Source organism: Streptomyces sp. NA02950 (assembly GCF_013364155.1).
Classification (GTDB): domain Bacteria; phylum Actinomycetota; class Actinomycetes; order Streptomycetales; family Streptomycetaceae; genus Streptomyces.
The window spans coordinates 106,940-151,949 of the sequence record NZ_CP054917.1 but is presented as its reverse complement, the minus strand read 5'-3'; the positions used below and the strand labels follow the sequence as shown (position 1 = coordinate 151,949).

61 protein-coding genes (1 of these 61 only partly in view) are annotated in these 45,010 nt (G+C 71.2%); 47 read left to right on the top strand and 14 right to left on the bottom strand.

The features are described 5' to 3' along the window. Together HUT19_RS42225 and HUT19_RS42220 are read left to right on the top strand one after the other, a co-directional pair. Positions 1–527 (top strand): N-6 DNA methylase (locus HUT19_RS42225; protein ID WP_217712405.1); only part of this gene is annotated, 527 nt, incomplete at its 5' end. Positions 528–548: 21 nt separating this feature from the next. Next, positions 549–1,154, top strand: a complete 606-nt coding sequence (locus HUT19_RS42220) for a bifunctional DNA primase/polymerase (protein WP_176188322.1) — start codon at positions 549–551, stop codon at positions 1,152–1,154. A gap of 553 nt (positions 1,155–1,707) precedes the next feature. Here HUT19_RS42220 and HUT19_RS42215 read toward each other — a convergent pair. Continuing rightward, entirely contained in the window at positions 1,708–2,667 is a 960-nt protein-coding gene (locus HUT19_RS42215) for an ATP-dependent DNA ligase (RefSeq protein ID WP_176188320.1), read from the bottom strand. Between the two features lie 189 nt (positions 2,668–2,856). Between HUT19_RS42215 and HUT19_RS42210 the strand changes: the two genes are divergently transcribed. The 11 genes from HUT19_RS42210 to HUT19_RS42160 all read left to right on the top strand — a co-directional run bounded on the left by HUT19_RS42210 (position 2,857) and on the right by HUT19_RS42160 (position 7,868). Beyond that, positions 2,857–3,036 (top strand): hypothetical protein, encoded by a 180-nt coding sequence (locus HUT19_RS42210; RefSeq protein ID WP_176188318.1) that lies wholly within the window; start codon positions 2,857–2,859, stop codon positions 3,034–3,036. 41 nt (positions 3,037–3,077) lie between these two features. Further along, positions 3,078–3,443 (top strand): hypothetical protein, encoded by a 366-nt coding sequence (locus HUT19_RS42205; protein ID WP_176188316.1) that lies wholly within the window; start codon positions 3,078–3,080, stop codon positions 3,441–3,443. A 107-nt stretch (positions 3,444–3,550) separates the two neighbouring features. Continuing rightward, positions 3,551–4,021, top strand: a complete 471-nt coding sequence (locus HUT19_RS42200; protein ID WP_176188314.1) for a hypothetical protein — start codon at positions 3,551–3,553, stop codon at positions 4,019–4,021. A gap of 14 nt (positions 4,022–4,035) precedes the next feature. Continuing rightward, entirely contained in the window at positions 4,036–4,332 is a 297-nt protein-coding gene (locus HUT19_RS42195; protein ID WP_176188312.1) for a hypothetical protein, read from the top strand. 58 nt (positions 4,333–4,390) lie between these two features. Then, positions 4,391–4,975 (top strand): hypothetical protein, encoded by a 585-nt coding sequence (locus HUT19_RS42190; RefSeq protein WP_176188310.1) that lies wholly within the window; start codon positions 4,391–4,393, stop codon positions 4,973–4,975. 2 nt (positions 4,976–4,977) lie between these two features. Further along, entirely contained in the window at positions 4,978–5,340 is a 363-nt protein-coding gene (locus tag HUT19_RS42185) for a hypothetical protein (RefSeq protein WP_176188308.1), read from the top strand. A gap of 1 nt (position 5,341) precedes the next feature. Then, positions 5,342–5,611 carry a hypothetical protein gene (locus tag HUT19_RS42180; protein WP_176188306.1) on the top strand — a complete coding sequence of 90 codons (270 nt, stop codon included), beginning with the start codon at positions 5,342–5,344 and terminating at the stop codon, positions 5,609–5,611. A 3-nt stretch (positions 5,612–5,614) separates the two neighbouring features. Next, entirely contained in the window at positions 5,615–6,106 is a 492-nt protein-coding gene (locus tag HUT19_RS42175; RefSeq protein WP_176188304.1) for a hypothetical protein, read from the top strand. Further along, positions 6,103–6,681: a hypothetical protein gene (locus HUT19_RS42170; protein WP_176188302.1), complete on the top strand. Its 579-nt coding sequence runs from the start codon at positions 6,103–6,105 to the stop codon at positions 6,679–6,681. The genes HUT19_RS42175 and HUT19_RS42170 overlap by 4 nt, the downstream gene beginning before the upstream one ends. A 142-nt stretch (positions 6,682–6,823) precedes the next feature. Next, entirely contained in the window at positions 6,824–7,360 is a 537-nt protein-coding gene (locus HUT19_RS42165) for a hypothetical protein (RefSeq protein WP_176188300.1), read from the top strand. A 127-nt stretch (positions 7,361–7,487) separates the two neighbouring features. Beyond that, the gene (locus HUT19_RS42160) at positions 7,488–7,868 is read left to right on the top strand and encodes a hypothetical protein (RefSeq protein WP_176188298.1); all 381 of its coding nucleotides are present in this window, start codon (positions 7,488–7,490) and stop codon (positions 7,866–7,868) included. 66 nt (positions 7,869–7,934) lie between these two features. On the opposite strand, the gene HUT19_RS42155 is transcribed toward HUT19_RS42160, so the two are convergent. After that, positions 7,935–8,594, bottom strand: a complete 660-nt coding sequence (locus tag HUT19_RS42155) for a hypothetical protein (RefSeq protein ID WP_176188296.1) — start codon at positions 8,592–8,594, stop codon at positions 7,935–7,937. Between the two features lie 267 nt (positions 8,595–8,861). Here HUT19_RS42155 and HUT19_RS42150 point away from each other — a divergent pair, with 267 nt between their 5' ends. After that, entirely contained in the window at positions 8,862–9,398 is a 537-nt protein-coding gene (locus tag HUT19_RS42150; RefSeq protein WP_176188294.1) for a hypothetical protein, read from the top strand. A gap of 91 nt (positions 9,399–9,489) precedes the next feature. Then, entirely contained in the window at positions 9,490–10,299 is an 810-nt protein-coding gene (locus tag HUT19_RS42145; protein WP_176188292.1) for an endonuclease domain-containing protein, read from the top strand. A gap of 34 nt (positions 10,300–10,333) precedes the next feature. Here the strand turns inward: HUT19_RS42145 and HUT19_RS42140 are convergent, their stop codons facing one another. Together HUT19_RS42140 and HUT19_RS42135 are read right to left on the bottom strand one after the other, a co-directional pair. Continuing rightward, positions 10,334–10,585: a hypothetical protein gene (locus HUT19_RS42140; protein WP_176188290.1), complete on the bottom strand. Its 252-nt coding sequence runs from the start codon at positions 10,583–10,585 to the stop codon at positions 10,334–10,336. Next, positions 10,582–10,887, bottom strand: coding sequence for a hypothetical protein (locus tag HUT19_RS42135; RefSeq protein WP_176188288.1), 306 nt, complete (start codon positions 10,885–10,887; stop codon positions 10,582–10,584). The genes HUT19_RS42140 and HUT19_RS42135 overlap by 4 nt, the downstream gene beginning before the upstream one ends. Before the next feature lie 203 nt (positions 10,888–11,090). Between HUT19_RS42135 and HUT19_RS42130 the strand changes: the two genes are divergently transcribed. The 5 genes from HUT19_RS42130 to HUT19_RS42110 all read left to right on the top strand — a co-directional run bounded on the left by HUT19_RS42130 (position 11,091) and on the right by HUT19_RS42110 (position 13,420). Continuing rightward, complete coding sequence (locus HUT19_RS42130) at positions 11,091–11,522, top strand: hypothetical protein (RefSeq protein WP_176188286.1); 432 nt, start codon at positions 11,091–11,093, stop codon at positions 11,520–11,522. A 143-nt stretch (positions 11,523–11,665) separates the two neighbouring features. After that, positions 11,666–12,202, top strand: coding sequence for a hypothetical protein (locus HUT19_RS42125; RefSeq protein WP_176188284.1), 537 nt, complete (start codon positions 11,666–11,668; stop codon positions 12,200–12,202). After that, positions 12,199–12,408 (top strand): hypothetical protein, encoded by a 210-nt coding sequence (locus HUT19_RS42120; RefSeq protein WP_176188282.1) that lies wholly within the window; start codon positions 12,199–12,201, stop codon positions 12,406–12,408. Before HUT19_RS42125 ends, HUT19_RS42120 begins: the two co-directional genes overlap by 4 nt. Positions 12,409–12,443: 35 nt before the next feature. Beyond that, complete coding sequence (locus HUT19_RS42115) at positions 12,444–13,151, top strand: hypothetical protein (RefSeq protein ID WP_176188280.1); 708 nt, start codon at positions 12,444–12,446, stop codon at positions 13,149–13,151. Next, positions 13,151–13,420: a hypothetical protein gene (locus tag HUT19_RS42110; RefSeq protein WP_176188278.1), complete on the top strand. Its 270-nt coding sequence runs from the start codon at positions 13,151–13,153 to the stop codon at positions 13,418–13,420. Before HUT19_RS42115 ends, HUT19_RS42110 begins: the two co-directional genes overlap by 1 nt. A 102-nt stretch (positions 13,421–13,522) precedes the next feature. Here HUT19_RS42110 and HUT19_RS42105 read toward each other — a convergent pair whose 3' ends face one another. The 4 genes from HUT19_RS42105 to HUT19_RS42090 all read right to left on the bottom strand — a co-directional run bounded on the left by HUT19_RS42105 (position 13,523) and on the right by HUT19_RS42090 (position 19,090). Next, a complete protein-coding gene (locus tag HUT19_RS42105) occupies positions 13,523–14,695 on the bottom strand; it encodes a transcriptional regulator (RefSeq protein ID WP_176188276.1) in 1,173 nt (390 codons plus the stop codon). A gap of 5 nt (positions 14,696–14,700) precedes the next feature. Further along, positions 14,701–16,167: an XRE family transcriptional regulator gene (locus tag HUT19_RS42100; RefSeq protein WP_176188274.1), complete on the bottom strand. Its 1,467-nt coding sequence runs from the start codon at positions 16,165–16,167 to the stop codon at positions 14,701–14,703. Positions 16,168–16,495: 328 nt separating this feature from the next. Next, complete coding sequence (locus HUT19_RS42095; RefSeq protein ID WP_176188272.1) at positions 16,496–17,731, bottom strand: XRE family transcriptional regulator; 1,236 nt, start codon at positions 17,729–17,731, stop codon at positions 16,496–16,498. Between the two features lie 240 nt (positions 17,732–17,971). After that, positions 17,972–19,090 (bottom strand): winged helix-turn-helix domain-containing protein, encoded by a 1,119-nt coding sequence (locus HUT19_RS42090; RefSeq protein WP_176188270.1) that lies wholly within the window; start codon positions 19,088–19,090, stop codon positions 17,972–17,974. A gap of 325 nt (positions 19,091–19,415) precedes the next feature. Here HUT19_RS42090 and HUT19_RS42085 point away from each other — a divergent pair, with 325 nt between their 5' ends. From HUT19_RS42085 to HUT19_RS41995, 19 genes are all read left to right on the top strand, one after another. Then, positions 19,416–19,661 (top strand): MarR family transcriptional regulator, encoded by a 246-nt coding sequence (locus HUT19_RS42085; protein ID WP_176188268.1) that lies wholly within the window; start codon positions 19,416–19,418, stop codon positions 19,659–19,661. A gap of 221 nt (positions 19,662–19,882) precedes the next feature. Further along, entirely contained in the window at positions 19,883–20,350 is a 468-nt protein-coding gene (locus HUT19_RS42080) for a hypothetical protein (protein WP_176188266.1), read from the top strand. Next, complete coding sequence (locus HUT19_RS42075; protein WP_176188264.1) at positions 20,347–20,748, top strand: hypothetical protein; 402 nt, start codon at positions 20,347–20,349, stop codon at positions 20,746–20,748. Before HUT19_RS42080 ends, HUT19_RS42075 begins: the two co-directional genes overlap by 4 nt. Next, positions 20,745–21,173, top strand: coding sequence for a hypothetical protein (locus tag HUT19_RS42070; RefSeq protein ID WP_176188262.1), 429 nt, complete (start codon positions 20,745–20,747; stop codon positions 21,171–21,173). The genes HUT19_RS42075 and HUT19_RS42070 overlap by 4 nt, the downstream gene beginning before the upstream one ends. Further along, complete coding sequence (locus HUT19_RS42065) at positions 21,173–21,493, top strand: hypothetical protein (RefSeq protein WP_176188260.1); 321 nt, start codon at positions 21,173–21,175, stop codon at positions 21,491–21,493. The genes HUT19_RS42070 and HUT19_RS42065 overlap by 1 nt, the downstream gene beginning before the upstream one ends. Before the next feature lie 155 nt (positions 21,494–21,648). Beyond that, positions 21,649–22,059: a hypothetical protein gene (locus tag HUT19_RS42060; protein ID WP_176188258.1), complete on the top strand. Its 411-nt coding sequence runs from the start codon at positions 21,649–21,651 to the stop codon at positions 22,057–22,059. A gap of 46 nt (positions 22,060–22,105) precedes the next feature. Continuing rightward, on the top strand, positions 22,106–22,816 hold the full coding sequence (locus HUT19_RS42055; RefSeq protein WP_176188256.1) for a Pycsar system effector family protein: 711 nt from the start codon (positions 22,106–22,108) through the stop codon (positions 22,814–22,816). 58 nt (positions 22,817–22,874) lie between these two features. Then, positions 22,875–25,406, top strand: a complete 2,532-nt coding sequence (locus tag HUT19_RS42050; RefSeq protein ID WP_176188254.1) for a hypothetical protein — start codon at positions 22,875–22,877, stop codon at positions 25,404–25,406. Positions 25,407–25,538: 132 nt separating this feature from the next. Further along, complete coding sequence (locus tag HUT19_RS42045) at positions 25,539–25,835, top strand: hypothetical protein (RefSeq protein ID WP_176188252.1); 297 nt, start codon at positions 25,539–25,541, stop codon at positions 25,833–25,835. Positions 25,836–25,872: 37 nt separating this feature from the next. Then, positions 25,873–26,094 carry a hypothetical protein gene (locus HUT19_RS42040; protein ID WP_176188250.1) on the top strand — a complete coding sequence of 74 codons (222 nt, stop codon included), beginning with the start codon at positions 25,873–25,875 and terminating at the stop codon, positions 26,092–26,094. A gap of 28 nt (positions 26,095–26,122) precedes the next feature. Then, positions 26,123–26,590 carry a hypothetical protein gene (locus HUT19_RS42035; protein WP_176188248.1) on the top strand — a complete coding sequence of 156 codons (468 nt, stop codon included), beginning with the start codon at positions 26,123–26,125 and terminating at the stop codon, positions 26,588–26,590. Between the two features lie 211 nt (positions 26,591–26,801). Continuing rightward, the gene (locus HUT19_RS42030; RefSeq protein WP_176188246.1) at positions 26,802–29,228 is read left to right on the top strand and encodes a hypothetical protein; all 2,427 of its coding nucleotides are present in this window, start codon (positions 26,802–26,804) and stop codon (positions 29,226–29,228) included. 75 nt (positions 29,229–29,303) lie between these two features. Then, positions 29,304–31,835: a DNA translocase FtsK gene (locus tag HUT19_RS42025; protein ID WP_254886314.1), complete on the top strand. Its 2,532-nt coding sequence runs from the start codon at positions 29,304–29,306 to the stop codon at positions 31,833–31,835. Between the two features lie 3 nt (positions 31,836–31,838). Beyond that, complete coding sequence (locus tag HUT19_RS42020; RefSeq protein WP_176188244.1) at positions 31,839–32,033, top strand: hypothetical protein; 195 nt, start codon at positions 31,839–31,841, stop codon at positions 32,031–32,033. Positions 32,034–32,053: 20 nt separating this feature from the next. Then, the gene (locus tag HUT19_RS42015; protein ID WP_176188242.1) at positions 32,054–32,368 is read left to right on the top strand and encodes a hypothetical protein; all 315 of its coding nucleotides are present in this window, start codon (positions 32,054–32,056) and stop codon (positions 32,366–32,368) included. Positions 32,369–32,376: 8 nt separating this feature from the next. Next, entirely contained in the window at positions 32,377–32,547 is a 171-nt protein-coding gene (locus HUT19_RS42010) for a hypothetical protein (protein ID WP_176188240.1), read from the top strand. Positions 32,548–32,551: 4 nt separating this feature from the next. Continuing rightward, a complete protein-coding gene (locus HUT19_RS42005; protein ID WP_176188238.1) occupies positions 32,552–33,145 on the top strand; it encodes a hypothetical protein in 594 nt (197 codons plus the stop codon). A 65-nt stretch (positions 33,146–33,210) separates the two neighbouring features. Continuing rightward, the gene (locus HUT19_RS42000; protein WP_176188236.1) at positions 33,211–33,924 is read left to right on the top strand and encodes a restriction endonuclease; all 714 of its coding nucleotides are present in this window, start codon (positions 33,211–33,213) and stop codon (positions 33,922–33,924) included. 308 nt (positions 33,925–34,232) lie between these two features. Further along, positions 34,233–35,420, top strand: coding sequence for a cytochrome P450 (locus tag HUT19_RS41995; RefSeq protein WP_176188234.1), 1,188 nt, complete (start codon positions 34,233–34,235; stop codon positions 35,418–35,420). Positions 35,421–35,490: 70 nt separating this feature from the next. Here HUT19_RS41995 and HUT19_RS41990 read toward each other — a convergent pair whose 3' ends face one another. Both HUT19_RS41990 and HUT19_RS41985 read right to left on the bottom strand, forming a co-directional pair. Next, positions 35,491–36,219, bottom strand: a complete 729-nt coding sequence (locus HUT19_RS41990) for a hypothetical protein (protein ID WP_254886313.1) — start codon at positions 36,217–36,219, stop codon at positions 35,491–35,493. Positions 36,220–36,258: 39 nt separating this feature from the next. Next, entirely contained in the window at positions 36,259–36,720 is a 462-nt protein-coding gene (locus HUT19_RS41985; RefSeq protein ID WP_176188230.1) for a helix-turn-helix domain-containing protein, read from the bottom strand. Positions 36,721–37,034: 314 nt separating this feature from the next. Between HUT19_RS41985 and HUT19_RS41980 the strand changes: the two genes are divergently transcribed. Next, entirely contained in the window at positions 37,035–37,343 is a 309-nt protein-coding gene (locus HUT19_RS41980) for a hypothetical protein (RefSeq protein WP_176188228.1), read from the top strand. Between the two features lie 145 nt (positions 37,344–37,488). Here the strand turns inward: HUT19_RS41980 and HUT19_RS41975 are convergent, their stop codons facing one another. From HUT19_RS41975 to HUT19_RS41965, 3 genes are all read right to left on the bottom strand, one after another. Beyond that, positions 37,489–38,013 (bottom strand): hypothetical protein, encoded by a 525-nt coding sequence (locus tag HUT19_RS41975; RefSeq protein ID WP_176188226.1) that lies wholly within the window; start codon positions 38,011–38,013, stop codon positions 37,489–37,491. 197 nt (positions 38,014–38,210) lie between these two features. Next, positions 38,211–38,681: a hypothetical protein gene (locus tag HUT19_RS41970; protein ID WP_176188224.1), complete on the bottom strand. Its 471-nt coding sequence runs from the start codon at positions 38,679–38,681 to the stop codon at positions 38,211–38,213. A 38-nt stretch (positions 38,682–38,719) separates the two neighbouring features. Continuing rightward, positions 38,720–39,100, bottom strand: coding sequence for a DUF6011 domain-containing protein (locus tag HUT19_RS41965; protein WP_254886312.1), 381 nt, complete (start codon positions 39,098–39,100; stop codon positions 38,720–38,722). Between the two features lie 157 nt (positions 39,101–39,257). Here HUT19_RS41965 and HUT19_RS41960 point away from each other — a divergent pair, with 157 nt between their 5' ends. Genes HUT19_RS41960 through HUT19_RS41940 form a run of 5 tightly spaced genes read left to right on the top strand, consistent with a single transcriptional unit; the run spans position 39,258 to position 42,832 of the window. Continuing rightward, positions 39,258–40,535, top strand: coding sequence for a DNA methyltransferase (locus HUT19_RS41960; protein WP_176188222.1), 1,278 nt, complete (start codon positions 39,258–39,260; stop codon positions 40,533–40,535). A gap of 14 nt (positions 40,536–40,549) precedes the next feature. Then, positions 40,550–41,014, top strand: coding sequence for a hypothetical protein (locus HUT19_RS41955; protein WP_176188220.1), 465 nt, complete (start codon positions 40,550–40,552; stop codon positions 41,012–41,014). Next, the gene (locus HUT19_RS41950) at positions 41,014–41,220 is read left to right on the top strand and encodes a hypothetical protein (protein WP_176188218.1); all 207 of its coding nucleotides are present in this window, start codon (positions 41,014–41,016) and stop codon (positions 41,218–41,220) included. The genes HUT19_RS41955 and HUT19_RS41950 overlap by 1 nt, the downstream gene beginning before the upstream one ends. Then, entirely contained in the window at positions 41,217–41,756 is a 540-nt protein-coding gene (locus tag HUT19_RS41945; RefSeq protein WP_176188216.1) for a ParB N-terminal domain-containing protein, read from the top strand. Before HUT19_RS41950 ends, HUT19_RS41945 begins: the two co-directional genes overlap by 4 nt. Continuing rightward, complete coding sequence (locus HUT19_RS41940; protein ID WP_176188214.1) at positions 41,753–42,832, top strand: DNA cytosine methyltransferase; 1,080 nt, start codon at positions 41,753–41,755, stop codon at positions 42,830–42,832. Before HUT19_RS41945 ends, HUT19_RS41940 begins: the two co-directional genes overlap by 4 nt. A 62-nt stretch (positions 42,833–42,894) precedes the next feature. On the opposite strand, the gene HUT19_RS41935 is transcribed toward HUT19_RS41940, so the two are convergent. Then, positions 42,895–43,164 carry a hypothetical protein gene (locus HUT19_RS41935; RefSeq protein ID WP_176188212.1) on the bottom strand — a complete coding sequence of 90 codons (270 nt, stop codon included), beginning with the start codon at positions 43,162–43,164 and terminating at the stop codon, positions 42,895–42,897. A 162-nt stretch (positions 43,165–43,326) separates the two neighbouring features. Between HUT19_RS41935 and HUT19_RS41930 the strand changes: the two genes are divergently transcribed. Both HUT19_RS41930 and HUT19_RS41925 read left to right on the top strand, forming a co-directional pair. Continuing rightward, entirely contained in the window at positions 43,327–43,728 is a 402-nt protein-coding gene (locus tag HUT19_RS41930; protein ID WP_176188210.1) for a hypothetical protein, read from the top strand. A 40-nt stretch (positions 43,729–43,768) separates the two neighbouring features. Next, positions 43,769–45,010, top strand: the 5' portion of a protein-coding gene (locus HUT19_RS41925; protein WP_254886311.1) for a terminase family protein. The gene runs 318 nt beyond the window's last position; only the first 1,242 of its 1,560 coding nucleotides appear in the window; its start codon is at positions 43,769–43,771; its stop codon lies off the right edge, out of view.

Genomic DNA, 45,010 nt, shown 5'->3' with positions numbered 1-45,010 from the left:
ACGGCACCGTCACGGTGAACAAGAAGGGCCTCGGCGTCCGCGCCACCCTCGGCTCCTGGTACACCCCGCCCGAGGTGGCCGAGGCGATGTGCCGCCTGTCCATCGGACCGCAGCTGGACCGCCTCGCGCAGCACCCGGACCCCGGGAACCTCCTGCAGGTCCTCTCCATCGACCCGGCGTGCGGTGCCGGGGTGTTCCTCATCGAGGCGGCCCGCCTCATCGCCGGCCGCCTCGCCGAGCGGGTCTCCGGTATTTCCCCGGCCCCGGCGGTGCACATGAAGTACGCCCTGCCGGTGGTGATGCGCGAGTGCATCTTCGGCGTCGACATCGACCCGGTCGCCGTCGACCTCGCCCGTACGGCGCTGTGGCTGGAGATCGACGGCCGTGAGCCCTTCGACTTCATGGACCGCAACGTCATCGTCGGCAACGCCCTCGATGACGAGATGCCGCCCGCCTTCACCGAACGCCGCGGCGACCTGCCCACCGCAGCCGAACGCCGCGGCGCCTGGGACGAAGCCCACCACTGACCAGCGACGGACACCGGGATCATGGACGAACTCGCCTCCCGGCGGCACGACCGCCGCCAGCAGAAGGACTTGAAGGCGGTCGCGCTCGCCGCGGCTGCCCGGGGCTGGCACGTCTTCCCGCTGCGCCCGGGCACCACCGAGCCGGCCGTACGGGACTGGGCCGAGCGGGCCACCACCAACACCTGGCGGATCGTGCGCTGCTGGGACTCCGGCCCGTTCAACGTCGGCATCGTGCCGTGCGCCTCCGGGCTGCTCGTGCTGGACCTGGTCCCGGCCGGCGCGGGGGAACAGCCCCCGGAGCCGTACCGGCTGCCCGGCGTCCATGGCGGTACGGACGTCCTGGCGGTGCTCCTCGAGGAGTGGAGAGCGCGGCTGCCGTGCGAGACGTACAGCGTGGACGGTCCCGGCGGGCGGATGCAGTACTACTTCGCCCACCCGGACGACGCCTGCCCGCCGGCCGCGCCCGGCCCGCTCGCCTGGCACGTGGAGGTCCGCTGCACCGGCTCGTACGTCCCGGCCGCCGGGTGCGTCACCCCGGACGGCGCGTACACAGTGGGGCACGACGCGGCCTTGGCCGAGGCGCCGGGCTGGCTGACCGTGCCTGCCGGATTCGATCCGGACCGGTAAAACCCCCTGGACTCCATACAATGAACCGTTGTATTGTCTTGGTGTCGCCCCGGGTACCGCGGGGCGGGGGAGCGGACTCATCGAGAGCCGGACCCCCTCGTACCTCCGGATGGAGGGGGACGGGGCTGGGGGCCGGGTAAGAGTCCCGGACCGCTCCATGAAGGGCCCGCCGCTCGCGAGGCGGGCCCTTCCGCACGTCCGCTGCCGGGGCGGACTTCGCGGTCCGCCTCCGAAAATACTGACATCAATACAATGAGACGTTGTATGGTTGTGTTCGTAGGGAACCGCACCAGCGGCCCCTTGCACGGGAGTTCGGAAACACCGTGCCGCTCACGCGGCAACGAGGGAGGTTCGATTCCTTCCGCTCCCACGCGGCCAGAACGCGCGCTGGCTAGCTGGAACCGCCGCCGACGGGCGACGGGTGGCCTCATAAAGAGCCGCTCCGCGAAGGTCCCGGGTGGGAGCGAGCGGAGCGGGGGCCGGGTAGACAAGAGTCCCGGAGCCGCACCATTGGGGGGTCCACTGCTCGAGCGGTGGGCCCCTCCTTGTTGCCCTACGGGGCCTCGTCGAGCAGACCGGGCGTCAGGTCCCCCCTGACGCGCCGTACGCGCGGGCGGTGCCGGTAGCGGCCGAACTCCAGCCGCTCCTGGTCGACCTCGATCTCCACCACCACCTCCGGCGCCACCGGCCGGTAGCGCACCGGGTCCGCGCCGGGCAACCCGCCCACCGTGCCCGGCAGTTCACGCATCCCGCCGGCCGGGTGCAGCCGCGGCGCCACGGCCAGGCGCAGCGGCTGGGGCAGGGGAAGGCTCACCCCGACGGCCCGCATCCGCCCGCCGCTCGGCCGGCCCAGCACCAGGGCCTGCGCGGCCGGCGCCGTGGCGGTCACCCCGATCACGACGGCCTCCGTGGTGTGCCTGCGGCGCCACTTCAGCCAGCCCGAGCGCAGCCCCTCGGCGTACCGGCCGCTCGGCTTCGCCACCAGGCCCTCCACGCCGGACAGCGCGCCGACCCAGGCCAGCGCTTCGCGCATGTCCCCGGTGGACGGCACGGGCCGCAGGGTGTCCGGACCGCCCTCGAGGAGCCGCAGCAGTTCGGCGCGCCGCCGCGCGTACGGCAGCGGCCGGGTGTCGACGTCGCCGACCGCCAGGACGTCGAAGAGGGCGACGTGCACGGTGAAGTCCGCCCCGCGCCGGGGACCGCGGCCGGCGGACCGGCTCTGCAGCCGGTCGAAGGCGACCCCGCTGCCGTCGTCGAGCACCGCGACCAGCTCGCCGTCCAGGACCGCGTCCGGCAGCGCCCGCGCGGCGGCTGCGACGTCGGAGAACGCACGCGAGAGGTCCGTGCCGTGCCGGCTCCACACCCGAGCGCCGCCGGTCCACACCTGGCATCTCCAGCCGTCCCACTTCGGTTCCAGAGCAAGGTGCGGCCCTTCCGGGACGGCGTCGACCGCGCGGGCCAGGGCCAGCGGGACGGGCAGATCGAAGGGCGGCACACGAACCTCCAGCAGCACCTTCAGCGTAGATCGGCGACCTGGCCCGGGCGCGCCGGCCGACCGGGCGCGGTGATTGCCCGGCAATCACCCGGACGCCCCGGAACGCCTCCGCCGCACCCCACCACCCTGACCGCTAAGCCCGTTGCTTACGTATTGGGTTTAGAGCTAGTGTCGGACCCGTACCCACCCGAACAGGAAGAGGCCCGAATGTCCCGTCGCAAGCCCCGCAGCCTCGGCGTCAGCCTCGGCAACGGCGCCGCCGGACCCCACCGCTACCGCGACGAGACCCGCGTCGACGGCGGCAAGCGCTACCTGCACCGCCGCGTCCGGGCCCTCGGCAAGGCCGCGCTGCGCCGCCTCATCCGCGACGAGACCGCCACCGACTGACGCCCCCTCTCATCCCGCCCCGACAGAAGGCACCCCGCCCCATGAGCACCGTCGTCTCCGTCTCCTTCACCCGGCCCGTCCACGCCCGCGAGCTGCGCCCCGGCGACATCTTCGCCTTCCCCGAGGCCCCGACCACCGCGCTGACCGTGGTCGAGACCGAGGAGACACCACTCTCCGCCGAACTGACCCTGGCCACCCTCACGCTGATGGGCTGCCAGGAGCCGCTGAACCTGCCCAGCGCCACCCAGGTCCGGGTCATGCGCATGGTGCGCACGGTGACCCTCGACTGCCTGCTGTGCGGCAAGGCCGAGGAGATCGAGCTGAACCTCCCCAAGGACGGCGAGCCCCTGTCCCTGGTCTGCGCCGACCACAGCCCCGAAGGCGACGCGGCCCCGGCCGCCGCCTGACCCACAGCCCCGACAACCCCGGTGTCCTGGCGTGCGCCCCGCGCCGGGCGGACGCCAGGACACCGCACACCCGCCGACCCGAACCCACGGAGAACACCTTGACCCTCATGAGCAATGACCGCCTCGCCCAGCAGCTCGCCGCCACCGCGCACCCCAACACGAGGGAGGAGGCCGCCGTCTGGCTGCTCGCCGAGAGCGGCCACTGGCTGGAGGAACTCGACCGGATGGGCCTCATCAGCCGCGACACGGACTCCGGCCAGGCCCGCGTCGACTGGCCCGGCACGTCCTCCCAGCGGTACCAGCTCATCGGCACCGACGCCGAGTTCCAGATCCTGACGATCGCCCGGGCCCTGGCCGCCCCGGAACTCGGGGCCGACTTCCCCCACCTGTCCAAGCTCGACGCGGACAACCGGCTGCTGGTGCTCCACGCCATCGCGTGGGCCTCCGCCGGACGGGAGTGGGCCAAGTCGCTGCGGCTGCTGCCCGGGATGCGCTGCGGGGTCTGCGACCGGCGCCTCAAGGGCCTCGAGGGAGCGGACTTCGTCGACCACATGCGCCTGCACGGCCGCGACGTCTGAGCCGGGGAACCGACATGGACCCTGTGCTCGCCAGCGGTTTCGCCTTCGCCATGTGCGGCCTGGCCGGGTTCTTCTCCGGCCGCCTCGCCACCCACCGCGCGGCGGGTCTCGAGGCTCTCGGCACCCTCTGCGCCGCCGTCGGAGCGCTCCGCCTCGGCAACCTCCCCCTGACCGGCATGTCCACCGCCCTGACCCTGCTGCTGGCCTGGACGTGGTGGAAGGGCGGCGGAGGCGACGACACCCGCCGCAGCAGGCGCCGCCTGCGCCGGATGTTCACCCCAAGCCGACGCACCGCGCCCGCCCCGTCCTGAGCCCGCCACGGGCGCCGACCAGTGCCACGGTCGGCGCCCCTCGCAAGGAGCGACCGAAGTGACCGAAGTTCCCAACTCCCCGGCCAAGACCGTCCCGGTGCTGGTGCTCCCGCCGCAGGCCGGCAACACCCAGCACTACCGCATGCGGCTGGCCGACCACGCCTTCGACGGCGCGCCCGGGCACCCGCTGTACGGCACCGGCAGCGACCCGAAGAACATCGTTCTTCTCCCGTACCACACCGGCCGCTGCGACCAGTCGGAGCGGCGCGTCCGTGAGCACGCCGAGCTGGCTGCCGACTGGACCCGCCGCCTGAAGGCGGTCGGCTTCACGGTGCGCCCCGCCCGCCGCTGCGGACTCATCGCCACCTGCGACCTGCCGCCCACCGAGGCCGTCGTCGAACGCCACGGACCGGTCGAGGAGTTCACCCGCAAGGTGACCTTCCCCGCACATGGACTCGGGGGCCTGCTGCGCCTGGTCCCCACCCACGCCAGCGCCAACTACGACGTGCTCACCCTCGACGGCGAGGTCCTGCGGTCCGTGACGGAACTGGCGCACGGCGTCGAGGCGCTCGCCGTCCACTTCGGCCTGCCCGACGACGTTATGAACACCACCTTCCTCCCCACCCACCCCGCCTGGAGCTGACCGTGTCCGCCTTCACCGCCGAGCAGATCTTTGCCGCGCTCTACCAGGCGCTCCGCCCCGACGCCGTCAACGGCCGCTGGGAGCGCGGCTACGAGTGGGCGATGGAGTGCGTCCGCAAGATCCTCGTCCAGTACCGCCTCGACGGCAGTCCCGAGCACAACCTGAAGGTCGTCGAGCCCGCCATCCGCGAGTGGCTGGACGCCGGACCCGACTACGACAGCCAGGCGTACAACGACGGCTGCGCGGTCGGCCAGCAGACGATCCGCAGCATCCTCGACGGCGACCGGGACGAGATCCTCTCCCAGCTCCAGGACGCCGCCACCACGGCCACCAGGCTCTACGCCCAAGCCCAGCAGGTGACCTGACATGGCCGACGACGACCTCCCGGACAACGTGATCCCCTTCCGGCGCCGCCGCACCGGCCCGCCGCCCGCGATGCGGCGGCAGTGCGTCTGCGGCGCCTTCTGGAGGCCCGGCTTCTCCAGCGACCCGGCCTGGCTGCTGACCGCCGACCCCCTCTGGGACTCCTTCGTCGGCGTCACCCACTGCCAGGGCTGCGGCCGTCACAAGCTCTCCGTCATCACCGGCCGCGACATGCGGCGCGACAGCAACCGCCCCTCGGGAAGGAGCACCTGACAAGTGGCACGCGACATCGGCATGGCACCGGACGCCAAGGTCTACCGCGCAGTCATCATCAAGTCCTACGCGGACGGAAGCGTGTTCACCGCGTACGAAGGCCCCTACGACAAGATCGGCTCGGCCCGCGCCCGGGTCACCTTCTGGGAGAACCACTTCGCCAAGAGGGACAACGGCGACAAGGCCACCGGGCACGTCGAGCAGTGCCAGCCCGCCTGGGAGAAGGCACCCGCCCGCGCTCGCCGCCGTACCGCGAGGACCTCCGCTGCGTCCGGCGACGAGGCGCCCAAGGACCCCGTCGCGCTGATCCGCGCGGCGATGGCGCAGCGCCGCGGCATGCACGGCAGCCACGCCGCCGACCTCCTCGCCGAGCACGGCTTCACCGAGGAAGCCGACCGGATCCGGGCCGAAGTCTGCGCCCAGATGGGCCACTTGTCGGCCAAGCAGGCCCTCCAGCTGCTCACCGCCGCCCCGGCGGACGGGACCGACCGATGACCGACTCCGTGCCCGCCGGGGGACAGGCCCCGGCGGGCGAAGGAGGGCAGGCGCTGCTCCTGCCGGCCGAGGAGGGCGTCCGGCCGAAGATGTACCTGCAGCGCCTCGCCCGCCTCGCCCTCGAGGACGCCCCCGGCCGGCCGCTGTACGCGCCGAACGAGACGCCGCACACCATCGGCGCCATCCACCACCACGCCGGCCGGTGCGACCAGTCCCGCAAGCGGATCGATGAACACGCCGCCAACAAGGCCGAGTGGACCCGCCGCCTCGAGGCCGTCGGCTTCACGGTGCGGCCCGGGCGCTGCGGCGTCGTCGCCACCCTCGAACTGCCGCCCACCGAGGCCCTCGTCGAACCGTACGGCGAGGTGCAGGACTTCACCGACCGGGTGACCTTCCCCGCGCACGGCGTCGGCGGCCTGGTCCAGCGGTGCTGGGCGCACACCGGCTACATCGGCTGCAAGATCACCTCGTCCACGGGGCAGTCGGTGAAGCCGACCAGGACCGTCGACCAGGCGGTGGTCGCGCTGGCCCTGCACTGGGGTCTGCCGCACCACGTGCACATCACCCGGCGATGACCTCGGAGCGGCCCGCGCCGGCCGTTACGGCGGGCGCGCCACTGAGGAAGATGGGCGAACCCCTTCACACCATACAATGATGCGTTGTATGGTTGAGGGGTGGTCATCCCTCCGGGGTCGTCGACGAGAGCGGGAGACGGAGATGGCGCAGCGCTGGTGGACCCTCGCCAAGCAGGACATGAACACCCAGGTCGCCGACCGCGGCCACACCCTCACCTGGAAGCAGGTCCCCCGCCCGACCCTCGACCACGCGCTGGCCTTCGAGGGCACCTGCCGCGACTGCGGTGCCACCGTCACCATCGGCTCTGGCTGGTCCTCCTGCGGTACGGTCCGCGACGCCCGCAGCAGCGACTGCTCCGGGCCCGGCACCGCCGTCCTGACCCAGCTCGAACAGGACCGTTCCGCCGAACTGACCGGCGAGGCCGTCGGGGAGTACCTCCAGGCCCTCGCGGACGCCGGCATCACCCCGGCGCGCCCCCAGGAGCCCTTCCGCAACCCGCTCGCCCCCGAGGGCCAGTGCGGGCTCATGAGTACCGACGGCTACACCTGCATACGCCGCCTCAACAGGCGCGGCACCCACCGCGGCAACGAGTGGGGTGGCCCTCACGGGCATGTCGGCACCCACCCCGACGACGACTTCACCCGCCCGTTCGACAACGACAAGCTCCTCATGGCCTGAGCCGCCAACTCCGGTGTCACGGAGGGGTGTTGGCGCGAGGAAGATCGGCGAACCGACTTCACACCTTACAACTCTGCGTTGTAAGGTGTGGGGGTAGCGAGAACCACCGACCACAAGGGGAACGACCATGCTGACCAGCGTCACCTTCGCCGACGGCACCACCGCCCGGATCAGCTACTTCAAGGACCTGGGCCACGCCCTGTACACCTTCGACGACGACACCATCCACGTGATGCCCGGCTACTTCGGCCAGCCCGACCGGCTGGCGGTCACCATCAGCCTCGGCAGGCCGGGCGACACCAGCGGCTACCGGCTCACCGGCCTGCACGTCGGCGACTACCTCCTGACCGGCACGGTGATGTGCACCGGTGACGGCCTGACCCCGCACCCGCACCCGCACAGCCCGGACAAGTTCCCGCTGAAGGACATCACCGACGCGGACGCCCGGCAGGACGCCGCCGACTACCTCTCGGACATTGCCAGCCACTTCTACAACACCTTCGCGTGAGCCGCGAAGGCCCGGGGCCCCGCAGCGCCTCCCGCGGCGCGGCGGGGCCCCGGTGCGTGTGGACCGCTACTTCACCGGCTGCCACGACCCGCAGCTGCGCGTCGTGAACTGCCCGTCCCCGGACCGCACCGTCACCCGCACCTCCTGCGCCGACGTCGCGAACGCGTTGTCGAGCACCTTCCCCGACCGCGATGTGCGCTCCCAGTAGCACTCGCGCAGCGCCCCGGTCGTGCGGTACGCGCCCGCCGGCATCTGCCCGGCCCCCGAGCCCACCTCGTACGTGCCGTCGGCGAACCACCGCTCGTACGTGCCCTCCACGGCCGCCTTCAGCGTCTTGGCCTGCGCCGGGCAGAACTCGGTGACTCCCTCCTCGAGGACCGTCTCCCCGTCCTGCTTGGTCAGCTCCCTCTCCGCCAGCCACTGCGCCGGCGGGACGCCGTCGAGCTCCTTCTCGCCGAGGAGGTCGCAGTACCGCTTCATCGCGTCCGCGGACGACCCGGTGCCCTGCCCCTCGAAGTAGTAGCTGGTGCCTTGCACCAGTTCGTTGAACTTCTCCTCCGGCGTCGCCGCGGCCGGCGGGCTGCTGGACGCCGCGGCCGTGCCCGCCGCGGACGCCGTCCCCGCCTTCCCGGCCTCGCTCGTGCCGCCGTCGGAACAGCCGGACATCACCACCATCGCCGCCACCGCGCCGGCTGCGACGATCCCCACCCCAGGTAAACGTCTCATCCGCGCAGAATCGCACTCGAAGATCGCCGGGGGAGGGGAAACCGGGAGATTCGCCTCTGCCGCACGAGGCGCGGGCCCAGGGTCCCGCCGTCCGGCGGGAACCCTGGGCCTACTTCCAACCGCTCCGCGGAGCGGCGGCTACGGGCACGACGCTACGGCGGCAAAACCCCTGATGGCAACGGCAATTGACCCCCCAACCCGCTCGGACTTTACGGCGCTACGTTGTATAGTTGGGAGGTAGGGAACACTGCGAAAGAGGGGGATCGAATGGGCGCCGAGTACTTCACCGCCTACCACGACGGAACCGACGTCAAGCAAGCCTTCCGCGACGCCGTCGAGCACGCCGAGTACGAAAGCGGCCACGGCGGATACACCGGCACCATCGCCGAGAAGGACGAATACAAGGTCGTCACCGAGACGCCGATGACGCTGAACGAGGCCGAGAAGCTGGCAGCCAAGCTCAGCGAGTCGGACGACGAACTCGCCGACAAGTGGGGCCCCGCAGGCGCCATCCCCGTCCACACCGACCGCCGCACCGTCCGCGTCACCATCCCCGAACGAGCCAACCACGGCCGCGGATTCAAGACCACGAAGGAGGCCGCGACCGCGGCCCTGGAGCAGGCCGGGGTCCTCCGTGAGGGGGAGAGCCAGGTGCCCAGCACCCAAGGCGTCTACATCCAGGGCGTCTACAAGAGGCACCCCCGCACCGACTACGTGATCGGTGGGGAGCTCGAGATACCCGTCGAGGGCGGCGGACCGCTCGAGCACCGCGGCTGGCTGTTCTTCGGATTCGCCTCGTACTGAGCAGCCCCAGCGAGGCCGGGCCGGGCGGCGCCCCCGCCCGGCCCCGGGCGGTCTCGGACCGGGTGTCAGTGCCGTACGGCACGATCCCCCCATGCCCAACCTGGACGACCTGTCCCCCTACCGGCGCGCGAAGCTGCTGTGGCGCTGGTCCTTCCGCGGGCTGCCGTTCGTCGAGCAGCTCGTCATCGACTCCGCGGACCGCCCCTGCCGCCTGCCGGCGCCTCCGCCCGGGCCGCCCGGCCGGGCGCTCGCCGTCCCCGGCGACGACGGCCGTCACCACCTCGTCCGCGCCGGCCGCGTGCTCTGCTGCGACGCCGACGCCGATGCCGTCGACGTCTGGAGCCACCGGCAGCGCTGCACGTGGGTCGAGACGGGAGACGGCCCGCGGAAGTGGACCGGGGGACGCGACGACGGCGAGATCATCTGGGGCTCCGCCGACACCGCCTGGACCGTACGCCCGACCGGCCCGGGCACCGACCCCGGCACCATCGTCCGCCGCGACCGCTGCGTCGCCGGCCACTACATGACGCTGCACCTGTGGCCGCCGCCGCCCGCGCGTACGGCCTCCATCCGCAGGCTGCGCGCCGCGCTCGTCGACACGATCGGCTCCGACTGCCATCTGTGCGGCCACTACCCGGGCGCCGCGGTCGACCACGACCACGAAACGGGCCTGGTCAGGGGCCTTCTATGCGCCATGTGCAACCGGGCGCTCGAGGAATGCCCGCACGCGGGCGGCTGCCCCAAGGCCGACTACCAGCTCGCGCCCCCGGCGGCCGGCCTGGGCCTGATCTACCCCGCCAGCGAAGAGTGGCGGCCCAAGGAGTCCACCCGCCAGCGCAAGATCGAGGAGCTGGGGTTCGACCCGTTCGAGGGACTGGCCACCCGGCGGGCGCCGGGCTGAGACAGGAACTGCTCCCGAGGCGCCCGTCGGCTGCTCAGCCAGTCCAGACGACGGCGAGCAGCGTGATCCGCTTGGTGATCGGATTGCACAGGATCACCATCGTCCCCCAGTCGCTGAAGGAGGCGGCCCGGGTCAGGCCGTCATCCTCGCCGTAGGGCGCGGTGATGGCGTACGGGTCGGTCTCCAGCGCGTCGATCAGCTCGAGAGCGGGAAGCCGGGCTTCAACGGGAAGGCCGGCGATCTGGTCGATGGTGTGGGGCGTACGGAGGAAACGCCACTCGCTCACGCGGCGCCGCGCTCCGGCGTCGCGGCCAGCGTGCGCTCACGCAGCTCGTCGAACGCGGCCACCGACTCCTCGGTCTCCTCGAACTCCGCCGGCAGCTGGCCCGTCTCCTGGAACTGTCCACGAAGTGCTTCGATGCGGGGCCGGGCGGCCTCGAGCGCCGTCACGTGACGTACCCAGCGGTCAAGGACTGCGGGCAGCTCGGTGAGGGGGGTCATGTTTATGTCGCGCAGGAACTTCATGCGCTGTTCGGGCACGCTGAGGGCGTGGGCGATCCCGTCGATGGTCCACTCGCCGCCGCTCATCGCATCCTCCTCGTACGGCCTTCTACTTCGAGGGTAGCGGAGGGCGCAGGCTCCCCACAGGCTGTCGCCGGGAGCGAGGTCGTACCGAAGTCGCCCGTCGAACGCCTCGGCGATTTACGGCACCGTGCGGTGGTCTTTCCGGCGCGAACAGGTCGATGAAGATCCGAAAACCCTCCCAACTTTACAACGTATCGTTGTAATGTGTGGTGGACGGAAACCGCCACGCCGAGGAGGACATGACCATGCCCCGCCGCACCGACGCGCTGAAGCTGCGCGGCCCGCTGCCCACCATCCCGACCGTCGCCGCCCTCGGCATCCGCGTCACCTACCCGACCAACGCACCCGACGGCTGGACCGTGGCCCTGCTGCGCCTTCCCAACGACTACTACGTCGTCGTCGGCAACTCGCCCCACGAGCGGTGGGCCGTGGTGTACCGGCACTACGTCGTCCCTGGCACCGGCGTCCACGACCCCCGGGAAGTGCGCGTCGACCCGATCACGCACACCCCCATGCCGCGGGGCATCAAGTGGAACTGGACCGACGGCAGGGGGATCTCCTCCGTGCTGCGCGCCCTGGCACCGCTCCACCGCGCCCCGGACGAATGGATCCAGTGCCCCCGCCCCCTGGCGCCTTGATGGCCGGATCCGGCGGGCGGGGGATCGTGCCGTTGTGCGGCTGCCCCGCCCGCTCTAATCTATTGCTTACGTATAGGGTTTAAATGGGGTTGGTTCCCGGCCCCACCAACACGGTCCGAAGACCTCACGCCGCAAGGAGCGCCGTGACCACCACCTACCTGAAGACCCAACTCAACGAGCACGACGAACCCGTCCCCGCCGACAACGAGGCCCTCCCGCAGCACACCGAGGACTGCTTCAGCTGCGGCGGCGACGGCTACCTCGTCGCCGGCGCCCGCGAAAACGGCGAATACCTCCTGCTCCCGTGCGACGTCCACGCCTTCCAACCCGACCGGGACGCGATGGACGCCGAACACCACGGCGTCCTGGTCGCCTGGAGCCAGGACGTCCACGGCAGCGACCACCTCATCGCGCTGACCGGCGACACCAACGCCGCCCGGGCCGCGCTCGAGGAGTACTGCCGCGACATCCTCCCCGGCCACGCCCTGGCCTACCCGCTCACCACCGAGTGGGTCGTCTTCACCCGGCACGGCGCGGCGACCGCCGACCTCCAGGCATACAAGTGGCAGTACGCCCCCGCCACCGCCGGCACGACCGACGCCGTTGAAATCACCCGCGCCCTCACCACCCTGAGTGATCCGGCGGTCGACCGCCTCCGAACCGGCCAGGGGGCGACGTGAGGGAACCGTGTGAGGTGTGCGAGTGGCACGCCGAACTCCACAGCGGCAACTGGCTGGGCTTCGGCGCCGCCAACGAAGAGTGCGAGACGTGCGAGGAACACGCCGAAATGCACGCCGCCGAAGACGGCTGCGTCGGCTGGCTGTTCGTCATCGGGACCTGCACCACCGTCCTGGTCGGCGCCAGCCGACTCTTCCGCCGCCGCTGACCACCACCCGTCAGCCAGCCTGAGAGGATCCACACATGCCCGAACTCCGCCTTCCTGCCGACGACTTCAAGGTCGGCGACCACGTCCACCTTGAGGGCGGTGGCACCGTCGAGGTCCGCAAGATCGAGCGTGGCGAGAAGGGCGCCCTGACCGTCAACCCCGGCGACGCCGACCAACTCGACGGCCACGTCTGGGAACACGCCACTGTGACCCGCCCAGACAACGAACCCATGGTGTACGTCGCCCTGCTCGGTGGCACCACCATCTCCACGGCCCGGGCCGTGCCCTTCGAGCACCGAGAGCACGCCGAGCATGTCGTAGCCCAGTGGGCGCAGGACCGCGGCCGGCCCGCCACCGTGGAGGACTGGCCTCGGCAGCGCTGGCAGCAGCACGGCCCCGGCGGACTCTCGACCGTACGGCGCACAGAGGCGCAACGGCAGCAGGTGTTCTCCATGGGCCCGAGGTCCTGGACGCCGGACGGCCGGGAACTGCGCACATTCCTCAGCGACTTCGAAGGCTGGATGTGGGCCTGGGACTTCGAGCCCGACACCTACACCGACCAGCCCGCGCACCACCGCGTCGAGCACCGGCCCGGCACCAGCGCGCTCACCGAAGCCACCGCCCGCGGCACCGACGAAGCCGCCGTCCGCTCCGCATTCGAGCAGGCATGCGCCGAGGCACAACGCACCTGCGGCGAGAGCCCCTACCGGGACCTGTGGGAGACGAACAGGAGTAATGCCTGATGGCTACACGCCCGGTCGCCTGCTTCATCGCCGTCTGTGATCTGTGCGGCACCAGCGAGACCAGCGAGGGCTACACCCCTCACGGACCCACCGAGCAGGCCGTCATCGACATCGTCACCGAAAAGTGGGGCGACCCCTCATGCGGCTGGACCCACACCTCCGACGGCCGCCTCGTCTGCGACACCGTCGACGACACGGCGCACAAGACAGCCCACGAAGAAGCCGGCAAGACCATCACCAGCTGCGCCATGACCGTCACGTTCACCTGACCCGCCGCATGACGGAGGCCCGCCCCCTGCTCAGCCGCAGGGCCGCGGGCCTCCGTCATACCTGGTGCATGCGGCGCAATCACTCCACGCGGCAGACGGACCTCACTCTGGAGAGGCGAGCAGTGCGGACCGGTGCTCCCAGGCCAGGCGAAGAAGCGCGGCTCCGGCCGGCTGCATCTGCTCCTGGGTGGTCAGCCTCTCCACGTGATCGGCGCGGAAGGGGATGCCGACGGAACGGCCGGTGCTGTCCTCGACGGTGACCAGGTGACCTTCGTCGTTGGTCGCAGTGAGTCGGGGGAAGGCGGTGTCGAAGAGGTCCGCGTCGAACACCGCGACGGTGAGCATGTCGCAGACGTAGGTGAGGGGGTCGATGCCGAGCCCCAGCCAGCAAACGTGCAGCCTACCGGCGTCGCGGGCTTCCTGCAGAGCAGCGTTGAACGGCCAGGCCGCATAGTCGATCGGCGCCTTGTCGCTGCCGTACTCCTCGCTACTGCCGAGGAGTTCCTCGCTCAGCTCCCTCACGATCGATTGCCACAGCCCGAAGTCGTTCGTCTCATTCCATGGCGCATCGTGGGACGGCTGGAACATCCCCACCGGCATCACCTGGTGAAGGTTCCCCCCGGTCGCCACCTTCGCCGGGTCGCGCCAGTGCAGGATGAACTCGGCCTCGCCGGTCTTGCGGTCGTGTCGAATGGCGAGCGTGCTGATCGCGGCCATCACGGGGCGCCGGGCGAGGTCCGTGGGATCGCCGACAGCCGCACGGAACGGCATCTGAGACGCCGGAGGCGAACTGTCACCCGGGGCGGCGAGCGCAGCCGCAGCGTACTCGTGGGCCGACGCCTCACAGATGTTGATCACGTCGAAGTACTGACCGCGGCCGAACCCCAAGACAGGGGCCTCGCCGGCGGCATCGGCGGCAAGCAGCCGGTAGCACGACCTGTTCTCGAACAACCTGGGCCGGGCGAGCGCCTCGACGGCCGCGGCGTACGAGTGCACCGGCGCCCCGCCGTCCTGCCGGGGCAGGATGTGGCCGAGCTCCGGCTCGCCACCGGTGATCGGTGCCAGCGCGCCGTCGCCCCGCCAGTCCAGCCGCACATCCGCCAGCGGGACCGGAGCCGCCGGAAGCCAGGCCGGCCGCGCCAGCAGGGGAGTACCGGCCACCCGCAAGTCGTCCGGGAAGGCGCGCACGGCACGCTGCGTCAAGGCGAACCGGTTCTCGTTGAGGTACTCGCGGACGCTGCGCCACTGCTGCTGGCTCTCGGAAGGTGACACCACGCTGGTCAGGGTCGGCTCCTCGGACGACGGGACGGATCGGTCCTACGGGACAGCAAAAGGTCCCGGTGCTCCCACGCTAGGGCCAAACACGCCGCTCCGGGAGGGGCCATCGGTTCGTTGTTGATGAATTGTGTGACATTTTGATGAGTGAAGGGGATGCCGCCCCGCACGTCCTGGCCATTCCAGTGAGTCACCGTGACGCCCTCGGCGTTCTCCGCAGCGATGTCCCCGAAGAGCTGGTCGAACAGCTCATCGTCGATGACCAGGGCGCTCGGGATGGCGACCGCCAGTGTCAGCGGATCCACCCCCACCCCGAAGGCGAAGGCCCGAACACGCCCCTCAACGCGAGCCCGCTCGAGCGTCCGCCACAACGGCCACCGCTCGTACTGCAGGGGGCCGCCGGATCCATCGAACTCGGGCGCCCCCAACAACTCCTCGTTCAGCTCCCGCACGATGTTCCGCCACAGGTCGAAATCCTGAGGAGACTGCGCGGACATCACACTGCCCGGCTGGAACTCTCCCGCCGGCACCGCGTCGTACAACCCACCTGCGGTCACTACCTTCGCCGGATCCCGCCAGTGCAACAAGAACGTCGCCGACCCATCACGCCGCCGCCGGATCAACAGAGTCGTGATCGCCGGCGTCACAGCACGCAACCCTGGGTCGAACGGGTCATCCACCAGACGGCGCAACGGCAGCCCACCCCACGCAAGGCGGTCACCACCGCCCTGCTCCTGGTGCTCCATGTAGGCCGCAGCGAACTCGTGCCCGACCGCCTCGCACAAGTCGACCTTGTCGAAGTACGAGGCCAACCCGAACGTCAACCGGCCCGCCCCCGGCGTCCAGTTCACGTCCGTCAGCCGGTAGCTGGGCCGGTTCTCGAACAGCGTCGGTGCCGAGATGTACCGGATCGCCAGCGTGTACCGATCGAACCGCACCCCCGGAGCCCGCAACGGATGCGTCGCCACGGCCTCCGGCTCGCTGCCGGTCACCAGGACCTCCGGCACGTCGTCCGTCCACACCAACTCCACCTGATCCAGCGGAACAGGCTCGGCCGCCTTCCAGGCCGGCGCCATCAACATCGGCGTCCCACTGATACGCAGAGCAGGGTCGTACAACTCGGCCGCCGCCCGTGACAGCGTCTCGCGATTCCCATTCAGGTACTGCCGCACCTCACGCCACCGCTGCTGACTCTCCACAACCTCCACTGCAGGCTCCAGCCGAGCCATCCCCGCCGGCAGGGCACCCGCGGCGGAACCAGGCGCGGCCCCCGGCGCCGCCTCGAGCGCGGCGAAGAACGCCTCCCGCTCGTGCGGCTCACACTGAGCCAGAGCTGTGTCCAGGATCTGCTGCGTCTCCGGTACCGGGACCAGGCTCGTACCGCGGTTCTTCCACTCCATCACCATGCTGGGGCTGACTCCAAGGCGGTCGGCGTAACGGCGAATGGACAACCGCAGCACGTCGCGCAGCACAGTCGCCTCGTGGCCGGTCCACCGACGCACGGTCGTCCCCATCGCGAACTCAACTCCCAAATCAGCCCGGTAATTGCAGCTTACGCGGCCCACCGGTACGCCGCCGGTACACCACCGGTACAGCACCCGCTCTCCCCGAACTCCCCGATTACAGAAGCTGAATTAAGCACTCCATAAACCCTGCTCCACCTGCACGGGGACCAGCATGAATTCAGCTTCGAAGGGGCCACGCGATTTTGACGTGGCGTCAGTAGGCCCGACTAGCCGTACGCCGGCACATGAAACGGGCCGCCCTGCGGGCGGCCCGTACGCGGGGACGGTTGAGGACTCAGGCGCTGCGGAGCACCTGCAGATGGTCGAGGAACTCGCGGGCCTCGGGCTGCTCCCGATGGTCGCGGGCGAGGACTCCACCGAGGTCGTCCGCGACCATGGCCAGGGAAGGCAAGGACTTCCGCTCGCCACCGAGGGCCTTCATCCCGTACGAGACGGCCTCGTCGACGGCGCCCTGGCGGGCGGCGACGACGCCGAGGGTGACCCGGGCTTCGGCATTGCGCATGGGGGAGCGGTCGGTGCCGTCGTAGTCGACCCCGACGCGCAGGACCTCGCGGGCCAGGTTCTCGGCGAGGGCGTCCTCGCCGAGCTTGCGGTAGCAGTCCATCGCGTAGAAGTCCCACTTGGCCGGGTCGACCGTGAAGTGGTTCTCCGGGTTGGTCGGGTACGCCATGCCCTCGAGCAGGCGCCGGCCGGAGTCGAGGGCCACCTCGACCTGACGACGGTCACCGAGACGAGCCCACGCCTTGGCCTTCTGGGCCCAGAGCTGGACGGCGACGCTATCACTCGGCGCTGCGGCGATGCCCTCGTCCGAAGCGGCGATGACACCCTTCATGTCGCCCCGCGTCAGGGCGAACCACGCCTGCATCTCGTGGCCCCAGCCAACGATCGGCGCGTGCCCGGCCTCGCGGCCCAGGGCGAGCGCGGCCTGCCGCGTCCCCTCGGCAGCCAGGCGACCCTGGCGCCCGCCCGAGTCGTACTCCACACAACCGACGAGCAGGGTCAGCATGCCGGCCAGGACCAGGACCTCCCGGTGCTGGGTGAGCGTCAGGCGCTGCGAACGCATGCCGACGACCCGCGTCAGCCACGCCCGACCTTCGGCAAGCAGCTGGTCACCGGGCATGTAGGCGTACTCCGAGCACAACCGGTCCACGGTGATGGCCAGCGCGTCCATGGTGGCCTGGTCCAGGTCGCTGGACCGCAGCCTCGAGACGATGTCCACGGTGTCCATCCCGGACACGGCCAGGACCTCGGCACGGCCGTCCCGCTTCGACGGCACAGGGAAGAACGCGTGCGTCGTCGTCCCGAACACCTTCGCGATCAGTTCCTTGCGGTCACGGGGCTCGACTTCGCCCGCCTCCCACCGGCGCCACTGGCGAGCCACGGTCTTGTCGTCGGGCATCGGATCGGCCGAATGCGCGATCATCGCGCGGGCCGCGTCCAGCGGCGACCAGCCGCGGGCCTTCCGCTCGGCCTCCATCCGCTGTGCCCAGGCCGGCCGATCCTCGTACATCCCGTGCCCTCCTTCGCCGCGGCCGACGCCGCGTCCCCTTCCTGCCGAGTCTGGCACGCCGGTCCCGGCCGCGCCGGGGGGACATGGGGTGGTCACTTCCGCTGCCCGCCCCTGTCCACCTTCCCGCGTGTCACGACGCAGGCACACGGTGTTGATCACCACTCTCGGAAGGGAGGCTCCCGCTTCATGTTCCAGTCATCAGGCCCGAGTTGGCGGCGAAGCGCCCTGATCCGCCAGCTGTCACACACTCGCGTATTCGCGGCATTCGCGGCACAGGCCGTCTTCGCTGGGCCACATCTTCACGCCGCAGCCGGAGCCACGGCAGTGCACGTACGGGCTGGGCTCGGCGTCTCTCGGCGCCTGGAAGGGGACGCTGTATCCGCCGCCAACTACGGGGATCTCCTGGGCAGCCCGCTCGGCGGCCTTGTCCTCCCGGACCTCGGCGCACCGTGGGCACTCGGTGCCGGTGTCGATGTCGATGCCGTCCTCGCACCGCGCGTTGTTGCCCCAGCAGGCCGAGGCGCCGAGCAGCGCCAACAGGACACCAAGGGGCCGGTCGAGCCCGCGACCGGACTCGGCGACGGCGTCGTTCTCGTACGACCAGAGCAGCCAGCGCCGCTCTACTCGCTCGACGACCTGGTCGACGGTCCGTTGCTCGTCGACGACCGCCTTGGCTACGGCCTCATTCACCGAGGACGGCAGACCTCGAGGGAACTCGCTCTGCAGCTGAGCGGTCAGTGGAGCGGGGATTCCCTCTACCACCTGGCGGAGGTCGGCCACTGCAAGCTTCCTCGTCGGTGCCTCGCTTCTCGACGCGGCCTCGCCGCGCCCGGCAGGCCCTCTACTACCGGTGGGTGGCCTACGGCCGTCACCGACGACGCTTTCCCCAGGTTCAGTACTTCCAGGTTCGTCGGCAACTGTTTCCACCCGTGGCTGCGCCGATTTTCCACCCGTGCCCCGCTCGCGGGTGGAACCTCGGGTGGAACCTCTTGCCACCCGTCCCTTCTGGTCAGCCTCCGCAGGTCTCCCGCCCGGGTGGAATTCATTGCCAGTCGCCGGGGGCTCTTTGGGCAGGTCAGCAGGGAAATCCCACACCGGGGGACGGCGATCCGGGCGAATGTGCTCGACGGCTTCGGGATCACCTGGCACGATCACGCCACGCTTGGCGAGATTCCGCATGTGCGTGCCCACGGAGCGCGCCGACATGAACGTCTCCTCAGCGAGCGTCGCCTGGCTCGCATGCGAGTTCTTCAGGTCCTTGTTCATGTGATCGGCGATGGCCATCAGCACGGCCAACTCACCAGTGGATTCGCACCACTTCTTGTGACGCATCGCCCACACCAAAGCCGCGCCGCTCACTGGGCTCCCTCGGGAACCGCAGGGCGTGCCGGCGTCGTGGACACGTCCTCGAGCGCCGGGGAGTGCGCGGATCGGGGGGCCAGCATCGGCCTCCTCACTTTCGTCGGTGCAGTCGCTGACAGCGCCGAGACGGTCAGTCCTTGTCAGACACCAACCACCTCGGAGGGGCTAGACAGCCACATGAAACGCCCTAATATTGTCCCCGTCAAGGGTACATTTTCTCTGGTCGCACTGAGGGGAGGTGCTGGTTGTGGCGATGCCTGCTGCGGTGCTCGAGTCGACGCGTTCGATACCTTTGACCCCACCAAGGGGACAAGGAGTGGACGTGTCGGATGGGAATCCGTTGCTCGACACCGAAGCGGTGGCCGCCAAGATCGGCGTGACGAGCGAGACGGTACGGATGTATCTGAAGCGCACCCGCAAGCGGATCGCGGATGGGCTCACCGTGCGACCGCAGGATCTCCCGCTTCCCGACGAGCAGTTCAACCGTTCGCCGGCATGGTTGCAGTCGACGATCGACGCCTGGATCGCGAATCGGCCCGGGCGTGGCCGTCGGCCCTCCTCTTCGTAACGCCAGCTTCCGGAACCGTATTGACCGGGCCCCGAGTGGAGCGTAAGTTTGTACCCGTGACGGGGTCAAACTTCCCGGCCACACTCCAGGCGTCCTACCGCCTGACATGCAAGAACCCCGGTTGGGTGTCCTACCACCCGACCGGGGCCCGCCTCGGAAGGTGTCCTACCACCGGCCGAGAAAGGAACCGCCCACCTGCACTCTCAGGGAGGCCGATCCCCATGAAGGATCGCACAAGCACGACCGCGGACACCAAGGCGGTGCGCGGAATCGAGTCCACCTCCGAGCAGCCCGTTCCGACCCATCCCGCCCTTCCGGTTCGCCGCCGGCCCGGCCGCCTGGTCGTCGAGTACCTCGGTGACCTCGGCCCGGACACGCGGCACCTGGACATGGTCCCGACGGGCACCCTGGTGTCCGCGTCTGGCACCGTCACGGCGGTGCAGGTCCTGGGCGACGGCGAGGACCGGCGCGCGATCGTGACCGTGACCGGCACGACCGGCGAATCGGCCCAGTGCGTCGTCGACACCGAGCACTACCTCGACCTGTGGTCCGTCTGCACCGAGGGCGTGCAGGTCGAGCTGAGCGGCAAGGTCCGGCGCCCCGACGCCAACGGCATGGCGCTGATCGACATCCTGGTCTTCACCTCGCCCGACGTCCGGATCGAGCAGGCCGAGGTGGTGTCGGCATGATGGTCGCGACCATGGTGCAGTCCGCCGACGCGGACGAGCGTGTGCAGAAGGAGATCGGCCCCCGGACCGAGGGCGTCACGTACTACAACCCGACCGGCACGTTCGAGGTGCTGAAGGTCCTGCGGGGCGCCGAGGCGACCGCGGCCCTGGGCCGCAACGCCGCGTGGGCGGTGCAGGTTCGCCGCCGGAGCACCGGCGAGGTGACCGTGCACGCCATGACGTGGACCAACTCCGACCACGTCATCGAGCCGAAGCCGGTGCAGGTCCGCAGCGTCGACGAGATCCGGGAGACCCTCAACGGGGGCCCCGGGGAGCTGTCCGACGTGGACTGCGACGTCCTGACGAACCTCGCCGAGGTCGCCGCGTACGGCAAGACCGGGGCGGTGACCACGCGATGACCTCCTCCTCCCTTTCCTCCCGCACCGCTGCCGAGCGGGCCGCGCTGGCCTACCAGGCGGACGTGCACCCTGCGGTTCGGCCGCTGCTCGACGCGATCGCTCAGCTCCACGCCTACCAGCCCCGGGACCTGGCGGACCTCGCGCAGGTCCTGAAGTCCCTGGGCGGTGACGGCACCGGCAGCACGAACGCGGTCGCGGAGATTGGCGACCTGGTCAAGGACTTCTCGCACCACTCGGTGACGGCCGAGCTGCCCGGCTCGGAGCGGGTCGCGCTGGCCCGGAACGCCGTCGAGTACAGCGAGGTCGTGCTGCAGGGCGACGGCGAGGACACGATGAACCAGGTCCTCCACGTCCTCGAGGGCAACTCGGCCCCGACGTCCGGGGTGTTGGGCTTCGCGGCCCGCGCGCTGGGGGGTGGCCGCTGATGACCACCACCGGCTTCGACACCTCGGCCGCGCCGACCATGCCGGCCGTTCCGATGGAGAAGCGTCACGACGACGTGGACGAGGCGCCGCCGCTGAGCAAGGGCGCGGGGATCTTCGTGATCCTCGTGGCGCTGACCGGCGCGGTCCTCACCACGATCGACGTGTTCGTCAACGGCTTCTGGCTTGCCCTGGCCCACCTGGGCTGGTTCACCGGGGTCTTCCTCGTGATCAGCCTCGTCATGGGCACCGTCCTCGGCTTCGTCCTCGGCGGCCGACAGGCCAGCCGCGGTGAAGCCCCGGCGGTCGGCACCCCCTACTAGCCGCCCTCCCCGGCGGGGCCCGGCTGGAGCCGACAACGGTCGGGCCCCGCACCCACCACCCCCTCGTGTACAGCGCCACCGCCCGGGCCGAGTGCGCCCGGACGCGAACACCGCCCGTCACCTCAGCCTCACCGAACGGAAGGACACCACCGACCATGACCGACGCGAGCCGGGTCCGGATCCGCCTCCGCGGCCGTCGCCGCGACGCCGAGACGCCGTCCGGCACCGAGACCGCGCAGCACCTGGCCGGCCACCCGGCCCCGGCCGCCGTGGCCGTGCCGGGCCGTCGGCCCGCCGAGCCCGAGCGGCCCGCCGACCTGGTCCTGCGGTTCCGCACCCGGGGCGGCTCGTACGTCGACATCACCGGCCAGCGGCACGGCAAGACGAACTGGCGCTGCCACGGCTGCCTCTTCGACCTGGACCTCACCCGGGAGCTCACCCACACCCGGGAGGAGGCCAACGACCACGCCGCGAACTGCTGGGCCATCGACCTCAGCACCCCGCGCACCGTCGTGGTCGCCACCAGGCCGAAGTCCCGGGTCCGGTTCTCCGGCCGCCGCTCCTGACTCCACGACCCCAGACCGCTCCGATCCGCGAGAGGGAAACCGCTCCATGACCACGATGAAGGAACAGCCCCGGGTGACGCCGGCCGACCAGGCCGACCGCTACCGGGAGCGCGCCCACCAGGCGCTGGACGGGAAGAGCCCGGAGCACGGCTGGCCGATCCAGAACGGCGACGAGGTCGCGCTGCCCTACAGCGTGCTCGCTGTGTCGCAGGAACTGGCCGGTGTGAACGAGACGCTCACGCTGGTCGACGGCAACGTCGAGCGGATCGCCGGCGTGCTGGAGGAGCAGGAGCGGACCGCGCGCCTGCCGGAGCCGGACTACACCGAGTCCGAACTCCTCGTGGTGCGCGGCGAGATCAGCCGGACCGACACGAAGAGCTCGATCCTGCTGGCCAGCGTCGCGATCGTCGCGGGCCCCCTCGCGGAGAAGGCCGACAGCCTGCTGCGCCAGCCGTGGTGGGTTGCCGCCCTGGGCTTGGTCGCCTCGGTCCTCGCCGGGGTGTCGACCTGGCTGCTCCTGGACGTCGTCCTGCCCCGGCTGACCGGCACCACCAACGCCAACTTCATCTACTACTCCCGCTGCACCGCAACCGAGCTGGACGAGGCGCTGGGAGCGGGAGCGGACCGGCGCGCCGAACTCGCCGTGCTCTCCGCGATCGCGAAGGCCAAGTTCCAGTGCCTGGCCCGGGCCGGAGTCCTGCTGAAGCTCTCCGGGCTGCTGTTCGCCGTCACGGCCGGCCTCGCCATCGCCTTCTGACCATCCCGCCCTCTACCCAGACACCTCCGCCAGCTGATCCGAAAGGACCCCGCCAGACATGGCCGCCAACCGCAACAGCCAAACCCCGAGGCGTGGCAGGAAGACCGCCGCGACGAAGGCGGCTGCGACCACGTCGCCGGAATCGGCGCTGCTGGCCGAGGCTCGCGCCAAGGCCGACGGCATCGTTGCCGAGGCCGAGAAGCTGGCCACCGCCAAGGTCGCCGCAGCCGCCACGGACGCGGAGACCACCGTCCAGGGCCTGCTCGATGAGGCCCAGCAAAAGGCGGACATCCTCCGCTCCGACGCGGAGAAGACCGCCAACTCCCTGCACAACAAGGCCCAGCAGGACGCCGAGCAGCTGCGGACCCGCGCACAGGAGGCCGCGCAGAAGCTGCTCGACGACGCCCGTACCGAGGCCGAGACGCTGCGCACCGACGCGGCCGGCACGGCCGAGGAGACCCGGGCGACCGCCGACGCCGAGGCGTCCGAGCGACTCGCCCACGCCACCGAGGAAGCCGACCGTCTGCGGTCCGAGGCCGCCGAGGCCACCGACCGCCTGCTGGCCGAGGCGAAAAGCCAGGCCGAGGACCTGACCGCCCGGGCTCGTGCCGAGGCGGACACCGTCCTGGACAAGGCCCGTGCCGAAGCGGCGCGGCTGCGTACGGAGGCGGAGCAGGCCCTGGCCCGTGGCCGGGAGGACGCCCAGCGGATCCGCAGCGACGCCGCCGCCGAAGCCGAGCGCCTGCGTTCGGCGGGCGCCGCCGAGCGGGAGCGCGCCCAGGACGAGGCCGGGGCCATCCGGGCCGAGGCCGAGCGGGTGCGCCAGCACGCGCAGGAGACCGCCGAGGCCCTGCGCACCCAGGCCGAGCAGACCGCCAACCGGGTCCGGGACGCGGCCACCGCCGAGGCGGCGCAGCTGCGCACCGACGCCACGGACGACGCCGACCGGACCCGCCGGACCGCCGAGGACGAGGCCAACCGGCTGCGCGCCGGGGCCCGTTCGACGGTCACGGAGGCGGAGAAGCTCTCCGAGCAGCTCGTCAGCCGGGCCCACGAGGAGGCCGCCGGCATCGTCGACCGGGCTGAGAACCAGGCACGTGAACTGACCGCGCAGGCCGACACCGCCCTGCAGGAGGCCAGGACCAAGCGCGCCGAGGCGACCGCCGAGGCCGACAACCTGCGAAAGGAGGCTCAGGAAGACCGGGAGAAGGCCGCCGCAGAACTCGAGCGCGCCCTGAGCCCGACGTTCCAGAAGCTGGAGAAGCGGAGGCTGAAGGACGAGGCGGCCGACCGGCAGCGGACCAAGAAGCGGAAGGAGAAGGAGCAGCTCGACGAGCAGACCCGGCAGCGCCGTCAGTCCCGCAAGGAGGGCAAGCCGACCCCGCTCGACAAGGTGCGCAAGATCCTGCTGGCCGCCGCCGTCCGAGCCCTGATCATCGTGCCCATCATCGCGCCGATGGTGGTCGCCTGGACCGGACAGTCCGGCTTCGCCATCAAGGTCCTGGGCTGGAACTTCGCCGCGTCCCTGGTCTACGCCGCCGCGTACGAGATGACGACCGCGTACTGCGCCTGGCTGTACGACCAGGCCCGCCGCGACGGCGACAAGGGCTGGGAGTACCGCATCGCCACCTGGCTGTTCGGGATCGGCGCCGCGGTACAGCAGTGGTGGCACTACTCCCACGACTGGTCGGCCACCCCCCGCGCGGTCACCTTCAGCGCCATGTCGATGGTCGGCGTCGTCCTGTGGGAGCTGTTCGCCCGCCTGGTCCACCGCCGCAAGCTGCGCGAGGACAAGAACCTCCCGCCGGCACTGCCGAGCCTCGGCATGGGCCGCTGGACCCGCTACCCGGTCCGCTCCTGGACCGCCCGCTCCCTGATGATCGACAACCCGCTTCGGTGGGCGAACGCCGAAGCCGCCTGGACCGCCGCCGGCCACATCCTCGCGGACCGCAAGGCCCGCCGCGCCGGAGCGGCCTACGCGGACCGCTACGTCGTCACCGTCCACCGCACCGGTCCCGACGCCGGTCCCACGACGATCCCGGTGATCGAGTTCCTCGAGCGGGTCTCGCCCGAGACCTCGGTCTCGGACACCGAGGCGATCGAGACCGAGACCCGCCGTGCGCTGCCCCCCGGTGAGACCGGGGTCTCGAACGGGTCTCACGAGACCACCGAGACCGGGTCTCACACCCGCACGGACACCGAGACCGAGACCGCTGAGACCCGCGAGACCGGGTCTCGCGAGACCGGCCAGGGCGGGTCTCGCAGGTCTCGTGAGACCACCCAGGCCCGGTCTCGCGAGACCACGGCCCCCAGGTCTCGCCCCCGCGAGACCGGTACCGCGAAGGTCTCGCGGCTGCGGGACAAGGCCGCCGAAGTCCAGGCCCTGCTGGACGTCATGTGGGAGCGCGGCGGCGCGAACACGGTGCAGCTCGGCCCGAAGAACGCCAAGGGGGAGGCCGAGGAGATCACCGGCTGCCCCCGCTCCACCGCAGCTAAGCGGCTTGCCGACGCCCGGGCCCTGTACGAGGCCGGACACCGCACCTACCGAGACCTCGAGACCGAGACCGACGCCACTGGCACCGACGGCTGAGACCCCGAGACCGGGTCTCGCGAGACCCGGTCACACACCCCTGCGAGACCCGCACCGGCCGGGGCCGACACCGAGACCGCCCCAGCACCGAGACCCACCCCGCGAGACCAAGACCGAAGGAGAGCAAGGGACATGACCCTCGTCGACCCCCCGAAGTACGAGTGGGAGGCCGCCACCGCCCAGGAGGCCCAGACCTCCCTCGAGGCCGTCACGAACCTCATCGACGCCCACCTCAAGACCCTCGTCCCCGGCGACCCCTTCATCAAGAACGACACCCGCCGGAACACCCCGATCAAGCTCCGCATCTCCCTCGACCTCGGCCCGGTCATCCAGGCCATCACCGAGTCCCGGCAGCTCAACGAACAGTTCCAGGCCGGCGACGACGAGAACCCGGGCGCGGACTACGACCGCACCTGGCAAGCCCCCTGACCTGCAAAAACACGAGAACGAGAGAGAGCCGTCACCGATGACCAACGACACCACCGGGACCGTCCTGCGGGCCACGACCGTCCGCGAGGCCCGGGACATCCTCACCGGCGCCGCCCGCCGCCTGGAGTCCGAGATCACCACCCGGCTGCCCGGCGACAAGGACGGCCAGAACTGGGCCCGCGACCAGGAGCTCGACCTGGAGATCCGCGTCGACTGGAGTCAGCTCGAAGCCCTCGACGCCTACAACGGCACCGCCTGACCTGCACAAATACCCGAGAGGAGGAAGCATGGACCCCCAGCTCGAGCGCGTACCGCCGCCCAAGCTCAACGGCCGTCAGATGGCCTGCGTCGACGCCAAGTTCGCGTTGACCGAGACTCCCGCGATCGCGCACTTCGCCGCCGTCCACCACCACCTGGACCAGATCCTGCGCACCGTCGCGGTGAACGACAGGGACGACTGGATCCAGCGGAACATCGACCGCGCCCGCCGGGACCTCAACACGCTCGAGATGGCCCTGCAGGCGGGCGAGCTTCCCGACCTCACGGAGCGTGACAGTCCGACGCGTTGGAAGACGTCCTTCGAGGGCATCCCGGCGGGCCTGCGCCAGCCGCTGGACGCCTCACGCGGGACGCGGGACTTCTCCGCCGCCTACCGCCCGGTCGCCCGCCAGCGCATCTCGTCGAGGTTCGCCAACCACCTGCTGGCGGTCATCGGCGCGGTCCTCATCCTCTCCTACTTCGCTAACCGAACGTGACGTGAAGCTGGGTGCGTCAACGTCAACGTCTATCTCCCGGACGTGACGTGAGGGCTCCAAACCCCGCCCCAGGCCCCGGAAACGGCCCCTTGATCAGCACGAATTGACGTTGACGAGGCTCCTTGACGTTGACGTTGACGCTCCGGCTTGACGCCATGCCCGACACGCACAGTTACCGCACCTCGCCGCCCCTGATGTGGAGGAAGACCCCGTGAGCACCCCCGACTTCGACATGGCGCCGCCGGCGGCCACGGCGACCGCGCCGCCGCCTGTTGCTGCCGTACCGCCCCAGGCGTCGGGCGCGGCAGCGACCACGGACCCGGGCGGTCAGCGCACGCAGCGCCGTCGCTCTACGTCACAGAAGGACAGCAGCCTTGCCGGGGTCCTGATCCCCGGCGGCGTGATCACCGGACTGATCTCGGTGTGCTGGCTGGCCCACGTCTTCGGCCTGCCGATCGTCATCTTCGCGATCCTGGCCGCCGCGGCCACCGCGACCACGGCTGCGGTCATCAGGGCCGGCCGCCGGGCCGCCCAGGTCGCCAGCCGCCGCAACCGGGCCGGGAACGGCACCGGAGGAGGCGGCCCGGGCCGCGGCACGGGCGCCGGACGCCGGGGAGGCACGGGCACCGGCGCTGGCCGCTCGGGTGGCGGTCTGTCGGGGAACCGTTCCGGCGGGAGCGGCCCGCGGCGCTCCGGCGCCGGGTCCAGGGGCACGACCGGCCCCGGTGGTGGCCCGTCCCGCAAGCCTGTCGGCCTGGGACCGAACCGCCCGTCCTCCAACCGCTCCGGCGGCCTGAACACCTCGCCGCGCTCCAACAAGGGCGGCCTGGGCGGCAACCGGTCGACCGCCGGTCCGAAGCCCATGAAGGGCAGCCTGTTCGGCGGCGGGGGGCCTGGCTCCAAGGGACTCGGCTCCAAGGGCCCGGGCGGCAAGGGGCCCGGCACGCCCGGGAGCGGCAACCTGAACCGCAAGGGCGCCGGAGGCGGCAAGGGTTCTGCCGTGCCGGGGAAGAGCGGCAAGGGGATGCTCGAGGGTCTCAGCGACGGTTCGCGCGCGCTGGGCAAGGACGCGAAGGCCCTGGCCGGGAAGATCAAGGACCTGGGCGGCAAGAAGGCGCCCAAGGGCACCACGGGCGCGGGCAAGGGCGCTCCGGGCAAGGGCGCGCCCACCGGCAAGGGCACGGGCGCTGGCGGCAAGAAGGCCCCGGGCAAGGGCCCCGGCAAGGGCGCTCCGGGCAAGCCCGGCAAGGTCTCGCCCGCCGGCAAGGGAAAGGGCAAGGGCGCCGCGAAGGGCCCGAAGGGCTCCGGCAAGAAGAAGCACAAGGTCGGTAAGGCGAAGGCGCCTCGGCACGCGGGCTACACCTGGAAGCGGAACCCGATCCGGAAGACCAAGAGCGCCGCCGGGAAGGTGTACCGGAAGGTCAGCAGCCCGAGGTTTCGCCACCGCATGAACAAGGTGGCGACGCCGTTCCGCGCGGTGTTCCGCGGCACCCGCCGGCACGGCGGGAAGCTCCTGGCCAACGCGATGCGCTGGGGCGGCCGGGCGGTCCTCTCCCTCAACTCGTTCTTGGGCACGGTCCGTTTCTCGACCATGGGGCCGAACTGGCTGCGTCCGCTCTCCCGGGTCCTGTACTGGGCGACCAGCCCGCTGGCCAAGCTCGTCAACGTCTCGCGGACCTGGTCGTGGCTGAACGCGTGGGTCTACAAGACCGCCACCGCCAGCCCGCTGCCTGCGCCGGCCGCCGCGAAGAAGGCCGGACCGGTCCCGACCGCAGGAGGCGGCACCGCCGCTCCCGTACCGACTTCCGGCGGGCACGCCCCCGTGCCGTCGCCGGCCACCGCAGCAGGAACCGCAGGAGGAACACCCGTGGACAACGCCCCGGTTCACCACGCCTATCCACTCATCTACGCGGCGGACGCGATCCGGATGGCCGCAGCCGCCTTCGCGGCGGCGCCGGCCGACAGCATGAAGGGCTACGAGGCAGTCATCGAGAACCTCGGCCACCTCGAGTTCGCGATGTGCCACCTGATGCACGACATCGCGCAGGTCACCGAGGACGACTTCAAGGTCAACCCGGAGATCCCGAACCAGTACCGCACGATCGGCATCCACTTCCTGGCGCTGGGCGCGTTCGTCGACTCGGCTCACAAGGTGTACCGGGAGATCCACGCCGAGCAGCTCGACAACATCGAGAACCCCACCTGGCAGGGCCGCAAGTGGGACCTGTCCGAGAACTGGGCGCACGTCATGCCGCAGTTCGCGTGGACCGACCCGACCGTCCACGTCATGCCGTTGCTGCTGGCCTCCGGCGCCATCCGCGACGCCGGGATCCACATCCGGCTGCACCCGTCCGGGACGATGTTCGGCTACGAGATGACCATCGAGCACCTCGCGCCGCTCGCGGAGGCCCTCTACGAGCTGATGGAGACGGTCGCCACCGTCACCGAGTCGGAGTTCCGCGTCCACGAGGCCGTCACCGCCATGCACCGGGACGCCGGCCAGCGCTTCCGCGACCTGGGCGGCGCCATCACCGCCGTCCACTTCCTGTACCGGCTGCTGCACCAGGAGCAGCTCCACAACCTCGAAAACCCCAGCTACCAGGCCGCCAAGTGGGACCAGTCCCGCAACACCGCCTGATCCGACCGGGCGCTCCCGCTCCGCTGCTCCCTCTCCGGCTGTTGACCACGACCTGACCTTAAGGAGTTCCACACCATGGCCCGCTCGAAGGAAGACCGCGAGGTCATCCCCTGGGTGCACGGGGTCGTCTCGACCCCGCTGTTCACCGCGGGGTTCATCTACCTCGATGGCGTCGGCCTGGGCGTAATCGAGGACCAGGGCCACACCGTGCCGCTGGACATGCTCGGCATCGGCTCGGTCGGCGGGGTCATCGCCGTGGCCACCGCCCGCTTCATCCGCACCGGCGGCGAGGGCCGCTCCAGGCGCGCCCGCTGGTTCCACACCGCGTTCTCCGGCATCTGGACCGGCGCCGCGGCGGGCTGGCTGAACTGGGTCGCCCACGGCACCCCGTGGACGCTCGCCTCGGCCGCCGCGCTCGGCGCCATGACGGTGATGATCTCCCCGTTCTACGGCATCGACCGCTACCTGCGCGGCGACGAGATCGCCGAGCAGTGGGCGAAGGAGGAGGCGGCGCTCGCCAAGCCGCTGACCGACTGGGCGGACATGTTCGCCTCGGTCGGCGCCCGCGGCGTGTTCGTCGAGGGCAAGGACAAGGCCAACTACGGCTTCCAGCTGACGCTGCGGCTCACCGAGACCGACTTCGACGGCCTGCTGCCGCTGCTCAAGCGCCTGGAGATGAAGGCCGGTGTCCGTGCCGGCGCGCTCACCCTGAAGCCGGGCGAGACGGCCGACCGGGCGTACCTGCAGGTGTCCACGCGCAACGTGCTCGCCGAGCTGGTGGAGCTGGACCCCAGCGACCACCCCATCACCATCAACGAGCCCCTCACGCTCGGGATGTTGGAGTCGGGCGAGCCCATCGAACTGCTGATGCGGCAGAACAGCGTGCTCATCGCGGGCCAGAAGGGCTCCGGCAAGAGCGTCACCCTGCACGTGCTGATCTCCCTCCTCACGCGCTGCGTCGACGCGGTGATCTGGATGATCGACATGGCCAGCGGCCACACGGCCAAGCGGTGGGTGCGGCCGTGGGTGGAGGGCTGGAAGGACGGGGACGGCAACGTCATCGACCGCCCGCTCATCGACTGGATCGCCACGACCGAGGACGAGGCGGTACGGCTGTACAACGCGGCACACGACGTCGCGGACCAGCGGGCGAAGACCGCCCCGGGCGGCAAGCTCGTCCCGAAGCCGGACAAGCCCGCGATCATCGTCATCACCGAGGAAGGCTCGGACCTGATGGCCTGGTCGCCGATGGCCGCCAAGCCCAAGACCCGCGGCATCAAGAAGGGCCGCAAGGCGGCGATCGACTACGTCGACGTGGTGCAGCGCGGTACCGGCCCCAACACGGGCGGCGGCGAAATCGACAGCCAGTACGACACGACGATCGGCCTGCGCTTCCGGAAGAAGGGCGAGGGCCAGTACGTCTTCCCGGACTTCTACCACCAGGTGAATTTGGCCGCCCTGCCCGGCAACGGCGCCTGCTACATCAAGACGTCGGCCATGAACCCCTCCGAGCCGCCGGAGAAGGGGCGCTTCGCGTACGTCAACGACGACGAGGACTCCACGCACATCGAGGAGATGGCGGTCGCCCGCGCCCACATCCGTCCCGACCTGGACGACGAGGCCGTCGCCATCGCCAACAAATGGGGCTACGGCGATCGCTGGTCCGACACCGAGCGCATCGGCTGGCTGCTGGAAGCCTTCGGCATCGACGCGCCGCGCTCGGCGAGCACGGGCACCTCCGCCAGCATGAACGGCGGCGGCACCGGCACCATGGCGCCGCCCGCGCCGACCGTCCAGCCGCCCGCGGGCACCGGCGGTTCCGGCAACGGAAGCACCGGGCGCGGGACCCTGCCCAGCGACCTCGGTCCTCTGGGGTCCGCCGAGGACTACCTCCGGCGGTACGGCGGCGGCCAGGGGGGCCAGCAGCCGCCGGTCGGCGGCCAGCCCACCCCGCCGGCCGGAACGCCCGGCCCGGACGAGGCAAGCGTGCAGGCCGCGATCTCCAAGGCACTCGCCGAGGCCGAATGGCTCACCCAGCAGGCCGCCGAGAAGCACGGCGCCCAGCAGGCGCAGGAGGAGGCCGAGAAGGACAAATCCCGCGAGCACCCCCGCAAGGACGAAGTGATGGAGATGGTCCGCGACGCCGGGCCCGACGGCATCACCATCGACGCCTGCCTGAAGCGGCTCGAGGAGCAGTACCCGGAGGAGAAGCCGCCCAGCCGGCAGGCCGTCTCGAAGTGGTTCGCCAACGACGAGAGCGTCCTGCAGCCCGGCGGACCCAGGACACCGTATGTGTGGGCCGACCCCGACCACCCGGCGCCGGCCGAACTGCAGGACGACGACGAGGACGAAGACGGAGCCGAGCCGCTCGGCGACGACCTGGACCTGTTCTGCCACGCCGTCGAGCTGGTCGTCTCCACCCAGTTCGGGTCCACGTCGATGCTGCAGCGCAAGCTGCGCGTCGGCTTCGCCAAGGCGGTCTGGCTCATGGACCAGATGACCGCCCGGGACATCGTCGGCGAGCGCGACGGCAGCAAGGCCCGCGACGTGCTGCACAAGCCCGACGCCCTCAACGCCCTCCTCGCCCAGATCAAGGAAGAGAACTGACCGATGGCCATCTCCGTCTCCGCCGTCCTGCTCCTGCTCATCATCGTGATCGTGATGCTGCGAGGGGGCACCCTGCGCCCCCTCCCGGCCCTGGCCGCCACGCTGTTCGGCTTCTTCCTCGCCTCCACCGGCATCGCCCCCTCCATCACCAACGCGTTCAGCTCGATGGCCGACGCGCTGCACTCCATCAACTTCTGACCCAGGAAAGGTTCTCGACCATGGGCGTCCTCGTCGTCCTGTTGTCCTTCGCCATCGGCGCCGGCCTGACCCAGCTCGGCCACGTCATCGCCCGGCATCTGCGCCCCGATCCGTCGTGCACCTGGTGCGCGACCACCTCCGGCTGGCCGGTCCGCGGCCACGACACGCGTCTGTGCCGGGGGTACGTCCACCAGCTCCGCGAACGGGACCCCGCGTACGGCGGCAACCTCTGGCGCGATCCCACCGACCCGCTGTACGGGGCCGCCGAGATCGACGTGAGCCGGGCACAGCGCCTGCCGTTCGTCGCCCGCCCGGTCAACCCCGACACCGAGTAGCCGACCCGATGCAGCAGCCCGCCGCCGACCAGCCGGTCATCGTCCCCGCCCCGGACGGACGCCTCCTGATCGCCGTCCTGGACCCGACCTCCACCGCGACCACCAGCCCGCTGCGGCGGGCGCTGGCCCACCCCCGCACCGCCCCGCAGCCCCCGACCACTTCAGACAAGGAAGCGTGACCCCATGAACGACGGCAACGTCCGGCTCAGCAAGTCCGAGTACGACACGGCGCAGGCTCTCCTCGCCGACCTCAGCGACACCACCCCCGGCCGGCACATCCCACAGCCCGGCCCCGTCGCCCCGGGCATCGCCCCCTTCGTCGTCCCCGACGGCTACACGGTCCGCGAGACCCACAAGACCAACACCGACGGCTCCACCGAGATGGTCCGCGAGGTCGTTCCCCTCGAGCAGCCGACCCCGCCGCCGGCCGCGCCGCGCCGGGCCATGTCGGCCTCGCCCGACCCGGCCTCGCTGCCCACCGCCTTCATGGAGCGCGAGCGGCGCACCCTGCCCCAGTGGCTCACCTGGAACCGGCGCAAGCTCAAGGCCGCCACCTACCTCGCCGGTGTTGCCGCGGTCACCACCGTCGGTGCGGTGTACGGCAACGACATCGTCGACGCGATCGACTCCGGCCTGCACACGCTGTGGGGCGCGACCATCACCGTGCTGAAGGTCGTCGGCGTCGTCCTCGCCGGCGCCCTGTTCCTGCGCATCGTCTTCGGCGGCGCCCGCCGCAAGCGCTCCGGTGGCTTCTCCGGTACCTGGTGGGAGGACTGACCTCCCCTCACCCGTACGCCCGGCGCACCATCCCGAACCGAATCAACCGATAGGAGAGACCCACCATGGCCAGCACCACCCGCCGCCCGCACCCCGAGCGCCGCCGTCCCGCGCGCCGCACCAGCCGTCGCCGCCACCCCGCCGGCCGCCGCCGGGGCGCGGTACGCCGCGGCTGGCGACGCCACTTAACGGCCGGAGACCGCACCGCGCTCATCATCGTCGTGGTCCTGGCGCTGCTGTTCATCGGCGACTACCTCAGCCGCCACCCCGGCATACTCGCCGCGCTGCTGACCGTCCTCGGCCTGGCCGGCGTCACCACCGCCTACCTGTGGGGCAGGCGCCGCTACCGGCGCTGGCGCCTGGACGGGCACGGCGAACTGCCCACCGACATCGACCACTTCCGGGCCCTGTCACCCGGTGGCTTCGAACGCGCCGTCGCCCGGCTGTGCCAGCGCGACGGCTGCACCAAGGTCGAAGTCCTCGGCGGTGCCAACGACCGGGCGGGCGACGTGAAGGCCCGCACCCCCGACGGACGCTGGCTGCTGATCCAGTGCAAGCGGTACACCGAGACCAAGAAGGTCAGTGCCGAGGTGCTGTACCAGGTGAACGGCACCTACCAGGACACCCACGGCTGCGACCTGGCCGCGATCGTCACGACGAGCGGCTTCACCGCGAGCGCCTTCGACTGGAACAACGACCTCGAGGCGCCGCTGAAGCTGATGGGCTCGCAGGCCCTGCTGGAGTGGGCGGACGGCACGGGACGCGCCCCCTGGCAGTAGCCGCCGGTGAGACGGTGGACGACGGCATGGTGGCGCAGCCCGGCGGGAGGGGCTGCGCCACCGGCATGTCAGGCCCCAACTAAACCCTTCCTTACGTAGTGGGTTTCGTGTACGGTGGGGAGCACCGGGAAAGCCGCGGGCATCGGCGGAACCGGCGACGAATGCAGCCGTGGAGCAGCTGAGTTCGTCGGGCAGTACGGGAGATGGGAGCGCATCGGCCCCCGGCCTGAAGTCCCCTCGAGGGACTCGGCCGGGGGCCGCTGTCGTTGCCCCGCCGGACGCTCGAGCCGCACCCATAGGGTGAGCGCATGGATCTTGCGGACGATTTGATAACCCGCCCATACGACGTCTACCGGAGTCTGCGCACCGCCTCGCCCGTACACCGCATCGCCGGGCCCGACGGCCAACCGGCCTGGCTCGTCACCCGGTACGACGACGTACGCTCCGCGCTCGCCGACCCGCGGCTGTCGCTGGACAAGGCGCACGCCCGGGAGGGCAGCTATCGCGGGCTGGCGCTGCCGCCGGCACTGGACGCCAACCTGCTCAACATGGATCCGCCGGACCACACCCGGCTGCGCCGCCTGGTCGGACGCGCCTTCACCCCCGGCCGGGTCGAGCAGCTGCGCAAGCCGGTCACGGCCACCGCCGAACGGCTCCTGGACGCGCTGGGTGCGCAGGGCACGACCGACCTGATCGCCGCCTACGCGGCGCCCCTGCCGATCACCGTGATCTGCGAACTCCTCGGCATCCCCGACAGCCACCGACGGGACTTCCGCTCCTGGGGGAGCGCGCTGGTCGCCCCCGATCCGAGCCGGCCCCAGGCCGCCAAGGAGGCCGTGGTGGCGATGATGGGGTTCTTCAAGGACCTCATGTCCCACAAGCGGGCCAGCCCGGCGGACGATCTCCTCTCCGACCTGATCGCCGTACGGGACGCCGACGACGACCGGCTCACCGAGGACGAGTTGATGTCCTTGGCGTTCCTCATCCTCTTCGCCGGATACGAGAACTCGGTGCAGCTGATCGGCAACGCGGTCCTGGCGCTCCTGCAGCACCCGGACCAGATGGCCCTGCTGCGCGAGGACCCGGCACGGATCGCCGGCGCGGTCGAGGAGTTCGCCCGCTTCGAGGGCCCGGCCCTGCTCGCCATCCGCCGCTTCCCCACCCAGGACGTGACGATCGGCGGCGTGACGATCCCCGCGGGCGACACGGTGCTGCTGTCCCCGTCCGCCGCCAACCGCGACCCGGACCGCTTCTCCGACCCCGACCGCCTGGACCTCGGCCGTGACGCCGCCGGCCACCTGGCGCTCGGCCACGGCATCCACTACTGCCTGGGCGCACCGCTGGCGCGGCTGGAGACCGAGATCGCCCTCGCCGCGCTCCTCGGCCGGTTCGAGGACCTCGAGCTGGCCGGGAGCGAACTGCGCTGGCGGCCTTCCCTGCGCGCCCGCGGCCTGGTCGAACTGCCGGTCCGCTACGGCACCGGCCCCTCCCGCTGACCCCGGCACCCCGGGAGACGACTGTGGGCCGCACGCGCGTTGCGTGCGGCCCACAGTCCTGGACGCGGCGTCAGAGCCCGGCAGGCTCCTGCTCCTTGTCCTGCTGCAGCCGTTCCCGGAACGCGCCCACCATGGGCAGCGTCAGGCCCAGGAAGAGGAAAATCACGGCCAGGCCGCTCAGCGCGGGGCTCACGACCTCCTCGACATCCAGCGACCACGGATTGCCCAGGATGTAGAAGATCAGGTACGAGCCCTTGGACATCGTGTAGGCCATGCCCAGTGTCGCGGCCATGGAGGACAGCGCGAAACCGGCGCCGCTCCAGGGCCGGATGCCCCAGTTGCGCCGTGCGGTCCGGCCGCACATGAAGGCCAGCTCACCGCAGGTGACCATGACATACGCCAGGTAGATCAGCAGATACGCGGCGACCCGGGTGTCCGCGGCGTACGCGGTCGTGAACTCGATGCGCGGCTCGTTGGTCGCGAGGAACAGCGGCACCATGACGGCCAGTTCCACCATGGCCGCGAAGGCCCGCTGGTACATCGCGGCCCGCACGTACTCCGGGCGGTAGGCCAGGTCCACCATGGTGATCTGCAGGGCCGCGCACCACAGGATCGCGCAGATGTGCGCGATCAGCTTGCCGACGTTGGCGACGCCGGTGGCGTCCTCCGCCAGGTCGGCGACCATGGGAACGGCGAAGAAGACGCCCAGGGTGCAGACGCCGAAAGCGGCCGCGATCGACCACGTGGACACGCGCGGGTTGCCGACGGCCCTCCTGGTGCAGAAAAAGGTGACCAGCACGCCGGCCACTGTGCACGTCCCGAAGACTATGCCGTCCACTTAGAGCCCTTCCAATGCATCGGCCGCATACTGAGCGGCCTCGTCCCTACTGCGCCGGCGACGCCGTCGGCCCGGCTTCTCGGCGGCCTCACTGCGCGGCACCGGCGGCAAGCCGAGATCGTCGCGTCGCCGCTCCAAGTCTGCAACGACGTTTCGCCACTCACTCTTGGGGAGCCCATTCAACAGGGCGAGGACGCGGCGCGCGTCGGGATCTTCGAACACCTCGAGCGCCGTGAGGTCGTCGTAGCTGTCGTGCGGGAGCAGGTACGCGGGCGGCACTCCGCCCAGGGCCTGACACAAGGCCACGACCGTCGCGATGGTCGGGTTGTCCTGCGAGCCATTGGCCAGTTTGGCGATCGCGGCATGGGAGACCGATGTGTGATCTTCCTCGAGCGCGTCGACGCCGGCGGACAGCGAACGTGATGTGTGCGCCCGGCCGTTGGCGTCCCGGCGGCTGGCCATGAGGGCCCTGAGTTTGTCCGCCAGGGACGGACGGCCTGGGCTCACCGCTCACCAGGCTTGCCGAGCACGGCGTGAAAGCCGCCTGGCCGCCGATGACTGCTCACAACCACGTACTCACTCTCTTGATCTTGTTCCTGTGTACTTTAGTTGACACCTTCAGGTGTGACGGGCAGGATCACAATTTGCGCGCAGAGTAGTCACATTCCGTTTCCGGGTCACCTGGCCGCCACCAGGCATGCCCTCCGGCGACCACTGGGGCCTTACCGGCTCGTTGTGCGTTTCCGGAAGAGCACACTGAGGAGAGACCAGCAGGCATGAACGACTCCCGGGCGGCGTCCACCGCCCGACCCCCCACGTACAGCGCACCCGCTTCCGTCACGCTGCTCGCAGCCGGGCGCGAGGACGGGAAGGTCGTGGCCATCGGCACGGCGCGGCTCTGCCGCCCCTCGAGGGCCGATTCCTCCCCGCCTGCCGCGCCTCGGGGGAGCCGCCCCGTGCCCGCCACGGGCTCGCCCACCCTGGACTGCGCCCGGGCCGGGCAGCACCTGGCGGACGTGCCCGACGTGCGCACCCTGATCGACCGTATGCGGAACACGACACCCGCCGATGCCCCCGATTTTTGACCGCCCCGACGGGCGATCCGATCATCGGACACGTTCGGGTCTGGCGCGGACCATCCATTCCCTTCTCTAAACCCCCCGTGCCGAGAAGACACGCCAGACCCGAACCCAAGTCCCCGCCCCGGTAGGGGACTTGCCCGGATACTCCCTAGGCGCGCCGGGCGGCCACCGCGTCGTACCGCTCCTCCTCGACCTCGGCCTCGAAGGCGCTGCGGGCCCCCTCGAACAGACCGTCGGCGTCGACGTCATGGACCGTCAGCAGGGCCCGGCGCATCGCGATCAGGAGGCGGGCGAACCGCGGGCCCCGCTCACCCAGCAGGCGCCACGCCTCCGTACGGGCGGCCTCGCCCCAGGCGGCCTCGCCCCGGCTCTCCGAGGCGGCCACCGCGTCCAGCAGCAGCCGGGGGATCACGATCCCGTCGGCCGCGTGGAAGAGGTTGGAGACCAGGTCGCCCAGGACCTCGCACGCCCAGTCGGCGTCCGCCGCCAGGTCCTCGGCCCGTACCGCGTCCCACCGGTCCTGGCTGCCGCCCCGGGCGCAGGCCGCCCACACCAGGCCGACGTCCTCCCGGGCGCTGGGCTCGTGCCCGAGGGCGGCCCGGGCGTCGTCGTAGTACGCGAGCAGCGCCCGGCCGTACCGTGCACGGACCTCGTTGGTGACCTCGACAGACATGGCGAACTCCTGCTTCTCGTAGGGGAGTTGATGCCGCCGGGGTGGCGGCGGCCCATTCATCACTCCGCTCGGGCAGGACTTGCAACCCCGGAAAACCGGCCCTGTGCTGCGCCGATGCCGGCACCGCAGGGGGAAAGCCGAACGCCCCGCCGGCGGGCGGGGCGAGGGGCGGTGCCGGCTGGACGACCGGGGGAGGGTCACCACGGCATGTGGGCGTCGACCAGGGCGGCAAGCCAGGCGGGCAGGTCGTGGGTGCCGGGGATGAAGGTGATGGTGGTGTACTCCTCCGGCTTGTTGGTGCCCGGCACGCGGTAGCCGTTGACGTACGCCATCTCCAGCATCGGCTCCTCGCCCGTGGGCCGGCGGTACTTCAGGTACACCGACTGCGGGGCGAGGGTGACGCCGAAGAAGTCCGTCACGTTCGGGGCACCGGTGACCCGAAGGGACCTGTTGCGCTCTTCGACGATCGGGTGGGCCACGACGCCCTCCAGAGCGGCGGGCGTTGCGGCCTCGGTCTCGGGGGCGGTCTCGGGGACCAGGCGGACGATCTCGCCCTTGGGGGTCGTGACGAGAAGCGGCTTGCGCTCGTCGGCGGCCCACATCACGGATTCGGCGATCTCCTGGTTCCCGTCGTTCCAGTCGATCTCGTAGGCGTCGGAGTCGGTCACGGTGTTCCTCTCTGTCCGGCCCGTCGGGCCGCCGCCGGTCAGGCGGCGGCGACGATCTGGGCGGCGATCCGGTGGTAGCAGGTGTGCTGGCCGCGCAGTCCGGCCGGGCAGGTGCACGCCTGCGGGGCGGTCTTGTAGGTGGTGATCCCGTCGGAGGCGACCACCTGGAAGACCCGGCGGGCGCGCAGGCGGACCAGGCCGCCCATCTCGATCAGCTCGGTGGCCTTCGCGACCTGGGCGGGCTTGTGGCTGCCGGTCCGCGCGTGGGCGAGGGCGGCGGCCTTGACCTTGCGCAGGCAGGTCGGGCCGTAGCCGAGGGCGGCGGAGCGGGGGGAGCGCAGGACGCGGTCGCAGCGGAGGCAGTGGGTGTGTCCGGCGGTGCGCTGCATCTCTGCCTCCTGGGGGCGGGTCGTCCTCACACCCCAACTATACAACGAAGCGTTGTAAGGTTGGAAGGGGAGGGGGCATGATCTTTTGCCGAACCGCCCGCCGCTCCGGGCCACTTGACGCCCGCCCAGGTCACCGCCGGGGTCGGGGAAAATGGATCACGGCACTGTGGGGGTGGACGGAGCTGCCATGGGCACCCCCACGCCCACCGCCGCGGTGACCTACCTCGGCACCCGCGAGATCCCCTTCGACCAGCTCGAGCGGTTCCCCGGCAACCCCCGGCGCGGCGACATCGACGCCATCCGCGGCTCGCTGCGCCGCCACGGCCAGTACCGCTCCCTGGTGGTGCGCGCCCTGGGCGAGGACCAGTACGTCATCCTGGCCGGCAACCACACCCACGACGCCCTCAAGGCCGAGGGCTACGCCGCCGCCCGGTGCGAGGTCATCGAGTGCGACGACGACCAGGCCCGCCGCATCAACCTCGCCGACAACCGGCTCGCCGAGCTCGGCACGTACGACAACGACGCCCTGGCGGACCTGCTCTCCTACCTCGACGGAGACCTCGACGGCACCGGCTACACCGCCGAAGATGTCTCCGCCCTGCTGGGTACCGAGGAAGAGCCCGCCGCGCTCACCGACCCCGACGACATCCCCGATGCCCCGGCCGACCCGCACTCCCAGGTCGGCGACGTCTGGATCCTCGGCCGCCACCGCCTCCTGGTCGGCGACTCCACCGACGTCGCGGCCGTCGAGGAGATGCTCGACGGCGACCGCTGCGACGCGATGTGGACCGACCCGCCGTACGGCGTCGACTACGTCGGCAAGACCAAGGACGCGCTGACCATCCAGAACGACGGGGCCACCGACCTGCCCGAACTGCTGGCCGGCGCCTTCGCGGTGGCCACCGTCGCCCTCAAGCCCGGCGCGCCCGTCTACGTCGCGCACGCCGACACCGCCCGCATCACCTTCGAGACCGCGATGACGGACGCCGGGTGGCTGGTGCGGCAGAACCTGATCTGGGCCAAGGACACCATGGTCCTGGGCCGGTCGGACTACCACTACCGGCACGAGCCGATCCTGTACGGGTTCACCGACGCGCCGGCCGGGTCCGGGCGGCTGGGCCGTGGCGGGGAGCGCTGGTACGGCGACAACGCGCAGACCACGGTGTTCGAGGTGCCCAAGCCCGCGCGCAACGCCGAGCACCCCACCTCCAAACCCGTCGACCTCATCACCGCCGGCCTGCGCAACTCGTGCCGCCCCGACGGGCTGGTCTACGAGCCGTTCGGCGGCTCCGGGTCCACGCTCATCGCCGCGCACGTCACCGGCCGCTCGGCCCGCGTCGTCGAGCTCGACCCCCGGTACGCCGACGTCATCTGCCGCCGCTACCAGGAACACACCGGCGAACAGCCCGTGCTCAAGTCCACCGGCGAGCCGCACGACTTCACCCTCCCCGACCAGGACGACTGAACGGGGGCTGACCCGTGCCCGCGTCCAAGGCGCAACGCGCCGCCACCGCACACCGCCGCGCGCAGGCCATCGCGCTGCGGCTGGCCGGCATGGACTTCCAGACGATCGCCGAACGGCTCGACTACTCCGACCGCGGCGCCGCCTCCAAGGACGTCCACCGCGCGCTCGAGGCCAACCTCGAGGCCGAGTCGGCCGCGGCGGCGACCCTGCGCGAACTCGAAGTCCAGCGTCTGGACCGGATGCAGGCCGCCGCCTGGGCCAAGGCCGCCAAGGGCGACCTGAAGGCGATCGAGACCGTCCTGAAGGTCATCGACCGCCGTGCCCGGCTTCTCGGACTCGACCGGCCCGCCCGTACCGAGATCACCGGCGCCGACGGCGGCCCGCTCCAGGTCGAAGCCGTCGACCTCGCCGAGCTGGAACGCCTGATCACGCTGACCGACGACTCCGCGCCCGGCGGCGAGACGCCGGAGGAGGCGTAGTGCCCGCGCACCCGGCCGCCTTCGCCCACCTCGCCGCCCGACTGCGCCGCACCCGTGACCCGGCCCTGCGGGACCAGCTCCTGGACATCTGGATCGACATCCGCGACCGCGCCACCGAATGGGACGCCCGCAGGTGGGGCTTCGAGGACCCCGACACCTGGGCCCGGCGCATCATCGCGGACCACAACGAAGGACGCCCCGCATGAGCGAGACCACCGCCGGCCTGCCCGGCGCCACCTACACCGGCACCCGCGACGTCCCGCTCGAGGACCTGACCCGCTACCCGGGCAACCCCCGCCGCGGCGACGTCGAATCGATCCGGGCCTCCATCCGCCGCCACGGCCAGTACCGCTCCCTGGTCGTCCGCGACACCGGCGACTCCCTGGTGGTGCTGGCGGGCAACCACACCTCCGACGCGCTTCGTGCCGAGGGCCGTACCACCGCCCGGTGCGAGGTCATCACCTGCGACGACGACACCGCTCGCCGTATCAACCTGGCGGACAACAAGCTCGCCGAGCTCGGCTTCTACGACGAGGAGGACCTCGCCGCCGCGCTCGCGGCGCTCGACGGCGACCTCGAGGGGACCGGCTGGAGCCAGCAGGAGGTCACCCGCCTGCTGACCGCCGAACTCCCGGAAGGGTTCGCCGCGTTCGACGAGTCGATCGCCGAGGCCCTCCAGCCCACCACCCACACCTGCCCCCAGTGCGGGCACACGTTCACCGGTGACGAGGCCGCAGCGTGAGCCCGGCCGTCGTCCGCACCCGGCTCGACTACGGCCGGCTCCTGGCCGACGCCTGGGCCGCCCACCTCGCCCCGCGCGCGGCGGACGCGCCGACCGTCGTGTCGACCTTCGCCGGGGCCGGGGGCAGCTCCCTGGGCTACTCCATGGCCGGATACCGGGAGCTGCTCGCCGTGGAGTGGGACGACCACGCCGCCGACTGCTTCCGCCGCAACTTCCCCCACGTGCTGCTGCACCACGGCGACATCGCCGCCCTGGACCCGGCCGTCCTCGGGCTGGTGCCGGGTGAGCTGGACGTGTTCGACGGCAGCCCGCCCTGCCAGGGCTTCAGCACGGTGGGCCGCCGGCAGATCGACGACCCCCGCAATCAGCTCTTCCGCCAATACGTACGGCTGATCGAGCACTGGCAGCCCAAGACGTTCGTGATGGAGAACGTCGCCGGGATGGTCCGCGGGCAGATGCGCTCCCTGTTCGCCGAGATCCTCGGCGCGCTCAAGGCCGCCGGGCCCGGCTACCGGGTCACCGCCCGCCTCGTGGACGCCTCCTACTTCCGCGTCCCGCAGAAGCGCATGCGCATGATCTTCATCGGTGTCCGGCGCGACCTCTGCGTCGACCCGGTCCACCCGGCGCCCGTCGACCGGCCGCTGACCGTCCGGGAGGCCCTGGCCGGCCTGGACGACCCCGGCCCCTTCCAGCGCCCCTCCGGCAAGGCCGCCCGCGTGGCCCCGCTCATCCCGCCCGGCCGCAACGGCGGCGACACGCTCCTCGACCTCGGCGGCAAGAAGGCGTTCTTCTCCCTCGAGCGCCTGGCCTGGGACAAACCGGCCTTCACGCTCATCAAGGAGGTGAGCGCGTCCCGCAACGGTCTGCTCCACCCCGACGAGGACCGCCTGCTGGGCGTACGGGAACTCGCGCGCCTGCAGACCTTCCCCGACGCCTATGACTGGGGCGACAGCCCCGTCGACAAGGTCTGGGCGCGCATCGGCAACTCCGTCCCCCCGCTGCTGATGCGGGCCATCGCCCAGACCGTGCGCGAACGGATCCTGGACGCCGCCGAGTTGGGCCGACCGCGAACGTGAACAGCTCCGTGGTGGCGGCCGTGGCGGGGCGGCGGGGGGTGCCCGCCGCCCCGTGGGCCGTGCTACTCGGTCACGGTCAGGGACTGTACGAAGGCGGCCTGCTCGAACCCGACCCGAGGGTCCAGTTCGCCCGCCGCCATCTGCTGGTACAGCCTGGCCGCCGTCTCCCGCTTCCAGGCGTCCGATACGCCCAGGAGTTCCAGCACTTCCCGCGTCTTCTGCTCGGTGTCCTGCTTCAGCCAGGCGAACCTGATCTCGGCGACTTCGGCTTCGAGGCGCTGGCCGATCTGCTCGCGCTCGCTGTCCCGGTCCCTGCGTGTCCTCTTCGGCATGGCTCAACTATACAACGGAGCGTTTTAAAGATGGAAGGGTGTGGGGCATCTTCCTGATCTCCATTGCCGCAGATCGGAGCCCCTGCTCCGCAGGTTGACCAGAAGGGACCCGCGCAGGGGCCACCACACCGCCCCCCGGCGGTGTGACTCATGGAGGACACCATGGCGCACCTCGACCAGCGGCGTGCCGAACTGCTCCGCCGCCGCCTCACCGGCGAGGACTTCACCGCCATCGCCCGGGAGCTGGACTACGCCGACGCAGCCGAGGCCGCCGCCGACTTCGCCGACGCCCTCGCAGCCACCGACCCGCTCGAGCCCCTCGCCCGCCACGAAGCCGACCAGCGCTCCCTCGACGAACTCCAGCACGCCATCTGGGACTTGGCGACGACCGGCGACCTCGACGCCATCAGCACCGCACTCGCCATCAGCGACAGCCGCAGCCGACGCCTGGGCCTGGATGCCCCGGCCCGCCTCGAGAGCGCCGGACCCGCCGTCGACCCGGCCGCCGTCACCGCCGCCGAACTGGACGAACTCCTCGCGCTGATCGAGGACCCCCCGATCTGAGAGATCATGGAAAGGTGCGCGGGGGTGCACGGAGCCCCCCATGATGAAGGCGCCGGACCAGGAGCAACGCCTCCTCGAGCGCTACCGCACCCTCCCGCGCGCCCAGCGGCTCGTCATCGCCCGCACCGCCTCGCCCGACCTGCGCATCCGCCTGGCCCACATCGAGCGGCAGATGGCGATGGACCGCTCCCCGGGGGCGCTCGCCGCGCTCCTGACCGACGGCCGCGAGCTCCAGGCCCGGCACCTCAACCTCATCGACCAGGCGTTCATCCGGATCGCCCGCGGCGAGCGGGTCCGGCTCCTGCTGAACATGCCGCCCCGGCACGGCAAGAGCCAGAGGGCCGCCCGGTGGGCGCCCCTGTGGTACCTGCGCCGCAACCCCACCCACCGGCTGATGATCGCCTCCTACAGCGCCGTGCTCGCCGAAGGCCACGGCCGCTGGCTGCGCGACTCCATCAACGAGTACGGCGAACAGCTCGGCATCTCCCTGCGCTACGGCTCCAAGGCGGCCGGCCGCTTCGACCTCACCGGGGGCCCCGGCGGCCTCGTCACCGCCGGTGTCGGCGGCTCGCTGACGGGCATGGGCGCGCACCTGGCGATCGTCGACGACCCGCTGAAGGACGCCAAGGCCGCCGCCAGCCCCACGGTGCTCGGCGACCTGTGGGACTGGTGGCAGCAGGTCCTCAACACCCGTATGGAGCCCAACGGCTCCATCGTGGTCATCCAGACCCGCTGGTCGGAGAACGACCTCGCGGGCCGGATCCTCACCCAGGACGCCGCCCGCGACACCGCGCGCTGGACGGTCATCAACCTCCCCGCGATCGCCGACAGCCCGGACGACGCCCTCGGCCGCGCCCTCGGCGAGCCGCTGTGGCCCGAACGCTTCGGCCTCGAGCACCTGCAGGACTTCCGCGACGAAGTCGGCGAGCGCGGCTGGTGGGCGCTGTACCAGCAGCAGCCCAGGCCGCTCGAGGGCGGCATCTGGAAGTGGGAGTGGATCCGCGGCCACCGGGTCAGCACCGAGCAGCTGCGCGGCATCAAGCTCACCCGGATCGTCGTCGCGGTCGACCCGGCCGGAGGCGGCGAGGACAGCGACGAGGTCGGCATCGTGGCCGCCGGCCGCGACGCCGCCGGGAACCTGTACGTCCTGGCCGACCGCTCCGGGAAGATGGGCGCCGCCGACTGGGGGCGCGCCGCCTGCGAACTCGCCCTCGAGGTCGACGCGGACGCCCTGGTCGTCGAGTCCAACTTCGGCGGCGACATGACCCGCCAGGTGCTGGTC

Excerpts from the sequence above, each read along its gene's own strand:
- HUT19_RS42220 (WP_176188322.1), top strand. The coding sequence starts at position 549 with ATGGACGAACTCGCCTCCCGGCGGCACGACCGCCGCCAGCAGAAGGAC.
- HUT19_RS42210 (WP_176188318.1), top strand. The coding sequence starts at position 2,857 with ATGTCCCGTCGCAAGCCCCGCAGCCTCGGCGTCAGCCTCGGCAACGGC.
- HUT19_RS42205 (WP_176188316.1), top strand. The coding sequence starts at position 3,078 with ATGAGCACCGTCGTCTCCGTCTCCTTCACCCGGCCCGTCCACGCCCGC.
- HUT19_RS42200 (WP_176188314.1), top strand. The coding sequence starts at position 3,551 with ATGAGCAATGACCGCCTCGCCCAGCAGCTCGCCGCCACCGCGCACCCC.
- HUT19_RS42195 (WP_176188312.1), top strand. The coding sequence starts at position 4,036 with ATGGACCCTGTGCTCGCCAGCGGTTTCGCCTTCGCCATGTGCGGCCTG.
- HUT19_RS42180 (WP_176188306.1), top strand. The coding sequence starts at position 5,342 with ATGGCCGACGACGACCTCCCGGACAACGTGATCCCCTTCCGGCGCCGC.
- HUT19_RS42170 (WP_176188302.1), top strand. The coding sequence starts at position 6,103 with ATGACCGACTCCGTGCCCGCCGGGGGACAGGCCCCGGCGGGCGAAGGA.
- HUT19_RS42165 (WP_176188300.1), top strand. The coding sequence starts at position 6,824 with ATGGCGCAGCGCTGGTGGACCCTCGCCAAGCAGGACATGAACACCCAG.
- HUT19_RS42160 (WP_176188298.1), top strand. The coding sequence starts at position 7,488 with ATGCTGACCAGCGTCACCTTCGCCGACGGCACCACCGCCCGGATCAGC.
- HUT19_RS42155 (WP_176188296.1), bottom strand. The coding sequence starts at position 8,594 with ATGAGACGTTTACCTGGGGTGGGGATCGTCGCAGCCGGCGCGGTGGCG.
- HUT19_RS42150 (WP_176188294.1), top strand. The coding sequence starts at position 8,862 with ATGGGCGCCGAGTACTTCACCGCCTACCACGACGGAACCGACGTCAAG.
- HUT19_RS42145 (WP_176188292.1), top strand. The coding sequence starts at position 9,490 with ATGCCCAACCTGGACGACCTGTCCCCCTACCGGCGCGCGAAGCTGCTG.
- HUT19_RS42135 (WP_176188288.1), bottom strand. The coding sequence starts at position 10,887 with ATGAGCGGCGGCGAGTGGACCATCGACGGGATCGCCCACGCCCTCAGC.
- HUT19_RS42115 (WP_176188280.1), top strand. The coding sequence starts at position 12,444 with ATGCCCGAACTCCGCCTTCCTGCCGACGACTTCAAGGTCGGCGACCAC.
- HUT19_RS42110 (WP_176188278.1), top strand. The coding sequence starts at position 13,151 with ATGGCTACACGCCCGGTCGCCTGCTTCATCGCCGTCTGTGATCTGTGC.
- HUT19_RS42095 (WP_176188272.1), bottom strand. The coding sequence starts at position 17,731 with ATGTACGAGGATCGGCCGGCCTGGGCACAGCGGATGGAGGCCGAGCGG.
- HUT19_RS42080 (WP_176188266.1), top strand. The coding sequence starts at position 19,883 with ATGAAGGATCGCACAAGCACGACCGCGGACACCAAGGCGGTGCGCGGA.
- HUT19_RS42075 (WP_176188264.1), top strand. The coding sequence starts at position 20,347 with ATGATGGTCGCGACCATGGTGCAGTCCGCCGACGCGGACGAGCGTGTG.
- HUT19_RS42070 (WP_176188262.1), top strand. The coding sequence starts at position 20,745 with ATGACCTCCTCCTCCCTTTCCTCCCGCACCGCTGCCGAGCGGGCCGCG.
- HUT19_RS42065 (WP_176188260.1), top strand. The coding sequence starts at position 21,173 with ATGACCACCACCGGCTTCGACACCTCGGCCGCGCCGACCATGCCGGCC.
- HUT19_RS42060 (WP_176188258.1), top strand. The coding sequence starts at position 21,649 with ATGACCGACGCGAGCCGGGTCCGGATCCGCCTCCGCGGCCGTCGCCGC.
- HUT19_RS42055 (WP_176188256.1), top strand. The coding sequence starts at position 22,106 with ATGACCACGATGAAGGAACAGCCCCGGGTGACGCCGGCCGACCAGGCC.
- HUT19_RS42050 (WP_176188254.1), top strand. The coding sequence starts at position 22,875 with ATGGCCGCCAACCGCAACAGCCAAACCCCGAGGCGTGGCAGGAAGACC.
- HUT19_RS42045 (WP_176188252.1), top strand. The coding sequence starts at position 25,539 with ATGACCCTCGTCGACCCCCCGAAGTACGAGTGGGAGGCCGCCACCGCC.
- HUT19_RS42040 (WP_176188250.1), top strand. The coding sequence starts at position 25,873 with ATGACCAACGACACCACCGGGACCGTCCTGCGGGCCACGACCGTCCGC.
- HUT19_RS42035 (WP_176188248.1), top strand. The coding sequence starts at position 26,123 with ATGGACCCCCAGCTCGAGCGCGTACCGCCGCCCAAGCTCAACGGCCGT.
- HUT19_RS42025 (WP_254886314.1), top strand. The coding sequence starts at position 29,304 with ATGGCCCGCTCGAAGGAAGACCGCGAGGTCATCCCCTGGGTGCACGGG.
- HUT19_RS42020 (WP_176188244.1), top strand. The coding sequence starts at position 31,839 with ATGGCCATCTCCGTCTCCGCCGTCCTGCTCCTGCTCATCATCGTGATC.
- HUT19_RS42015 (WP_176188242.1), top strand. The coding sequence starts at position 32,054 with ATGGGCGTCCTCGTCGTCCTGTTGTCCTTCGCCATCGGCGCCGGCCTG.
- HUT19_RS42010 (WP_176188240.1), top strand. The coding sequence starts at position 32,377 with ATGCAGCAGCCCGCCGCCGACCAGCCGGTCATCGTCCCCGCCCCGGAC.
- HUT19_RS42005 (WP_176188238.1), top strand. The coding sequence starts at position 32,552 with ATGAACGACGGCAACGTCCGGCTCAGCAAGTCCGAGTACGACACGGCG.
- HUT19_RS42000 (WP_176188236.1), top strand. The coding sequence starts at position 33,211 with ATGGCCAGCACCACCCGCCGCCCGCACCCCGAGCGCCGCCGTCCCGCG.
- HUT19_RS41995 (WP_176188234.1), top strand. The coding sequence starts at position 34,233 with ATGGATCTTGCGGACGATTTGATAACCCGCCCATACGACGTCTACCGG.
- HUT19_RS41985 (WP_176188230.1), bottom strand. The coding sequence starts at position 36,720 with ATGGCCAGCCGCCGGGACGCCAACGGCCGGGCGCACACATCACGTTCG.
- HUT19_RS41980 (WP_176188228.1), top strand. The coding sequence starts at position 37,035 with ATGAACGACTCCCGGGCGGCGTCCACCGCCCGACCCCCCACGTACAGC.
- HUT19_RS41975 (WP_176188226.1), bottom strand. The coding sequence starts at position 38,013 with ATGTCTGTCGAGGTCACCAACGAGGTCCGTGCACGGTACGGCCGGGCG.
- HUT19_RS41960 (WP_176188222.1), top strand. The coding sequence starts at position 39,258 with ATGGGCACCCCCACGCCCACCGCCGCGGTGACCTACCTCGGCACCCGC.
- HUT19_RS41945 (WP_176188216.1), top strand. The coding sequence starts at position 41,217 with ATGAGCGAGACCACCGCCGGCCTGCCCGGCGCCACCTACACCGGCACC.
- HUT19_RS41935 (WP_176188212.1), bottom strand. The coding sequence starts at position 43,164 with ATGCCGAAGAGGACACGCAGGGACCGGGACAGCGAGCGCGAGCAGATC.
- HUT19_RS41930 (WP_176188210.1), top strand. The coding sequence starts at position 43,327 with ATGGCGCACCTCGACCAGCGGCGTGCCGAACTGCTCCGCCGCCGCCTC.